Below are 52,988 nucleotides of genomic sequence, written 5' to 3' on the forward strand. Positions count from 1 at the left end.
ATCATGATAAAAATGTCGTCATTGCTCGGCTTTGATCCTGTGTCACGGCGTAAAAATCCGGTAGAAACTGAGGAAGAGGACGAGTTAGACCGCCTATGAATGCATGGGAGCAATACGCTTTTGATATCCAAAACGGCACAATTCCGGCCTGTAAGCGCCTGAAACAAGCAGTGAAACGCTATCATAACGACCTGAATAACCCGATTTATACGTTTGATTCTGAGGTTGTGGCGCGTTTTATTGCCTTCTCCCGTCTCTGTCCACATGTCAAAGGCCATTTACGCGGTAAACCGATAATCCTTGAGCCGTGGCAGCAATTCGCTTTTGCCAATCTGTTCGGCTTCAAGGTAAAGGCTACTGGCCGCAGGAAGTACCGCAGCGCTTATATTCAGGTGCCACGTAAAAATGCGAAATCCACCGTTGCCGCGATATTGGCGAATTGGTTCTTAGTGATGGAGTCAGGCCAGCAGGATATTTACACTGCCGCCGTGAGCCGTGATCAGGCGCGTATCGTGTTTGATGATGCCCGCCAGATGAGTTTGTTATCAAAGCCGCTGAAAAAGCGGCTATCTATCCAGCAACATAAAGTGACCTACCCGAAAACCAATAGCCTGTTAAAGCCACTGGCAGCCAAAGCCGCCACCATTGAAGGGACAAACCCCAGCCTTGCCATTGTCGATGAGTACCATTTGCACCCCGATAACGCGGTGTACTCTGCCCTTGAATTAGGCATGGGCGCACGCCCCGAAGGCATTCTGTTTGCCATTACGACAGCAGGCAGTAACGTTATCTCAGCCTGTAAACAGCACTATGATTATTGCTGTCAGATATTGGATGACGAAGAACAAAATGAATCCCTGTTTGCCCTGATCTACGAGCTGGACGACGAGAACGAGATTGATGATGAGCGGCTTTGGGTGAAGGCCAATCCCAATCTGAATATTTCCGTAGACACTGCCTCATTGCATGACACCATCCAAAAAGCCCGTGGCATACCCTCGCAATGGACAGAGATGTTAACCAAGCGCTTTAATATCTGGTGTCAGGGGGAAACGCCGTGGATGGGTGAGGGCGCTTGGAAAGCCTGTCAGACTGATTATAATGAAAGCGACCTGAAAGGACTGGAGTGCTACGCCGGACTGGATTTATCGTCAACGGGCGATATCACCAGTGTGTGTTACACCTTTCCTGTGGATAATGAACTGTTATTACTGACTCGTCATTACCTACCCGAAGCCCAGTTGCAGAATCCGGCCAATAAGAATCGGGCTGTTTATCGTCAATGGGCGCAAGCAGGCTGGATATGCACCACGCAAGGCGACTGCATTGATTATGACCGTATCCGTGATGATATTCTCAAAGACAGCCAGCACTTTGATATCAGGCTGGTGGGCTTTGACACATGGAACGCCACGCACCTACGCACCCAATTGCAGGGCGCGGGGCTGGATGTTGAGCCGTTCCCGCAAACTTATATGCGCTTTAGCCCTGTGGCTAAATCAGCCGAAGTCTTTGTTAACCGCAAAATTATTCGTCACAACGGCGATCCGGTGCTCGCATGGGCGATGTCCAATGTGGTGATGGAGACAGACGCGAACGCCAATATCAAGCCCAACAAGAAAAAATCAGCGAACAAAATCGACCCTGCGATTGCGTTTCTGATGAGTTTTGGCACATGGCAAGTAGAGCATGAAGAGTTTGCGTTTATCTTAAGTGATAAACAACAGCAGCGACTGGATAGTTTTGATGGGATTTAGATAACTATCTGATTTTATTTTCTTAATAATTACTTGAAAAATCAATGAGTAGTGATATTGTTGCTTATCATAAGAGTTGCTTATTAATGTAATAAAGATACAGAACTAGGGATTTTTAATAGGGTGATAGATGAGTAATACATCAATAATTACATGTGTAGGGGATTTTCTTCGTGTTGTTAAGAAATTTTCTCCTAACAATAAACGTGTTTTTTACCGTGGGCAAAGAAATTCAGAATATGGTATTAATTCGAGTTTAAGTAGGTTATTAAAATATTCTGATTCAAAACTAAAACCTTATTATGTTGAAAAATATAATTTAATTACTGAGGGTAATCAACACTATGATATTTAAAAATATGAATTAGCACATGAACTATATTCAAAATTTAAGGAAAAGCATATAGTCTATTCTGATGTAAATATTATTAACGGTTATAGAATGAATGATATTGATCTTCATGTAACTGCTCAGCATTATGGACTATCAACCCGAGTTATTGATTGGACTAATAGCCCTTTAATTGCATTATATTTCGCAATTGAAAAAGAGAAGGATGGCGAAATTAAAAAGAAATATGAAGAGATTAAAAAGGAGTATGAAAAACTTAAAAATAAACATAAAAAAAATGAGTGTCAAGATGACAAGATTGAAGATGACTCTAAGATAATAAATGCCGCGGTGTTTATGATCTGGAATGAACAATCCAATCCACTGGACGTGTGTTCTAGCGATCGTTTTTTTAAAGAAATTGAAGAAGAGAAAAAATTCCATCAAAAAATACACGAGCTTTGCGCACGGTTTTTTATGAAACATCGTGATTTTTATCAAGGGAGTGATCAAGTAAAATACAAAGAAACACCTTTAATTAAATCTGATCTTACAACACTTATTAATGAGTTTCTTGTTGATTTTAGATATTTCAAGAGTGCCAATCCTGTAAGGCTAAATTCAAAAATTCATTTAATTGATATTATAGATAAATTACCTGAGAAATATACAGATACATTCGATAAAAGTGCTTATGATTTTCCTGAATTATTTATCAGTTTTTCAGATGATAATTATTCAAGATCGTCTGCTGCTATTGATATTTTCAATAATTATAATACTATCATCGAACCATTACCAATTAATAAGAGGATAAAAAATCAACAAGGAGCGCTAATGTTTTGTAATAACATAAAAGATGAGGTTTATCCACCGGACGCATTTAATAATGATAATACTATAACTACTATCGATGACAAATCATTAGACAATATTAACAAAAATACTGGACTATTAAAAATAATCATACCTGAAGAAAGTATAGAGCCTATAAGAAAAGAGCTGGAGCTGTACGGTTTTTCGAAAGATTTTGTGTATCCTGAAATCATATCTTTCACTGAATACATGCAAGAGAAGATAGTATTTAACCGTAGCATTTAATTCTATTACGGCTCGAAAATCACCTTGAACGGAGGTGAGAGGCAGTAGTAGCACCATTATTAATGACACATAACGCAAAAAGTTAAGCGTTTATACTGATTCGCTTATTGAGTCAGATAAACCAATCAGTTAAAGTAGCCCCGCCATTGGCAAAATTCAATGGTCAAGGTTTTGCAGCCTTGAATGTATCCCACTGGTAGGAAATTTCTACCAGTGTGTCTGCTATCGCCTTTTCAATGGCGGTTCAGGCAGGGGAGGTTTCGACCTCACCGGTTGGATACATCCGGTCTGCAAACCCTGTCCGAATCGCCACCATCAATGATCAATTAATGGAAGGGGTAGCAGGAATGAATAACGTTAGAAATGACTGGCATCAAGCTGATATTATTGCTGCATTACGTAAACGTGGTACAACCTTAGCGGCTGTCTCCCGTGAATCGGGACTCAGTTCATCGACATTAGCGAATACACTTAGTCGGCCTTGGCCGAAAGGTGAATGGATTATCGCTAATTACCTCGAAATACATCCCTCAGAAATCTGGCCTAGCCGCTATTTTGATAGTAACGGTCAACTTATCAAACGAACTACCCGAAAAGTTTCTAATTAGCGGAAATTTAGTTAAAAAATATCTCCGTGGGGTAACGATTACCCCACACAGTGTCTTCCTTTGGTTCGGTTTTCATCTCTTCCAAAATAAATATTCATCCATTACTTTGTTACTATGCTTTATTATGTTTTTGTATTAGTGCAATGAAACGTGGGGTAATATCTGGGGTAATAAAATGAATAATCTGTCTTTTCTTGAATTAAAATCCATTAAAAATCAATAGGAAATAAATTAATGCTAAGTTATCGCCACAGCTTCCATGCCGGCAACCATGCTGATGTGCTAAAGCACACAGTGCAAAGCCTGATCATTGAATCAATGAAAGAAAAAGAAAAACCTTTCCTATATCTGGATACTCACTCTGGCGCAGGCCGCTTTCAATTGAGTGGGGAGCATGCTGAGCGTACGGGAGAGTATCTGGAAGGTATTGCCCGTATTTGGCAGCGTGATGATATTCCGGAAGAATTGGCGGCGTACATAAATGCCGTGAAAGCGCTGAATCCATCTGGCTCTCTACGCTATTACCCGGGTTCTCCGCTGATTGCTCGTCACTTATTGCGGGAATATGATGAGCTTAATCTGAGTGAATTACATCCCAGTGATTTTCCTTTGTTGCGTACGGAATTCTCCCGCGACAGACGCACCCGTGCCCTGCGGGAAGATGGTTTCCAGCAGCTGAAATCAAAACTGCCGCCAAGAAGCCGTCGTGGATTTGTACTAATCGACCCATCTTATGAATTGAAGTCGGATTATCAAAATGTCGTTCTGGGCATTCAGGAAGGACATAAGCGCTTTGCAACAGGTACTTATGCACTGTGGTATCCCGTTGTTCTGCGTCAACAGATTAAACGCTTGGTGAAGAAGCTTGAAGCAACAGGTATCCGCAAGATTTTACAAATTGAACTTGGCGTGCGTCCTGATAGTGATCAACGTGGTATGACGGCATCAGGCATGATCGTCATTAATCCACCGTGGAAATTGGAGCAGCAGATGAAGGCAATATTGCCTTGGCTGCATCAGGTGCTGGTTCCTGAAGGTATAGGGCATACATCAGTAGAGTGGATTGTACCTGAATAAGGTAAGGGTTCAGCATGGCGTTATCATTAGATGTATTTCATTAAATATATTGTTATTCAATGAATTATCTCTGAGTACGTTATGGCGTGATATCACTCAATAGCCGTGGCCTATGGTAATGAGAGTTAGAATCGTCCTTCGTCAGTGATAACTTTTTGTAATAATAGACGCCAGGTTGAACTTTAGCAGTAACTTAATTGATTAGACGGAAGTGACCTAAGATGAATAAACATTACGATTATATTGCAATTGGTGGCGGCAGTGGTGGCATTGCTTCCATTAACCGTGCTGCCATATATGGGCAGAAATGTGCCCTGATTGAAGCAAAGGCATTAGGTGGGACATGTGTTAATGTGGGCTGTGTACCGAAGAAAGTGATGTGGCACGCTGCTCAAGTTGCAGAATCTATTCATCAATATGGTCCCGATTATGGTTTTGATACCACCGTCAATCGTTTTGACTGGAAAAAACTGATTGCCAGCCGCACTGCCTATATTGATCGCATCCACCAATCGTATGAGCGCGTATTGGGGAACAATAAGGTGGATGTCATTCAAGGATTCGCCCGTTTTGTTGATGAACATACTGTCGAAGTTAATGGTGAAAAAATCACAGCTGACCACATTCTGATTGCAACAGGTGGTCGCCCGGTACGCCCTGATATTCCCGGTGCGGAATATGGCATTGATTCAGATGGTTTCTTCGATCTTGATGAAATGCCGAAGCGTGTTGCCGTAGTGGGCGCTGGCTATATTGCGGTTGAGATCGCCGGTGTTTTGAATGCACTGGGCAGTGAAACTCATCTATTTGTCCGTAAACATGCGCCTCTGCGCTCTTTTGACCCGATGATTGTGGAAACACTGTTGGAAGTCATTAAAAATGAAGGGCCGATACTACATACGGAAGCAATATTACAATCCGTGATTAAAAATAGTGATGGCAGCCTGACAGTTAAATTACAAGATGGCCGGGAGCAGACGGTTGATACGTTAATCTGGGCGATTGGGCGTGAACCAATGACGGATAAGCTGAATCTGGCTGCGACAGGTATTGAGCTGAATGAGAAAGGCTATATCCAGGTCGATAAATATCAGAATACGAATGTCAGCGGTATTTATGCGGTTGGTGATAATACAGGTGCAGTGGAATTGACGCCGGTAGCGGTTGCCGCTGGGCGTCGTTTGTCAGAGCGCCTGTTTAATAACAAACCGGAAGAGCACTTGGATTACTCCAATATACCCACAGTGGTATTCAGCCATCCTCCCATTGGCATCGTGGGGTTGACGGAGCCACAGGCCAAGTCTGAGTATGGTGAAGATCAGGTTAAGGTTTATACATCATCATTTACCGCCATGTATACTGCCGTGACACAACACCGCCAGCCATGCCGCATGAAACTGGTCTGTGCGGGAGCTAATGAGAAGATAGTTGGCATCCACGGTATTGGCTTTGGAATGGATGAAATGCTGCAAGGTTTTGCGGTTGCCCTGAAAATGGGAGCAACGAAAAAGGATTTCGATAATACGGTTGCGATCCATCCGACAGCGGCGGAAGAGTTTGTTACTATGAGGTAATTGGAGAAGGTAGAAATAACGTCTACTTATTTCTCTGAAAAGCAAAAGGCCAAAATAGTTTGGCCTTTTGTATTGTGAAAAAGGTTATCTACAGCAGTTAGCGCAGTTCTCTGTTGAAAATCGTATTAGAACTAGTTGAACATACGAAAAGTAGGCTTGAATTTATATGATTCTGACATTGCTATTTTTAGCATCGTAATTCTATGGTAATTCCCCGCGTAATAATATTCTTCTATCTTACTTTTGCCTAAAATAAGAGAAGGTTTTATAGCCAATACCTTGTAACAAGTACTAAAAATACAGGTATAGAAGAATAATCTTTTTTTGTATTTTATGGCTATTATTTTCTGAGGTAACTATTAGATTCCCCTAGTGTTGGGAGGTTCTTATTAATTTTTTTATGATTTTTTAAAATATGTGTTTATGTGTTTATGTGTTTATGTGTTTATGTGTTTATGTGTTTATGTGTTTATGTGTTTATGTGTTTATGTGTTTATGTGTTTATGTGTTTATGTGTTTATGTGTTTTTTGATAATGCCTTGTATAGTCTTTGTATTATAAAATAATATTCCATAATACATGAATAATTGATATTTTAATCTGCTTTGTTTATTCTCTATAAAGCCATATGTTTAATAGTATTAAATAGTATTAAATAGTATTAAATAGTATTAATAACGTATGTTATTTTTTATTTTAGTTTGTGTAAATATTCGGTAGCTAACATTTCCTCTCAAAAACCTTACTCATTAATTTTGTAATGTACAGCAAAATTGAAAAGAGAATAGTTTATAGAGCTTAAATAACATTGAGAGGACTAATTATGTTAGTCTTGAACACCAAAGAGCTTTCAAAATAATACACTAACATTTAATTGGTTATCAATGCAATAAAATTGCATTGATCGCAACAAAGTAGTGCCTGCACTTTTGATTTCTTCTTTAAAATCAGTCTGTAGCACAACAAAAAAACAGGCAAAAATAATGCTCGATACTATTGGGAAACGTTTGAAATGTTGTAGAGCGGCAACTGGAAAAACCACACATGATGTGGTTGATCATGTACATGCTAAAGGAGAGGATATTTCGTACGCTACATATACACGTTGGGAATCGGGTAGTTCTTTTCCAGCAAGAAAAACTCACGTGATAGATCACATATCTGATTTTTTCAAAGAAAATGGCCTTCAGGTAGAGCCACAATGGATTTTGACTGGTGAAGGTTTTCCTCCACAATTAGCAGAATATACTAAGTTGGATGAAGACACTTTGTTTATATTGGCGAGTAGGACGTTGCCTGATGTTGAGCTGGTTCAGGTTGGAGGGCAATATGGGGAACCATATGTGAATTTTGGAGAGTTTTGTATCATTTCTAATGAAAATAATATCGAGTCTAATAATAATAAGTTGTGTTATGTAAGACACAGTGAAGGAGTGAAAATTGGAGTGGTGATAATTATGGATGAAAAACAGATTATTATACCTGGCAAGATTGATATGATATTGAATAAATATAATGTCATAGAATGTAGGAGAGTTAAATGGATTCAAAAAAAATAAAAATAGACTTTCATCATTATAGTAATGAGGTTATTAGGTTCCTTAATAACTTTGAACGTATAACATATGTATCTACCTTATTGGTTGAAAACAACAAAGTATCAGCTCATCAGAGCAACGGATATGCTGGTTGGGATCAAAAATTCTATTATGATGGAACATATAAAGATAGCTTATTGATAAAAATTGGTCTTGAGCTTACTAAAATAAAAGGAGGAGATGTAAGCACGGTTGTATGGGATGATGTTTTAAAGAATGATGTAAATAATATTATTGATAAAGAAAGAAGAAAACATAATATATTCCATGGCGTCAGTTTTATTTATGGTCTAACTGATAATATGAGCATGGCTATCAATATATAGCTAAATCAGCATAACTTGACGTAGTCTAAATACATTATAAGCAATGATACCTTGTCATTTGAATTCAGATGCTATGTCGTATTATGTTGGTTCTGCTATATGTACGGGAGAAGATACTTCTAAAAAATCTTTTGAAGGCCTAATCCTTCCTATGCGATTTGCATTGTTAAACTATTTTAAGGATTTATAATGTTTTCTAAAGAGTATCAGGTTGACGAACAACACCTCGATTTTCAAGGTATTGTTGATGGGCTTTATTATCCGTTCTATTTAGAATGGGCGCGACATGCATTTATGAAAGAGGCGTTAGGCTTAGACTTGGAAGAAGAATTCAAAGTCGGCCGCATGCATATCATTCTTGAATATAGTCTGCGTTTTAGAAAAAGCCTCCAACAAGGAAATAAAATGCAGGTAACTTGTAAGGTTACCAAGAACGAAAAGCGTAATCGGATTAATTTTGAGCAACAAATCTTGGTTGATGGTGTTGTATACGCTGACGCAACATTCGTGGCTACCTGCTTAGTGAATGGGCGTCCAACAGTGCCTGAAATTGTCATAAATGCTATTGTTGATTGATTGCTTTCAAACAGAAGAATGTAGCTATGCAAGGATGTAGAATGTTTAGCTAATGCTTGGTCAGTAGTAGTCTTTATCATAACAGAGCAAGCCGCCATACTTGCTCTGTTTTGCTTGTTAATAGAGATTACAACCCCGGAGCCTTCCACAATGAAGTCGTCAGCCCATCATCCACCAGATGAAGTTGGTCTGCATATACCGCTTGCCAATCTTTCTTCGCTTTTTGATAAACCTCGCGGTGGCTTAAATTTGGCTGGTATTCTCGCTCCCAACGTACCAATTTTTCTCCTGTGGCGGGCAGTGAGTCATATAATCCAACGCCAACACCAGCGGCAATCGCACAACCCAGAGCAGTTGCTTCTTTAACCACGGGTACTCGTACTGGCAGCCCGGTAATGTCAGACAAAATTTGGCTCCAGAGTTTGCCTTTTGAGCCGCCACCTGCAAATACCAGTGAATCAGGTTGAACGCCAGAGAATGACGAAACCATATCGAGGTTACACGCTGAGACAATAGCCGCGTTCTCTTCCAGTGCGCGAAATAGCGTTGCCTTGTTGCATTTTTCCGGATCAATCGAGAGATTGAGGAAAGACGGAGCTGCGTGATACCACGATTTAAAGCGCATAACATCGGAGAAAATCGGCATGATACCATGCGCTCCGGCAGGAACCCGCGCTGCCATATCTTCCAGCAGATTGTAGGTATCAACGCCCAATCGTTCTGCCAGCAATTTTTCTTCTGCGCAGAAAGCATCACGGAACCAACGCATGGTGAGGCCAGTAAAGAAGCTGATGGATTCTGCCTGTGCCATGCCGGGGATAACATGCGGGTTGATGCGGATATTCATGTTTGGATCAGTGATCGGTTCCGGCAGGTTAACAACTTGCTGCCAGAATGTTCCGCCGAGTACTGCGGTTTGGGCGGGTTTGACGACACCAATACCAAGACAGCCGAGCTGAACGTCTCCACCGCCCATAATCACAGGTGTACCGCTGCTTAGGCCACATTCTGCCGCTGCTTGTTCCGTGATATAGCCGAGCAAAGTTCCTGTTTCTTTGACGGGGGAGAGGATATCGGAGCGCAGTCCGGCCATTTCCAACAGGCTTGGGCGCCAATTGCGGCTGACTAAATCCAGCATGCCTGTTGTGCCCGCATTAGAGGGATCAACGGCCAGTTCGCCACTTAACATATAAGCCAGCCAATCGCTGATCATGGTTAAGGTGCTGGCTTGCCGATAGATATCAGGACGGTGATGCGCCAGCCAAAGCAGGCGCGGCATTGCTCCCAATGCCAAAGTTTGGCCGGAGTAGCGGTAGACGTCATACTCAAAGGTATTGTTGTAAAGCTCTTTCAGCTCACTGACTTCATGACTGGAGCGGGCATCTACGTTGGCACACGCCCAGATAGGATCGCCCCCGCGATTATAAAGGACAATGCCTTCCCGCATTGAACAGGCGGCAACGCCCTGAATCGCGGTGGCAGGCAGCTCCGCCTTTTGCAGTGCCTGCCGAATGCATTGGCAGGCCAGTTGCCAGTTGTTTTTCAGATCAAATTCCATCGAACCCGCAACATTCGGTACAGGTTGGTGTACCCACTCAGTTTGCCCAACGGAAACTTGATTCCCTTCGAGATCAAATATAACTGCACGGATACTGCCAGTTCCTGCATCAAGCGCCATCAGATACTTCCTTGATGGGTGAACATGAGCGCGTTGATTCATGATGCTATCCTCGTCTGTTGTTATCTTCTTTTTATTCGATATGGCACAGGGGATGGATAGAGATTATTAGTCGATCAAATTAGCATAGCTCTTGCGGTCTGTTCTTCTGTCACCAGTGAATTGATGTAGCCTCCTTTCAGCGCAGCAACGATAGCGTCTGCTTTTTCGATGCCACCCGCTACACCAATCACATTCGGGATGGTTTTCATCTCTGGCAAGGAGATACCGATCAGTTCCTTATGGATATCAATATCACTGACCAGTTCACCTTCCACGTTGAAGAAGTAACCAAGAATGTCTCCGACAGCACCTTTGCGGCCAAACATCAGTTGTTCGCCATCACTGATATAGCCGGAACGCATGATCGTTGCGTTTTGCTTCTGTTTGATAGCGCCAATCCCGACAATGGCAGTATCGGCTGCACTGGCAGCCAAAATCACGTCCCGTACACTGCGTTCTTCGCGGAATGTTGCCGCGACTTGATGTGTGGAAGCTCGCAGTGGTGCAGGAATGATGCTGACAGGACAGGCTGCATCAAGTTGACCGATGCCAGTCATGTAAGAGCCAACACCTCCCGATAGCGTCACCAGTCGAATTTGCTGGGATGAGATAAAACCGCTCAGGTGCTGTAAAGTGCACATGGGCGTTTCGCCAAATCCAATTGCCAATAGCTGATAAGGTTCAATCAGCGCCATCAACAGGTGAGCAGCCCCGATACCGAGACGGGAATTCAGATTCATGCCATCAAGGGTAGGTAATACGCGAACCTGTTTGAGATTGAAGCGCTTTTGCAAGGCATCTTCCAATTCCAGACACCCTTCATAGCGTGAATTGATCTGAACGCGGATCACGCCAGACTGCCGCCCTTTCTCTAACAGACGGGAGACTTTGAGGCGACTGAGGCCAAGCAATTCACCGATGTCCCCTTGCGTCAGACCATCGTGATAGTAAAACCAGGCAATTCGGGCCATTAGTTCTTCTTCACTCATGCTGTTTCCTGGATAGTTGTGACTTGAATAGTCAGTTTCCTCGGGTAATACGCTGTTCTCTGATACTGATTGTTTCTTGCTTAGTTTGATCGACATAATAACTTTTTTATCCACGGGGAAAGAATAAGCATGAAAGCCCCTGATGTACTAGAAACTTATCGCAAAATTTGAACATATTTTAATGTAGATCTAATTTTTTCACAAAACGTGATCTAATTATAGAAAAATTCTTAAGTTTTGAATTAGAGTTATGAACAAATGTTTTTAAAATAAATAAATGTTCACTTTCGCATCGGTGTCAGAAACGCAAGCCCAAAATGTCATGAGGTACGTGATGTCACAGAGCAATACCGCCGCTAATACCAATGATCCGCTTTACCTGAATCCTGCTGACAGCTCCCCACTTTTAGTTGTCCATGGGATCTGTAAGCAGTTTTCTGGCTTGATGGTGTTGAAGCAGATTGATTTCACGCTGATGCCAGGGCAGGTTCATGCATTACTGGGTGGAAATGGTGCCGGTAAATCAACGTTGATGAAAATCATTGCTGGTATTGAACAGCCTGATGCCGGAACCTTGATTGTGGATGGTGCTACTGTTAGCCATTTGACGCCTGCGAAGGCACATCAACAGGGTATTTATCTGGTTCCACAAGAACCTTTGTTATTCCCTAATCTTTCTGTTCAGGAAAATATTCTATTTCGTTTGCCGAAACATCAATCCAGTACAAGCCGAATGCAGGAATTACTCATTCAACTCGACTGCCAAATTGACTTGAAGGCTCCTGCGGGCAGCTTGAATGTAGCGGATCAGCAGTTGGTGGAGATTATGCGTGGTTTGATGCGCAATTCCCACATTTTGATTCTGGATGAGCCGACGGCTTCGTTGACGCCTGCAGAAACCGAACGTTTATTTGCACGATTACGAGAGTTACAGCAGCAACAGGTAGGGATTATTTTTATTTCCCATAAATTGCCTGAAATTCGTGAGATTGCGGATTATGTCAGTGTAATGCGAGATGGGGGCATCGCCCTCAGTGGCAAGACTGAGCATTTTACGACGGATATGATTATTCAGGCGATTACACCTGCGACAAAATCAACCGCATTGGCTGCTAATCAGAAATTGAGATTGGAAGCCAGAAGTAATATTAATGTGTCGGATCGCGGATCAAAGATACCTGTTCTGGAAGTGTCTTCTCTCTGCGGGGAAGGGTTCCGTGATATTTCCCTGAAATTACAGGCGGGAGAAATCGTTGGTTTGTCTGGTGTTGTGGGAGCGGGGCGCACAGAACTGGCAGAGACGTTATATGGATTGCGTCCTATTACGAGTGGAGACATTCGTTTTCGGCAGCAAGTAATCAATAAACTAGATACAGCAGAACGGTTGCAGCGTGGATTGGTTTATCTGCCTGAAGATCGGCAGGCTTCCGGCTTGTTTCTTGATGCTCTTTTGAGTTGGAATGTTTGTTCACTGACACACAGCCGAAGCACTTATTGGACACGTTCTGCCCACGATGTCGGAGTACTGGAGCGATATCGTCGGGCGCTCAATATTCGATTCCACGATATAAACCAGCCTGCACGCACCCTGTCTGGTGGTAATCAGCAGAAGATTCTGATTGCTAAATGCCTGGAGGCCAAGCCTACAGTATTGATCATTGATGAGCCGACGCGCGGTGTTGATGTTGGGGCGCGTAATGATATCTATCAGCTTATTCATAACATCGCCAACCAGCAGGTGGCGATTCTTCTGATTTCTTCTGATCTTGATGAAATTGTTCAGTTGGCCGATCGCGTGCTGGTCATGCATCACGGTGAGCTTTGTGGGCAACTTGATAAAGACCACATGAGTGTGGATGAGATTATGCATCTTTCTTTTGGCGAACTTCTTTTTAACGAAAAGGCAGGGAGAGCGTCATATTGAAATTTATTCAGAATAACCGGGAAGCTACAGCATTGCTCGCCATTTTGGGGCTGTTTATTTTGCTGGGGAGCATCGATCGTCATGCTTTCAGCTTCCAAACTATCACTATGATCTTTGGTAATGCCCAAATTCTGATTTTATTAGCAATGGGTGCTACGTTGGTCATGCTGACCCGCAATATTGATGTATCCGTCGGCTCAACCACCGGATTATGTGCGGTAGTACTGGGGCTGTCGCTTAATGCGGGGACTTAATTACGTTGTTGATTGGAATGGTGGCAGGGCTAATTAACGGTGTTCTGGTGGCGTGGTTGAAAATTCCGGCCATTGTTGCCACGTTGGGAACGCTTGGTTTATACCGTGGGTTAATGCTGTTGCTGACAGGTGGTAAATGGATCGAAGGTTTGCCCGCTGGGGTTAAATATCTCGCCAGACCGATGCTATTTGGTATTTCACCAATCGGTTGGTTGTTGATGTTATTGATTCTGGCGATGGCATGGATGTTAAAGAAGACTGAGTTTGGCCGCGGGTTTTATGCGACAGGAGACAATCTGCAAGGAGCTCGTCAGCTTGGTGCTCCTGTTAATGGCATTCGTATTACTGCATTTACCGTAAATGGCGTGATGGCGGCATTGGCAGGTATTGTGTTTGTGGCACAGATTGGCTTTATTCCTAACCAAACAGGGAATGGGCTGGAGATGAAAGCCATTGCCGCCTGTGTATTAGGTGGCATCAGTTTGCTGGGTGGAATGGGAACCGTCATAGGGGCGATTTTCGGGGCATATTTTCTGACGCAAATCGATAGTGTGTTGGTATTACTCAGGTTATCAGCTTGGTGGAATGATTTTATTGCTGGTCTTGTCCTACTGGCGGTGTTAGTACTGGATGGGCGCTTGCGTAGTGTTGTTGGGAAGAACCTACGCCAGCAGCGTTACGCCCGTTTCCTTGAACCGATAAAAAAACACGCTGCAAAAAACGAGAGGCCATAATGAATAAGATACAACGCTATGGGCAACGTTATGGCTGGGAAACGGCACTTTTGGCGTTGTTGGTGGCGGAAATTTTGCTGTTTGGCATGGTTAATCCAAGGATGCTGGATATCAATGTGCTGCTGTTCAGCACCAGTGATTTTATCTGCATCGGCATTATCGCGTTGCCGTTGACGATGGTAATTGTCAGCGGTGGTATTGATATCTCTTTTGGCTCGATTATCGGTTTATGTGCTATTGCATTGGGCGTTATGCATCAGGCTGATTTACCGATGATTGTGGCAATTCCTCTAACTTTGCTCGTCGGAGGACTATGCGGCCTGATTAATGCTGCCCTGATTTTCTATACGGGTGTGAATCCGTTGGTAATTACGCTCGGCACGATGTATCTGTTTGGTGGTAGTGCTTTACTGCTGTCGGGATTATCCGGCGCGACGGGCTATGAAGGCATCGGTGGTTTTCCTGATACATTTACTGATTTTGCTAACCTGACACTGTTCGACCTACCTGTTCCCTTGGTTATATTCATATTATTCACGTTGGCATTCTGGCTATTCATGCACCGTACCCACCATGGACGCAATGTTTTTCTGATTGGGCAGAACAGCCGTGTTGCCCGTTATGGTGCGATCCCCGTGAATCGAACATTATGCTTACTATATGCCTTGACTGGGCTGGCTTCGGCAATGGCGGCAATTATTTTGGTTTCCTATTTTGGTTCGGCGCGTTCTGATTTGGGAAGTTCTTTCCTGATGCCGGCTATTACTGCGGTAGTGCTGGGAGGTGCCAATATTTACGGTGGATCTGGCTCGATTATGGGGACAGCACTGGCGGTTTTGCTGGTGGGCTATTTACAGCAAGGTTTGCAGATGGCGGGAATTCCTAACCAGATATCTAGTGCGTTGTCTGGTGCCTTGCTGATTGCGGCGGTGATAGCGCGGTCTGCTTTGCTGCATTGTCATCAAATTTGTGATTGGTGGCACCGTCGGCGGGCCTCTGTTTCATAGCAATATATTTCATAACCATATATTTCTGAACAACATATTTCTGAACAACATATTTCTGAAACGTGAAAGATGATCTTGGAATAAAAATAAATGGAGATAGGCATGAAAGCACCAACAATGAAAAAGCTGGCTTTGGCTGCTGCATTAAGTCTGGGTTGTGTTTCCTGGGCTCAGGCGACAGATAAGATTGCATTTATCCCTAAATTAGTCGGTGTTGGGTTCTTTACCAGTGGCGGACAAGGTGCGATGGAAGCAGGTAAGGCTCTGGGTGTTGAGGTTACTTATGATGGCCCTACGGAGCCGAGTGTCTCGGGACAGGTTCAGCTTATCAATAATTTTGTTAACCAAGGCTATGATGCGATTGTGGTTTCAGCCGTATCACCAGATGGTTTATGCCCTGCCTTGAAACGCGCCATGAAGCGTGGCGTCAAAGTATTAACATGGGATTCCGATACTGCGCCAGAGTGCCGCTCCATTTATATCGATCAAGGAACGCCAAAACAGTTGGGCGGGATTCTGGTGGATATGGCCGCTAACCAAGTGAAAAAAGAGAAAGCGAAAGTGGCATTTTTCTATTCCAGCCCGACAGTGACAGATCAGAACCAGTGGGTGAAAGAGGCCAAGGCGAAAATTGCAGAGGAACATCCGAATTGGGAAATTGTCACTACTCGGTTTGGGTATAACGATGCCACTAAATCTTTGCAGACAGCGGAAGGCATTTTGAAAGCATGGGAGGATTTGGATGCGATTATTGCTCCGGATGCCAACGCTTTGCCTGCGGCAGCTCAGGCAGCAGAAAACCTGAAGCGGCAGGATGTTGCGATTGTTGGGTTCAGTACCCCAAATGTAATGCGCCCTTATGTTGAAAATGGTACGGTCAAACAGTTCGCTCTGTGGGATGTGGTCAAGCAGGGCAAAATAGCCATTCATGTTGCTAATGAGATATTGCAAAAAGGCGATTTGAATGTGGGAGATAAATTGAATATTCCTGATGTTGGCAATGTTGAAATTTCACCTAACAGTGTGCAGGGATACCGTTATGAAGCGAAAGGCAATGGTATCGTCGTTATGCCGGAGCGGGTGATCTTCACCAAAGACAATATTAATCAGTACGATTTCTAATTAAGACGATTTCTAATTAAGACGATTTCTGATTCATGGGGCTGACATGCAGCCTGACTCTGACACCTTTCTGGAGGAAGAAATGGCAGATTTAGATGATATCAAAGACGGTAAAGATTTTGGCATTGATACACCGCAAAAGAACACGCTGTTTGAACTGAAAGGTTGTGGTGCGCTGGATTGGGGTATGCAGTCCCGTTTGTCTCGAATTTTCAATCCCGCTACCAACAAAACGGTGATGCTGGCATTTGACCACGGTTATTTTCAGGGGCCAACGACGGGTTTGGAGCGTATTGATATTAATATCGCCCCGCTATTTGAACATACCGATGTATTAATGTGTACCCGTGGTATTCTGCGCAGTCAGGTTCCGCCTGCAACCAATAAACCTGTGGTCTTACGCGCGTCTGGTGCCAATTCAATTCTGACTGAGCTGTCCAATGAAGCGGTTGCGGTAGCGATGGAAGATGCACTTCGTCTTAACGTCTGTGCGGTGGCTGCACAGGTTTATATCGGTTCAGAACACGAACACCAATCCATAAAGAACATTATCAAGCTGGTGGATCAGGGAACGCGTTATGGGATGCCAACGATGGCAGTGACGGGTGTCGGTAAAGATATGGCTCGTGACCAACGTTATTTTTCGCTGGCGACTCGAATTGCAGCCGAAATGGGGGCGAACATCATCAAAACCTATTACGTCGATAGCGGTTTTGAGCGGATTGCAGCGGGTTGTCCAGTGCCGATTGTGATTGCGGGTGGTAAGAAACTACCGGAGTTGGATGCATTGAATATGTGCTATCAGGCGATTGATCAGGGAGCGTCTGGTGTGGATATGGGACGCAATATCTTCCAATCGGAAGCTCCTGTTGCAATGCTGAAAGCGGTGCAGGCAGTGGTACATCACAATGAGAAACCCACTCAGGCTTATGAGTTTTTCCTGAGTGAAAAAGCCAAGGGGGAATAATATGCACGTCACATTAGTTGAGATTAATGTTAAAGCTGACAAGATAGACGAATTTATCGAAATATTTCGGGATAATCACCTTGGCTCCGTTAAAGAGCCGGGCAATTTGCGGTTTGATGTATTGTGTGATGAGAATATCCCGACTCGCTTCTATATCTATGAAGCCTATAGCGATGAAGAGGCTGTTGCGGCGCATAAGAAAACTCCCCATTACTTGCGTTGTGTCGAAAAACTGGAAGCGTTGATGACTGAGTCACGGAAAAAGACCACGTTTATTGGTTTGATGCCAGAGAATAAGTAAGGCAAAGGTATATCAGGATAAATGGCAGGTGATATTTCACTTGTCATTATTACCCTCTGTTTATCTTGAGTAACAGTAAGAGCAGAGGGTAATTGGAGCTTATTCTTGAAGAGTGACATCAAACAGAATTCGGAACCGCCATTTCAGGTTTCTATTTTCCCTGACTGAAATAGTCTTTCAGATGGCGGTTAACCGGGGTTTCATGTATCTGCTTCAATCATCATTAGTAGATAAACAATAGGAATCAGATATAGGTAAATTCGGATTCAGTATGAATTTTACAACTTTTTTATCTACACAATCGTCAACACCATCCAGGACAAATGTATGACTATTACCAATTTTAGTTATCAATGGGCTTTTGAAAATAGCAGACATTCTTGTTGCATTACTATAGGGTGTTGTTGGATCGCCCGTTTGAGCTACAAAAAGTAATTTTGGCATGTTTTTATGGTCGGGGATTAATGCTGGCATAAGCGGTTTTTTGATAGGAAAGGAACTACACTTCTCTTTTTTCTCTTTAAAAAAGTCGGCAGATGAGGCGAAAGTATCTTCCAAGAGTAACTCTATCTTGGATGGATCTAATTTTCCATAATCAGAACAATCTATAATATTAAGTTCATCATTACTTGAACCACCAAAAATCGATAATAATCCCTTGTCTATCTGATTTGTTTTTCCATTGTAAGCTTTATCTAAAAAAGATATCAGATTATCCCAATATGATTCCCAAAGCGGACTATCGATAGTAAATTCATTTATATTGTCATTGGTAATGACTTTTCCTTTCTTATCTTTTATTTTATTTTTCTTTGATTTCTCTAAAATTTCTTTATATATGTCGAGGGATTTTTCTGGTGAATGATAGAATGGGCATAATTTTCTCTTTGCACAGTAAACAGAAAATTTTTCAAAGGCTAAATTAAATCCTCTACTTTGATTTAATAGCATAGCTTCATGATCTTCTGTTAAGTCAACAATACCATCATTAACAATGCTACTGATGTGTTTCGGGTATCTTAACGCATAAAGTTGAGCAACAGCTGTTCCATAGGAATATGCAACTATTGTTATTCTCTCTTCATTCAGGGCTTTCCTTATTTTTTCCAGATCATCTACAGCATTATGTGTGGACATATTTTCTATTAATTCCGCTCCGCTATTTCTGATACAGGAAGACAGCCATTTTTTTGAAGTAATTTCTTCATTTTTATCTGTGGATTTTTGAGTGCTGCATTTTATTTTGGGTATAGATTCTCCGATCCCTCTGGGGTCATAAGTAATAATATCAAAATATTTTCTCAGGTCTTTCGTTATAGGGGATTCATCAATAGACAGAGGTAAACCCACCTGACCGGGGCCACCAGATATCAAGATAATAGCTCCTTTTTTACTTGAAATTGCCGGGAGTTTTGCTACTGCTAATTTTACAAAATGATTTTCTTTTTTATTATTATGGTCTATCGGGGATTTTACATATGTACATTGCATATTCTTCCTATGCTCAGGATCTAGCCCCCAAGTTGAAGGGCATTTTTTCCAAGATGTAGTATCCGCCTTGGTTATAAAAGATATACTTGTTAATAAGATAAAAATAATTGCTGTTATGTATCTCATTCTCTAATTCCTATTAGATAAAAAATTAAAGTGGTTTTAAAATTCATTAATATTTTATTTGGTCTTTCTTAAATTAACCAAAATAAAGAATGTAGCTAACTTAAGTAATTTTTACTCGAGTTGCAATGACAATTAGTGATTTTTGGTTTCACTTGCTATATTGGAAAGTAAATGTATTTGATGATTTTTTTGTTTTTTATTTTATTTTATTTTTAATTTTATATGGTTACATATTATATGGGTATTTGTTTATATATATATGATTTGCGCCCTTGATACTATTATCAGGGCGTTTGGATTTTTAACCGAATCCTTTCCAATAATTATTGCTTCAATGTATGAGATAGAAAAAGCAAGTTTTAAATAACCTGCTGTTTAATCTCGTCAATAGCAGCAGAGATTGCTTTCAAGCTACGCTGAATATCGTCTTCTGTAGTCGCTGCTTGTTACGTACGATACACATGCCACAATCGTATGGGGTATTAAGCCATTTATGAGCATCCACAGCCCAAGAGTCTGCAGCTTCAACGCCTTCTACTAAAGTGGATTTTTCCTTTGGGTTATGATGTTTGCCCCCAGAGCAGCAGGGGTTGAGCCACCGACAACCAAGCCGAAATATAGGTCACCGATTGTTGCTACAGTAGCTGGTGAACCGTATGCATGGAGTTGTTCGAGCACTTGTTGGCTGTCAGTTCCTGTTGTTGGTAATGGCTTATCGAAATGTTGCAGGCCTGATAACGCATCAGCATCGGGAAATACCCGTTGGCTTCGGACTTCACTGACATAGCTGTATGCGATTTCGTTGGCGATTTTAACCGCAGACAGCGAAGCATCGCGAATCGTATCTTTCATGACGTTGTTTTCCCGTTATCGTTGTTTTATTTTTCATACTATCCATAGGTGATTGTTTCTGTTTCTTTACTATGGATCGGGTAAGCATGGTTTTTATCATTAGAGCCTGTATATGATCATCAATATCTTATGGTTTTTTGTGAATACAACCATTCAGCAATAAAGGCTGCAATCTGTTCTGGTTGATTGATATCGAGCTGTGGAAGTGGTGTTGCCAGTGGGATGTCACTGGCAATGGCGAGTACATAAGGATCTAGGATTTCATCAAAACCAAGGTTTATGTTATTTCGGAATATGCTATTTCGGTTTAGGCCATCTCGATACAACGCGATTTTTGGGATCGGTTCTTGTTTGAACCCTTCCACCAGAATCAGATCCAGTGAATTTGCATCAAATTGACCGGCGAGGTAGTAAAGATTTAGCTCCGGCAAATCTGGAGTCTCAGTCATCAATGCCCAATGTTGCTGGCTGGCGACCAACGTCTGAGTCGCACCCGCTTTACGCAGTTCATAGCTATCTTTGCCCGGTTTATCGACATCCATATTATGGTGAGTATGCTTAATTAACCCAATTCGGATGTGCTGTTGGCGCAATAATGGAATGACCTGCTTTAATAGCGTCGTTTTTCCGGTTCCACTATAAGCAGTAATACCCAGAATGGGCAGTGTAGTGTCACTGGTATTGATATTGCGATTCATGCTGACTCCTGAAGGAGTTCCCAATGTTGGCATTCCCAGTTACGGTGCTCTTCTGGTGTATTTAAGTTGGTGAAGGAGTTAGGGGTGGGGAAATAGACCGCTTTTGCCTTAATCATCTGCATAAAGAACATCAGCTTCCGATCCCCCAATGCGAGGTAGCTTTCCAGACGCGGTATCAGGCTGCGGTGCATTAATGCCAAGGTAGGATGTGCGCGCTCGCAGTCATGTGCATAAGCGGCCCAAGCGTTTTGTTTGTAGTGCCACAGTTTTGCTACGAGGTCTTCAGGGAAGTCGGGGGCATCGCATGGAACAAATACCACCCACTCATTAAGGGCTTTCTTTAAAACTGCCAGCATACCAGCCAATGGCCCAGAAAAATCGGTAATAATATCCGGTATGATTGGATAGCCACTCTGCTGATAAATTCCCAGGTTGCGATTGGCGTTAATCAACAACTCATGAACCTGTGGCTGCAACTTTGTGGCGATGTGTTGGTATAGTGGTAAGCCATCGAACTGCAACAACCCTTTGTCATTGCCGCCCATACGGGTGGATAGCCCTCCAGCCAGAATTGCGCCACTGATTTTTGGATGCGTCATGTTAAATCACCTGATATTGGGCAATGAAATATTTAATGTTTGGGTATATAACCATTGTAAATCAATATCTAACCATGCTGCTTTGAAGTGGCAGTATAACTTTACACTGCTTGACAGACCAATGCTTTCTCAGAACCATTAACCTTGCTAATTTGTATAGCCATTTATAAGGAACTAAAAATGAAGTATCACCGCCTCAATGAAGTTATCGAACTTTTACATCCAGTATGGAAGAATGAGTCGGATCTAAATTTGGTGGAGCTTTTGCAAAAACTGGCTGATGAAGCGGGATTCAAAGGGCAGCTGTCTGAATTAACGGATGATATTCTTATTTATCATCTGAAAATGCGTGGTACGGATAGCCATGCAGAAATCCCCGGATTGAAAAAAGATTATGAAGAAGATTTTAAGACCGCGTTACTGCGTGCCCGGGGCATTATTAAAGATTGATAAAGAGAGAACTGTGTTGTGACGGAACCGAAGGCTTTTAATTTTCAGAATATTACCCCAGATTTAATTATGGATGCGTTGGTGCAGTCTGGCTTGTATCTTGATTCTGGTTTGACCGAACTGAATAGCTATGAGAATCGTGTATATCAGTTCATGGATGAGAACCGCAAACGCTATGTTGTGAAGTTTTATCGTCCCTTGCGTTGGAGCCAACAGCAAATTCAAGAGGAACATGATCTTGCGCATGAATTGCAGCAAGCCGATTTGCCAATAGCGGCTCCGTTGGAGTTTGACGGACAGACCGTACTGAATCACGGTGGTTTCTTTTTTGCTATTTTCCCCAGCGTGGGAGGTCGCCAGTACGAATTAGACAATTTTGACCAATTGGAGGATGTTGGTCGATTATTGGGAAGAATGCATCAAATTGGAGTAAAAAAAATATTTTCTGCGCGCCCCACGCTTAATTTGAATGAATATTTATATCAGCCGTATCAATACTTGGCTGAATGTGGGCTAATCCCCGCTAAGCATAAACAGGGATTTTTGGCTGCGCTGAATGAATTAAATCAGGCAGTAGCAAGCCAATGGCACGATAACTGGCAAGTATTGCGGCTGCATGGGGATTGTCATGCTGGCAATATCTTGTGGCGCGATGAAGCATGGTTTGTAGATCTTGATGATGCCCGTAATGGCCCTGCTGTTCAGGATTTGTGGATGTTGCTCAATGGCTCACAGCAAGAGCGACTGATTCAGTTGGATATTTTACTGGAGTCATATGGTCAGTTTATGGAATTTGATCCCAAGACATTGGCATTAATAGAACCTCTGCGTGCTATGCGAATGATCTATTATTTAGCTTGGGTTGCTCGTCGCTGGCAAGATCCCGCTTTTCCAAAAGCGTTTCCGTGGATGGCTGATAGTGATTTTTGGCATAAGCAAGTGGGTCTTTTTTCTGAACAAGTCCGGTTATTGCAGGAACCACCTTTACAACTCAATCCGATGTATTAATTTTTTTGGAGACCATAATGAAAAAATTTTGGCTAGTTCTGGTAGGAGCGTTCATGGTATTTAATGCATCCGCTTCCGGTTTTTCTGAAGGCAAGCAGTATACTGAGTTAAAAAATCCGGTTGCGAATCAGCCTCAGGTGTTAGAGTTTTTCTCTTTTTATTGCCCTCATTGCTATCAGTTTGAAAGCATTTACCATGTTCGTGCAACTATCAAGAAAAACTTGCCAGCAGGTGTGACGAATGAACGTTATCACGTTGATTTTCTGGGGCCTTTGGGTAAGGAATTGACTGATGCTTGGGCCGTCGCTATTGTCATGAAGGTTGAGGATAAGGTCACACCAATTTTGTTTGAGGGTATTCAAAAAAATCAAACTATCAAGAGTAAGGAAGACATCCGTAATGCTTTCATCAAAGCTGGTGTATCGGGTGAAGAGTATGATGCAGCATTGAACAGCTTTATTGTGAAATCTGTGGCAAACAAAGAGCGTCAGGCGGCTAAAGAGCTTAGTTTGAGAGGTGTTCCGGCTGTCTTTGTTAAAGGCAAGTATTTGATTAACAACAACGGTATCGAACCCCGTTCAACTCAGGATTATGCTCAGGAATTCTCTGAAGTAGTGAACTATCTGGTAAACAAAAAATAAGTCACAAGATGGTGGCGTAAGAAAACAAAACGCGAGTATTAATATAAAATAACATAGGTATTGTGTCAGCCATGATAAGGTTGGCACAATACTTGCCAAAAAACACCTTTCATAACATAAACTCCGGTAATATCCACAAGTCAGTGATTTTAAAGCGGTTGTAATATTTATTTAATATTCCGCGTAATTTATTGATTTTTTGTCTCCTGTTATCCACTCTTTGTGGGAATAAACATAAATCTGTTTTATATGCCATTTTTTTGTGCACAAAGTTATCCACAGCGCATTCATCAAAATATTTGTCATAACATGCAAGTCAGTACGAGAAAATTACCGCAAAATTCGTTTATAGCGACGCAGTATGGCATTCTATTCTTTATTCATCCCACAGAACGACGAAGAAAATTTTATGGCACAGATAGCAGACAATCCCCTGATTTTGGTTGATGGTTCTTCATACCTTTATCGTGCATACCATGCGTTTCCTCCACTGACAAACAGTTCAGGAGAACCGACGGGCGCCATGTATGGCGTGCTGAACATGCTGCGAAGTTTAATCATGCAGTACAAACCTAGTCATGTGGCGGTCGTGTTTGATGCCAAGGGCAAAACGTTCCGTGATGAACTATTTGCTGAATATAAATCCCATCGACCACCAATGCCGGATGATTTGCGTTCGCAGATTGAGCCGTTGCACAAGATGGTCAAAGCAATGGGGCTGCCAATTCTGGTCGTTCCGGGCGTTGAGGCTGACGATGTTATTGGTACATTGGCCTTGCAGGCTGAAAAAGAAGGCCGTTCGGTTCTGATCAGCACAGGTGATAAAGATATGGCGCAATTGGTGACGCCAAATATCACATTGATTAACACTATGACCAACACCATTTTGGGGCCAGAAGAGGTTACGGAAAAATATGGTATTCCTCCTGAACTGATTATCGATTTTCTCGCCTTAATGGGGGATTCTTCCGATAATATTCCGGGTGTGCCGGGAGTGGGTGCAAAAACAGCTCAGGGGCTATTGCAGGGTATCGGTGGATTGAATGAGATCTATACCCGACTTGATGAAATTGCCACACTCGGTTTCCGTGGAGCCAAAACATTGGGCGGTAAAATGGAGCAGCATAAAGAGGTGGCTTATCTTTCCTACCAATTGGCAACCATCAAAACTGATGTTGAGCTGGATAAGGCCTGTTTGGCGCTTTCCGTTATGCCACCTGATGCGGATGAATTGTTGTCACTATTCAGTCATTATGAGTTCAAACGTTGGATCAGTGATGTACAGAATGGCAGTTGGCTGGAAAAGAACGGACAGAAACCTGCCGCAGCCACTATTACGTCAGCCACTATTACGTCAGAATCAGGTAATCCAGAATCGATGGCAGTATCACCAATTGCTGTCAAAATATCGCCGGAAAGTTATCAAACCATCCTTGAACGTCAATCCCTTGATGAGTGGATTGAAAAGCTGAAACAGGCTCCGGCATTCTCTTTTGATACTGAAACCGACGGTCTGGATACCCTAACAGCCAATCTGGTGGGGATGTCCTTTGCCATTGCGGTGGGGGAATCAGAAGCGGGAGAACCGGAAACGGGAAAATCAGAAGTTGAAGCCGCTTATCTGCCATTGGGACACGATTATCTGGATGCGCCACAGCAATTGGATCTACATGAAGTTCTCGCCGCATTAAAGCCGTTGCTGGAAGATGCTAACTTGCCCAAGATTGGTCAAAACCTGAAGTTTGATCGCGGTGTTCTGGCGCGTTATGACATTGCGTTGCATGGCATTGTTTTTGATACCATGCTGGAATCGTATGTTTTGAACAGTGTCGGAGGGCGGCATGACATGGATAGCCTTGCTGATCGTCACTTAGGCTATAAAACTACTACATTTGAAGACATTGCGGGCAAGGGCAAAAAACAACTTACCTTCAATCAAATCGCATTAGAGGAAGCCTCAAAATATGCAGCAGAAGATGCGGATGTGACTCTGAGACTGCATCAGGCTATGTATCCTCAGTTAGAAAGCGTCCCAACCCTGAAAAAAGTTTTCCAGAAGATCGAAATGCCGTTGGTGCCGGTGCTGTCCCGCATGGAAAGAACAGGAGTATTGATCAACGCTAAAACGCTGGCAGAACATTCAAGGGAAATCACTGCCCGTTTGGATGAGCTGGAAAAAGCTGCTTATGAGCTGGCGGGGGAAGAATTCAATCTGGCTTCACCAAAACAGCTGCAAGTCATTCTATTTGAAAAAATGAACTTGCCTGTACTGAAAAAGACGCCGAATGGCGCACCATCAACGAATGAAGAAGTGTTGGAAGAATTGGCGGAGAACCATGAATTGCCAAGAGTGATTTTGGAGCATCGTGGCCTGGCAAAACTGAAATCCACCTATACTGATAAATTGCCTCAGATGGTGAATCCACTGACAAATCGCGTTCATACTTCTTATCATCAGGCGGTAACTGCGACGGGGCGCCTTTCTTCCCGCGATCCGAATTTGCAAAACATTCCTGTTCGTAATGAGGAAGGACGACGTATTCGTCAGGCATTTATTGCGCCGGAAGGCTACCGAATTATGGCGGCGGACTATTCACAGATTGAATTGCGCATTATGGCTCATTTATCACAAGACAAAGGGCTGCTGAAGGCATTTGCACAAGGCAAAGATATCCACCGTGCGACGGCTGCGGAAGTATTTGATTTACCATTGGAACAAGTAACCAGCGAGCAGCGCCGCAGTGCTAAGGCAATTAACTTTGGTTTGATTTATGGCATGAGTGCGTTTGGATTATCCCGTCAGTTAGGCATTCCGCGCGGCGAAGCACAACGCTATATGGATCTCTATTTTGAGCGTTATCCGGGCGTATTGGCTTATATGGAACGCACACGCCAGCAAGCGGCTGAGCATGGATTTGTAGAAACACTGGAAGGTCGTCGGTTGTATCTGCCGGATATCAAATCGCGTAATGCCATGCGTCGCAAGGCATCAGAACGTGAAGCTATCAACGCACCGATGCAAGGTACGGCAGCGGATATCATCAAATTGGCGATGATTGCGGTAGATGACTGGATTGTCAGTGAACAGCCAAATGTACGCATGATCATGCAGGTTCACGATGAACTGGTATTTGAAGTACATGAATCAGAGTTGGAGACAGCAGAGCAGAAAGTCCGAGAGTTGATGGAACAAAGCATGCTGCTTGACGTGCCGTTAAAAGTGGATGTTGGGATTGGTGATGACTGGGATCAGGCACATTGATAAGCCTTTTATCTTAGAACCTTCATCTTAGAAGCTAAAAAAGAGCTGCAGAAATGCGGTTCTTTTTTTATTACTGTGTTTTTGTGGTAGTGGTTTTTTATTGAATGATTTTTATGAAAGCACGGTTTGTTTAATGAACTGAAATAAGCTCAATCACACCGAGAAGAGGCTTGTGACAAGAATTTAGGTTAGGTTTTATATTAGATCTAGATCTCATAAATATGTAATTAAACTACATAAATGATGCCGGAATAACCTATTTTGCTTAAATATTAGCGGCTTAATCGCGGTATTTTATGAAAATTAATTACAAAAAAGTCTTTTTTTGATGAAAGGAATAGGTTAAAGTTATCGGCGTAGGGTACAGAGGTAAGATGTTCTATCTTTCAGACCTTTTACTTCACGTAATCGGATTTAGCTGAATATTAGCTGCCCCAGTCATCTTTTTTGACTGGGGCGTTTTTTTATGTCCGGTTTATAGGAGCGCGGTAAGATCAGGCGCAGATGTTACTCCGTTTCAATGGCAGGTTGATTGAACCAAAGATCAAGTTTTTGCTCTAGTTTATCGATGCCGATTTTTTTCAGAGTGGAGAAATACTCGATCTGAACATCACCATCCAGAGAGGCCAATTCCTGACGAACTTTCGCCAATTGACTTTTACGAGCACCGGATGCCAGTTTATCGGCTTTAGTCAGCAATACCATGACCGGCACTTGCATCACGACAGCCCATTCGATCATTTGCATATCCAGATCTTTCAGTGGATGGCGGATATCCATCAAAACCACCAACCCTAACAGGCATTCGCGTTTCTGGAGATACTCCCCCAAGGCTTTCTGCCATTTGCGCTTCATCTCTTCTGGTACTTCAGCGTAACCATAACCCGGCAAGTCGACCAGGCGAACCCCTTCTTCGACTTCGAACAGGTTAATCAACTGTGTACGGCCAGGGGTTTTACTGGTACGCGCAAGGCCCTTTTGGTGGGTCAGTGCATTCAGTGCGCTGGATTTACCCGCATTTGACCGACCGGCAAACGCGACCTCAATGCCCACATCTTGAGGCAGGTGGCGAATATCAGGTGCACTCGTGATAAAGTGAGTCATATGATAGTTGTAGTTCTTGATGGTCAAAATGGTTATCTCCCGAGGAATACACAAAAATAGCGCGGTGATTATACCGAGAGCAGCAGCTTGTGGACAGGCGTAACTTTATTCCGATAAAGAACGGTGCAGATAGTCGGCGAAAAGTGAATAGAATTCCCCTTGAGTTATAACATGCAAAACAAGCTGAATTGCTGCCTGCCTAAAATCCAGTAACTGCTCCTTGGCGTGGAAAGCGCATCAATACGGAGGTTATTCACAAAATAACTATTGCCAAAATGTGCGAATATAAAAGTTGTATCGACAGAACTCCCCTTTATTCACCTAAAATACTCGTAAATGTAGGTAAATCTTTGGAACTTAATGCGATAGGGAATTAAACTTAATAAGTTTTGTTGTTATGAGTTTTATTGTTGACCTCAAAAATAAAGGAATCATTAATGTTTAAACGTATTTTTGTGTCGCTTATGACGGCATGTGCTATCAGTGCAATTGCTGTCCCAGCATTGGCCGCTGAAACTCACGTGAAGCTGGTAACATCAGCAGGCGAAATCGAACTGGAGTTGGATAGCAATAAGGCACCAATTACTACCAAGAATTTCGTTAAGTATGCCAATGAGGGATTTTATAACAACACTATCTTTCACCGTGTTATCCCTGGTTTTATGGTTCAGGGAGGGGGTTTCACAAAAGATATGAAACAGAAGCCTACTAGCGCTCCAATCAAAAATGAAGCCGATAATGGTCTGCGCAATCTTCGTGGCACTATTGCGATGGCACGTACCGCAGATAAGGATAGCGCTACCGCTCAGTTTTTTATTAATGTGACTGATAATGCTTTCCTTGACCACGGACAGCGTGACTTTGGTTATGCAGTGTTTGGGAAGGTAGTAAAAGGCATGGACGTGGTTGATAAAATTTCTCAGGTCAAAACAGAAAATGCCGGCCCTTATCAAAATGTGCCGGTGAAACCTATTGTGATTTTGTCTGCCAAGATTGAACCTTAATAATTTGAACTGACATAATACGGTATTCGGATAATCATTAATGGTTGTTTGAATGCCGTCTGTTTTTTCTCCATCACCCTTCTCTCCGCCATTTCTCTGTACCTCTATTTTAAAAATGCGTCTGTGGTATGATGAGTCCCCCTTTGCCGTTGATACTGCTTTACCTGATTTTACCATAATACAGAATGCATAATACCCCAATGGGGTAAGACAACTTATAAAACTATAAAATCAGTAGGATATACTCCTATGTTATTAATAATAGATAACTACGATTCTTTTACATTTAATTTATATCAATATTTTTGTGAATTAGGGACAGAGGTTTTAGTTAAGCGCAATGATGAGCTACAGCTTGAAGATATCGAAGATTTGGCGCCGACACATTTAGTTATTTCTCCTGGCCCTTGCACACCAAATGAAGCTGGGATCTCGCTGGAAGCAATTTCACATTTTGCAGGGAAATTGCCCATCCTCGGCGTATGCTTGGGACATCAGGCGATAGGTCAGGCTTTTGGAGCAAGTGTTGTTAAAGCCCGTGAAGTGATGCATGGAAAAACCAGTTTGCTCCACCATAGCCAGCAAGGAGTATTCAAAGGCTTGGATCATCCATTGACTGTCACCCGTTACCACTCTCTGGTCATTGCCGCAGAAACGCTTCCTGCTTCATTTGAAGTGACAGCATGGAGTCAGCGTAATGGTGATGTAGATGAAATTATGGGAATACGTCACCGTACTTTGCCACTGGAAGGAGTGCAATTTCATCCGGAAAGCATTCTTAGTGAGCAGGGACATGAGTTATTGAATAATTTCCTCAAATATTAATCAGATACCATCACACTCCCTCATTCGGTTGTTTTTTTATTTGCTCTTGCGTGATTTTTTATTCATATTTAATGACTATTGTTTCACTTTGAAATGGCAAATATAAAAATAAGGTGAGGGAAATGCTAGAAAATAAAGCAATAAACCGAAATACCTATGATCAGGTGATGTTGCCTATTTATGCGCCAGCGAATTTTATCCCAGTCAGAGGGCAAGGAAGTCGATTATGGGATCAACAGGGTAAAGAATATGTTGATTTTGCTGGTGGTATCGCTGTTTTGGCTCTGGGACATTGCCATCCTGCCTTGGTAAATGCCCTGAAACAGCAAAGTGAAAAATTGTGGCATATCAGCAATATTTTTACCAATGAACCCGCCTTAACTTTAGCGCAAAAATTGATTGATGCGACCTTTGCGCAGAAGGTCTTTTTCGCTAATTCAGGAGCAGAAGCTAATGAAGCGGCATTCAAATTAGCGCGTCGCTATGCGATTATTCGCCATCATCCCAATAAGACCCAAATTATTGCTTTTCATCAAGCGTTTCATGGGCGCACTTTTTTCACTGTTTCGGTAGGAGGACAGCCGAAATACGCCGAAGGATTTGGCCCTAAACCTGCTGATATTGTTCATGTGCCTTTTAATGATCTGGATGCCGTCAGGGCGGCGATTGATTATCGCACCTGTGCTGTTGTTTTAGAGCCGATTCAAGGAGAAGGAGGGGTCACTCCTGCGACAATGGAATTTCTGCATGGGGTGCGTGAATTGTGCGATAAGCATCAGGCTCTGTTGATCTTTGATGAAGTTCAGAGTGGAATGGGACGAACAGGCAAGTTGTATGCTTACCAGCATTATGGCGTGCAGCCGGATATCCTGACGACAGCAAAAGCTCTGGGAGGCGGTTTTCCGATCAGTGCGATGTTAACGACAGATGCAATAGCGGCTGCAATGGAAACGGGCGCGCATGGAACGACTTATGGTGGTAATCCATTGGCTTGTACTGTCGGTTGTGTCGCGTTGGATATCATTAATACTCCGGAAGTGCTGATGGGTGTAGAAAAACGTCATGATATTCTCATTTATGCCTTGGAAAAGATTGACCAAAAGTATGGCATCTTCCATGAATTCCGCGGAAAAGGCTTACTTATTGGCGCTGTATTGAAAGCAGAATATCAGGGTAAGGCCAAAGAAATATTGCAGCAAGCGGCGGAACAAGGATTAATGTTATTGAGTGCGGGAGACAGTATCTTGCGTTTTACACCATCATTGATTATTTCTGAGGATGAAATCACAGAAGGCATGATGCGGCTGGATATGGCGATATACCGATGGTTGAACAAATAACAGTTAGGTGAATCAGAAAAGCCAGTGCGAATATAAAAAGATTGCTCTGGCTGGATTTCAAGTTTATTGGGAATTAGCGTGTCCCATAAACGACGATAGTTTTACCATGTGCAGAGATCAGGTCTTGATCTTCCAACATTTTCAGAATGCGGCCAACTGTTTCACGGGAGCAACCCACAATCTGCCCAATTTCCTGACGAGTGATTTTGATTTGCATACCATCAGGGTGAGTCATTGCATCAGGCTGTTTAGCCAAATTGAGCAATGTTTGGGCGATACGGCCTGTAACGTCCAGGAAGGCTAAGTTACCTACTTTTTCGGAAGTCGTTTGTAGGCGACTTGCCATCTGAGCAGATAAACGCATCAGAATATCAGGGTTAACCTGAATTAACTGGCGGAATTTCTTATAGGAAATTTCAGCCACTTCACAGGCACTTTTAGCTCGCACCCATGCCGTACGTTCTTGTCCCTCTTCAAACAATCCAAGTTCACCAATGAAATCTCCCTGATTTAAATAAGAGAGAATCATTTCCTTAACGTCGTCATCTTTTATTAGAACAGCAACTGAACCTTTAACAATATAGTAAAGCGTTTCTGCTTTCTCGCCTTGATGAATAAGCGTGCTCTTGGATGGATATTTGTGAATATGGCAGTGTGACAAAAACCATTCGAGAGTAGGGTCTGTTTGTGGCTTGCCGAGAACCATTCGCTTTATCCTCTTTGTTATTTTTGCCTTTATGATGTGAGAAACTGAGGTTTCTCTTCAGGCTAGCTTTATAAAGTCAATAGATTAACATATTAATTTGCTGAAAAACTGGCGAGCTGGAATTTTATATGAATGATCAAGATGTCAGAGTGCTGACATATTAATCTTAAACCATATTCCTTGCCAGTTCACGCTTGTAACCTTGTTTGTAACACAGGAAAACGTTTCTGTCTTCTCCTGTATCGCTTCAGCATGTTAAATTGGTTGCCAGATTATCAAAAATCGGTCATAAGGGACGTTTATCTATAAAAAGAGCAAAAATATACTGGATACTGGCTGAACAGTAATGTTGTTCTATGTTGTTTTTTTACCTGCTACTACATCTTTGAAAGTCTGATTTTTATCATCTGATTTATCATTATAAAAATGGCTTATTTATTTTAATAAAACAGGTAACTTTATTTTTTGTTACCTGTTTTATTAAAAATAAAATGCCGTTTAACTTAAATTATGAAATTTTTTTGCCTTCAAATAATTGTTTAACAAGAGGCGCCATAATTAACTCCATAGCCAGTCCCATTTTTCCACCCGGAACGACGAGAGTATCTATACGGGAAATAAATGAACCCTGAAGCATTGCCAGTAAATAAGGAAAATCAATTTGAGTTAGACCGCGAAAGCGAATCACGATAAAACTTTCGTCCAGCGAGGGAATCGCCTTGGCAGAGAAGGGGTTGGAGGTATCAACGGTGGGAACACGCTGGAAATTGATGTGGGTGCGTGAAAACTGAGGCGTGATATAACGAATATAGTCATCCATCGAACGTACAACGGAATCCATAACGGCCTCTCTGGAATGTCCGCGTTCACTGGTATCACGGATTAGTTTCTGTATCCATTCCAGATTGACGATAGGTACGACACCAATCAGCAAATCAACATGGCTGGCAACACTATGTTGCGGAGTGACAATACCGCCATGTAAACCTTCATAAAACAGAACATCCGTATTGGTTGGTAAGGGTTCCCACGGCGTGAAAGTACCCGGAAGTTGGTTATAAGGTACTGCTTCATCATAGGTATGGAGGTATTTTCGACAGCGGCCTTCCCCTGTTTTCCCATAATCAAAAAACGTCTTTTCCAGTGTACTGAAATCATTGGCTTCCGGCCCAAAGTAGCTGATATGTCTGCCTTGTTCCTTCGCTTTTCGGATCTCGGCATCCATTTCAGGACGAGTATAACGATGGAAGCTATCCCCTTCTATCAGTGCGGCAGTGACCTCAAGTTTCTGGAAGATTTTGCGGAAGGCGGCACTGGTCGTGGTTGTTCCTGCTCCACTGGAGCCAGTGATGGCGATGACAGGGTGTTTGGCAGACATGAACAGACTCCTTATCAATAAAATTGGGGATTATACTTTTTAATCAGTCTCTTAAAGTGAACAGAACAAGTCAGGCTTTATGGTGGAGCATATCTTTGGGCATGATATTGACGGTTTCATGTAATTCAGACCATACCAGCAGAACCTCACCTCGTTCAAGTTGACGTTTGATGTCCTGTACTTTCTGTTCGAGAGTTTTTTCCTGTTCGCCGTAATCAGTACCTTCCCGTAAGACAAAACTTTCAATCAGGTTGAGGAGGGTATCGGTTTCCAATTGTTGCCACGGGATAATCATTGTTATTGCTCCTGATAACGCTGTCATGGTTTTTAGAATGACGGTTTTCGAATGACGGTTTTAAAATGATGGTTTTAAAATGACGGCTTTAAAATCATAGCCTTAGAACGATGGCTTTGAAGATAGCTGCTCTAAATGTTCCGGCTCTAAATACCCCGATTCTAATTGCACTGGTTCTGAATGCACTGATTCTAAATAAGGTGCTAACCATTTCGGAATACGTTGTTCCAGCCACATTTGTGGTTTTTTCAAAGAACCGCTAACAAAACCAACATGACCACCATGTTCAGTCATCTGATATTCAATATTGGAGGGTAAATTCGCTGGTTCAGGGATAACATCCGGTGCCATGAAAGGGTCATCCTTGGCGTGGATAATCAACAGCGGTACCGTGATATTAGGTAAACGAGGCAGCGCACTGCACTGGTGATAATAATCTGTTGCGTCTTTGAAACCGTGGATTTTAGCGGTGATGGCATCATCAAACTCACGCAATTTTTTCATTGAGTTAAGTTGGCTAAGGCTCAAAGGCAGAGAATTGGGATAACGCAACAACTTGCGGGTAGCATTATTTTTCAGCTTGCTGAGCAAATAGTATTGATAGAACTGAGAAAAACCCTGTTCGATTCGTTTTGAACAAGCTTCCAGCATAAACGGCGCTGAGACAATAACTGCTGCATCTACTTGGGCGCGTTCTTGCTCTTCTGCCAGATAACAGGCCAGCATATTACCGCCAAGGGAATAGCCGACAGCAGCGGTGGGAGCTTCACCATATGTCGTTTTTAGCCAGTTGAGAAAATAGCGGGCATCACTGGTTTCTCCCGAGTGATAAATGCGTTGTTGGCGGTTAGGCTCACCACTGCATCCACGAAAATGCATTACGACACCAAGCCAGCCTTTTTCCTGACAAGCACTGATCAGACCGTGGGCGTAAGGGCTTCTGAATCCGCCTTCTAAACCATGGAAAAGAACCAGCCGTGGTTTGTGGGCAGCGGTTGCAGGATCTTCACTCCATGCCAAATCAACAAAATCATCATCGGGTAAATTTAGCCGTTGCCAATGAGGTTGCAATTTCGGGCGGCGCCGCAAAATACGGGGCAAAAGAGTTTGTAGATGGGGATTGCTCACCCCACTTAAAGGATAAAAGTTATCACTCATAATGAATCGATTTCATGATTAGTCATCTTGTGTATGGAATGACATACTGTTATTTTCCCGAAAGGAAATGTCAACTCTTTGGGTGAGGGGAGTCTACCCATGACTGTAAGCCTGCTATTCTCGCTTAGTACATTTATGTTTATTTCTGCTGTCACACCCGGCCCAAATAATTTGTTGCTGACATCATCAGGGGCGAATTTTGGTCTCCGTCGTTCCATGCCACTTTATCTGGGTATCATATTGGGAATGCAGACAATTTTGTTGTTGTCTGCGTTTGGTGTTGCTGCTCTGCTACTGATTTATCCTGCCATGCATACTGGCCTGAAAGTGCTCGGAAGCCTGTATTTATTATGGCTGGCCTGGAAAACTGCCATTTCGCATTATAAACGATTGGACACCATAACATCGGTAGGGAAGCCAACCAGAATTTATCAAGGCTGGCTATTGCAGTTCCTGAACCCGAAAGCATGGCTGATGGGATTGGGAGCCGTCAGTAGTTACAGTTTGTCCGGGCCGCTATATAACCACTCCATTTTTGCCATTAGCATCGTGATGTTAATCGCTAATATACTTGCTGGCGCAATCTGGCTTGTTCTCGGTTCACTGATTGGTCAGTTATTGAGAAGCCGCCGTGCATGGATCATGTTCAATATCACAATGGGTATTCTGACAGCAGCCTGTGTGCCTTTGATCTGGTTTGGCTGAATCAGCTTAAATCGATATTTTTGCTCCCGAAGAATAACGTTAGCGTGAAGCCTGCGATATAAGAGACAAGTAATCCGGCGGCGTATACGGCCATGCCCGTGAAAATGCCACTGTTGGATGTCATCAGTGGCAGGGCGACCAGTCCTGAAGGGCCGAAAACGCTATTTAACCCGACAGGCCATCCCCACCAAGCAATCAGGCCGATAAAAAAGCCACCCACAGCGCCCCCGAAACAGGCGGTGACAAAAGGTTTGATGCGTGGCAGTGTTACGCCATAAATCAAAGGTTCTCCAATTCCCAGAAATCCCGGAATGATGGCACCTTTGATTTGGGTTCGCAGCAGAGAACCTTTTTTCGCTTTCACATACAAAGCCAATGCAGAGCCAACCTGACCCGCACCTGCCATCGCGAGAATGGGGAACAGGGAGTTGAAGCCTTGTGCATCCATCAAGGCAAAATAGACAGGCACAAAGCCTTGATGCACACCAAACATTACGGCAATTAAGAACAATCCCGCCAAGATTGCTGTACCGAATGGGTTGCCATTTAAGTTAATGAACAGCCATGACATCGCGGTAAATAAATAACTTCCGACAGGCATGATAATAATAAAGGCAACGGCGCCCATGATAAGTAAGGTGATGGCGGAAGTCAGGATCATATCCAGATCAGATGGCATAATTTTGCGGATCTGTTTTTCGGCCCAAGCGCCAAGAATACAGGCTATCAGTACCCCGATAATATTGCCCCGTGGATCGATGGTGAAGCCAAAAAAATGACTGATACCCGAATAGAATCCACTGGTGGCTTCGGCGCTATATCCCAGTACAAATAGGGATGCGATAATGGCTCCATTAACTCCTGATCCTCCAAATGCCTTTTGTGCATTGTAGCCAATCAAGATGCTCAGGAAGCTGAACATGCCTTTGCTGAAGATTTTCATATAGCCGATCATCTCAACCAATACGGCATTGGGATGAGAGACTTCTTTGATAAAAATCTGTTCCAACAGAGTCGCGAAACCCAATAACAGGCCAACGGCGATAAATCCGGGGATTAGGGGAGTAAAGATAGTGGCGAATTTAGCCAGAAACTTATGGATTGAACTGGTTCGTTTTTCTTTAATATGTTGTTTGTTGGAGATGGCAATCTCTTTTAGCTTATCGGAATGAGGTTCTGTAGCCGGCGCTTCTGAACTGCGGAGATGGTGTGCTTCACTTAACCGTGTATTCATCATCTCTGCGGCTATTTGTGCTTTACCGGGGCCAAGAACAATCTGGAGCTGGTCATCACTTTCTATGACGCCTAAGACCCCTGCTATGTTCTTCAATCTGGTTTTATCGACAAGCTCATTGTTATATAGGGTCAATCGTAGGCGAGTCATGCAGTGACCACAATGTGCAATGTTACTCGTTCCACCGATGGCATTGAGTATTTCGACCAGCATTTCCTGATTAATTTTAGCCAATTATAACCTCCTTTAAAGAGGCAATGATTATTGGTTTATCGAAATATACCCTTCGTCTTTCAAGTTGCCTCTTTGTTGGCTGCGCTCACTCACCCCGGTCACATAGTTATCTATGCTCCCGGGGATTCGCTCCCTTGCCGCCGCGACGTATCTTGAAATCCATTGGGTATATACTCTTCATCTTTTTTTAATCCATTAGACATAGCTGGTCGGATAAACCCTTGGTGTTTTGCCAATAAAGCTTTGGCTTCTTCGGCACTGACGCCCGATAAAATCATGACAATTGCGGTCTTGCTGTGACCACTACAGGCACTGAGGGCTTGCTCTGCTATTTCTTTGCTGCACTCAGTGGCGGTCATGACAATATTTTTCTGGCGTTCGATCAATTTGGCATTGGTGGCTTCCACATCCACCATCAAATTGCCATACACTTTTCCCGTACGGATCATGGCACCTGTGGTGATCATATTCAGTATCAGCTTTTGCGCTGTTCCTGCCTTCATGCGGGAAGAGCCTGTCACCACTTCAGGCCCGACTATGGGGGTAATGGCGATATCTGCCAACTGTGTCATCGGGCTGTCTGGATTGCAGCAGATACAAGCTATGGTAGCGCCAACTGATTTGGCATATTCCATTGCACCCAATACGTAAGGTGTCCGGCCACTGGCAGCGATCCCTATCAGAATATCTCTTTGGCTAAAGTGTAGTACCTTAAGGTCGTTGATGCCTAATTGCCTATTATCTTCCGCATTTTCGACAGCTTGTAAAATGGCCTGATGCCCACCGGCAATTAAGCCGATGACTTGTTCTGGTTTTGTGCCGTAAGTCGGTGGACATTCACTGGCATCCAAAATTCCCAAACGCCCGGATGTTCCGGCTCCAATGTAGATTAAGCGCCCGCCCTGACGAAATGTTTCGGCAACTTTATCAACCAAATCGGCAATTTGAGGCAGGTTTTTTTCGACGGCGATGGCCACTTTTTTATCTTCATCGTTGATAACCCGCAACATGTCGAGAGTGGATAACGTATCGATATGAGTGCTGGAGGGATTTCGGCTCTCAGTTATCATATTATTTAGGTCGATTTTCATTATTTTTTCCTGCTATGTGGCCAGAATAGATTTATCGATAACTGGTTATCGTACAGATTATTGGTTTTATACCCAATATATTTCTAGTCGTATCCAGAAGCCAGTAGAAACCCTCCTTATTTATATAAGTCTAAATTATTTATATGAATGTAAATTATATGAATGTAAAAAAATAAGTTTGAATTTTAGCTCCGGCAAGCGGATTTATATTCGATGTGTGATAACTATTGTTTATCAGGCGATAATAATATTTCATTAAGCACTTTATCTAAAAGTTTCCTAATGTATTTTAAGTGTGTGTAAGTGTTATTTTTTCTCTAAATTTGGACATCAATGCTTAATTGCTGGAAAAGAACTATATTTTATGAGGTACTCATATATGGACTCGTATATTAGTAAAAAGTTCGTTAGGTTTTTAGTATTTATATATTCGATAGTTATATTTCCACTCACATCATTGAGTGCATTTGCTGTGGGTGGGGAAAAACATGAACATCAATCGCAAAAAAGATTCTTAGAAAATCAGGAGAATGAAAATAATCTCAATGATAATGACAAGGGAAATGAAACCGCGGGTTTGATTGCCAGAAATATTCAAACGGTTAGCAATGTGTTGTCATCATCACCGTCTGAGCTTACTGAGCAAGCTAAATCTTATGCGCTGGGGAAAATAAATAGCACGGTAAACGGTGAAGCGCAAAAGTGGCTATCACAATTTGGTACAGCCAAAATTAATTTTTCTATGGATAGAAAAGGGAAATTAGATAACGGATCTTTGGATTTATTGTTACCACTTTACGATAACAAATCCGATTGGCTATTTTTCTCACAGTTGGGCTATCGCAATAAAGACAGCCGACATACTCTGAATTTAGGATTTGGTGGGCGTTATTTTACTCCAAGCTGGATGTATGGATTAAATTCTTTCTATGACTTTGACGTCACGGGTAATAATAAACGTATCGGTTTAGGGGGTGAGGCATGGACAGACTATGCCAAGTTCTCTGCTAATACGTATTGGCGTGTGAGTGACTGGCATGATTCACCGCACGAAAAAGGATGGGAAGAACGCCCTGCCAACGGCTTTGATATCAATGGTGAATTCTTCCTGCCTGTTTATCCGAATATTGGCGGTAAGTTAGCCTATGAACAGTATTTTGGCGATCAGGTCGCTTTGTTCAATCGTGATACCAAGCAGAAAGACCCGAGTCTGGCCCGATTTGGGGTGAACTATACACCTGTTCCATTGGTGACCATGGGAGTCGATTATAAACTCGGCAGCGGTGGGCACAGTGAAACTCTGTTCCAAACCAACCTTAATTACCGATTCGGCGTACCGTTTGAAGCTCAGCTATCATCAGATAACGTTGCATCTATGCGTACATTGGCAGGCAGCCGCCACGATTTGGTGGAAAGAAATAACCAGATTGTTCTTGATTACCGTAAGAAAGGTGAAAAAGAAGTGCTGCTGAATATTCAGCAACAGAATATCACGGGATATAGCTATCAAAGATGGGCTCCGATACATGCCACTGTCACACCTAAGGACGCGAAACTGAAATGGCAGCCAGATGATTTATTCAGTGAGAACAACGGAGGGATCACTGAAAATATGAACCCTATCGGGCTGACACTGCCAAAATATAACCCTAAAACTGATAATACCTATGTGCTCAGTTTTACGGCGGAAGACAGCAGTGGCAACAAATCTAAACCCAGTGATATAAACGTCAAAGTTGAGCCTTTTGTCTTAAAAGAAGATGTGACGAAAGAGGTGGTTAAAAGCGGCAAGCCTGGTGAAGTGGCCTACAAATTGCTGGCGACCATCACTTACGGTACAAAAGATAATGACCCCCTTACTAAACTGAAAATGAGTAAGTTGGAGTGGTCTGTAAATGAGCCTAACACTGACAAAGTGAAATGGGTGCAAAGTGACACAACGAATGACAAAGGGCAGTTAGAGGCAACGGTAAGCAGTGACCAACCACTTAAGAACGTGGAGGTTTACCTGACAATGGACGGAATGCCTCAAGCAAAAGTCATCAATGATCTTGATTTCGCTAAGGTAGTTGAATCTGAGTATACAGTTAAGATTGAAACGAAAGAGAAAAGCCCACTGGAGGCTAATAAAAACAGTGGTTACATCTTTATCGCAACTGTAACCGACGCAGCCGGTCACCTTCTGAAAGAGAAAGATGTGACGGTTGAGTGGAGCGTTAAGAATGACCTTCCGCCGGGTGTGAAATGGCTAAATGAGAAAAAAACTGATAAAACGGATGAAAATGGTCAAATATCAGCGACTTTAGTCAGTGAGAAAGCGGCAACAGGTATCATTGCTGGGGTGTCAATAGATGGTGCTAAACCAGTATATATGACTGATCCTGTAGCGTTCGAGGAAAAGAACCCTTTAACAAAAGACATTACCTGGACAGGAGCGCAGGAATATGAGGCCGTGAGAGATAAGCAGCGTGTGGTTACTGTTAACATCCCGGATATTACTAAGTTTAATCCAAATTACACTTATAATATAAACTTCGACAAGGACAAGTACCCTGGCCTCAAGAGTGTCATAGTATCGGCCCCTGCCACTCTTAAGAATAAGATAACTTTCACTTTTGAAAGTACCCAAATAACCGAACCAGGCACTATAGAGCTTACCCTCACAGAGCTGGGCTCTAATAAGAAAATCAACATTTCGTCACCTCCGATATCTTTTAAAGCAGGACTTAATAAGATTCAAGTTAGTAAGTTCGAAGAAGTGGATGGGGCTAAAAGATATAAGGCGAATGGGAATGATAAGGTTAAGTTGAAGATAAATGTTAATTATTCAGCTGGTGATCCGGCAAAAAATCTCAGCATTGATCCTAGCAAAATTGAGTGGTCGACTAACGTCGTCGAGGAGCTTAAAGATAAATACACGTTCACACCTGAATCGCCAACAACAACTGGCAATGGGGAGCTGTATGTCTACATGACATCTAAAGTAAGTATTAGGGATGAGAATGGGATTGGCATTAAGCCGAAAATTAAATTACCCACAAGTGAGGCAGGTGGTGGTCAGGAAGTCGGCCTGAGTGATAATGGTAGTATAATATTTGATCCAGTTCCGAAACTTGCGCAGCTTCGAGTGTTTAATAAAGATGATCCCAATAAAGATAATCCCACAACTCAGCATACTTATGGAATCAATGAACATGGACCTAGTAATGTTTTCAACTCGCTACAGGCATATTTACTTGATGGGAGCGGCAAGCGCCTGCCAGCTAATAGTTCGGATTTTGAAGTTACCTATACAGATGATGAAAAAGCTTCTTTCAGTAAGCATTTCATAGATAAGGATAGTGGCTTAATTTCTTTCAATACCGTACCTTCAGAGAAGTTACAGTACGAAGTACTGCACGATAGGACGTTCAAGGCAACGGTAAGGAATACGACGACATTCGAGAATATCGAGTACGAATACTATTGGAAGCCTGTTAATTGGTTCCTGCTGATGGGATATCCAGATTCGGCAATAGCTCAGGATTCTAGGCGTCATTGCACTGAATCGGGGATTAAGGAAGTACATAAGCTTGATGTATGGAACTATGATGGTAGAGGAGGTAGCAAAGCTCTATTAACTGAATTCGGCGGGAACGTGGTGAAGTTGGGTTTCTTTACAGTTCCAATAAAAACCTCATACAGTACTGATAACAGTATCATAACTGTTCTGAACGCAGATTCAAATAAATTTGAACCACTCGATCTTTCAGACGTCAATAATGATAAAATAAATAAGAATACATCCGCTTCAGTTGTTTGTTTAATAGATAATAGGTACTGAATCAATTTATAGTAATAAAAACACAGGCTCAATATTGAGCCTGTGTTTTTTGATGAGTGATAATGTTTTTATTTGATTTTTTATAATGATTAAATGAAGAATGTCTGGTAATACGCTAACGGATAAATAATTTGAGAGTAGGGAAATCCAAGAAACTCTAATCCGGTTAATTCATTAACGTGAAATTATCCTTGGGTACATAAATTTCAGCACAGTTGCTTCACAAAATCTCATACCAATACAGAATATTCCGATATCAAAAAGCTTCATGATTTGGAATAAGATTAGATAAATTTTATCAATGACAACACACTAAAAACCTGCCATTACACGTATTGTTATTTATCAATACTATATTTATGAGTGAATTTTATACTCGTTTTATGATGGTGAAAATCATTATTATTATATTTGATATGGTATTTTTAATTAAAGTAAGTCATTGTTAACGCGTAATAAGAGTAGGTTTTAAAATAGCCATAAAAGTAAAGATTTGATCAAGGGGGAATAATAAAATGGATGTGAATTATCTGCTATTTATTTCACTATACGAGTAAGTCAGCTATATATGCTTTTCTTTGTATCTAAGAATTAAATTATTCACACAATAGTTTCTTAGTATGATATTTTAACTTTTATGGTTTTTTGGTATTTCCATCGATGGGTTACTAATAAATGAAAGTTATCAATTGATAACTTGTTGTTCATTATTTTTTCTTGGTGGTAGCCCTAGTTTTAGGACATATAACATAGCCAGCAGTAGGTTTATTTTAATGAAGGGAGATTTGTATACCCGATAAATTTCAGGTTATATCGTAGCCAACAGAGAAGTAACTTGGAAGATGAAGGGTATAAATGTGGATAACAAGAGGTCATTTTAATCTTTATTATAAAATGTAAACTTTGTGTTAGTTACATTTGGTATTATTTCTTTACGCAATTAACGCGTAATAATAAATCTTTTGCTTATTGTACCCTTATTAACTAACATTTTGTTAATTAACATTTTGACAGTTGACCAGATAAAACCTTTGGCAAAACGTTAAGTTAAAATGCTATCACCATGAATCTGTAATGTTTTGTAGTTATTTAACAATCATTGGGCGAAAGAACATGGATATACGCAATCTTGAAGCTTTTATCGTTTTGGCTGAGACTCTTAATTATCATAAGGCTTCAGAGAGGCTTTATCTTTCTCAGCCTGCCTTGACGAAGAAAATACACGGGTTGGAAGATATTCTTGGTGCTTCACTATTTACAAGGGGGCCAAATGGAACAAGATTGACAGATTTTGGGCATAAGACACTGGAAAATGCCAGAAAGTTCTTAACACACTATGAACGCTTCAAAAGTCAGGTTCATTTTGATTCAAAAGAAGATTTGGTCAGGCATTTATATGTTGGCTCATGTTTCCCTATCCATAACTATTCTCAAATAGAGAAACAGATTGCGGGGAATAAAGGAAATGTTGTATTAGCGTTGGTGACCGGGCTGTCTGTTGAACAGCAGATAAGTTTATTGAATGCAGGAATGTTACATGTTGCTGTGATACCTATGGCATTTATTGCGCAGTTAGAGCCTAAAAAGACGTTTACAGAAAGGTTAGTTTTTATCTTTAGAAAAAAGAGTAACTTGATATCTAAGTTCAGGATAGCTTTTAGTAAATATGGCAATGGGATTGCTCCGGAAAATTCATCAGAAAAAAATGAGGTAATTGAGTTAACGAATTGCCTTAATGTTTTTCCTATTTATACCGGTGAAAATATGAATTTGTTATTAAAGACAAATGATATCATGTTGATAATTGAGATGGTGACAAAAAATAATTCTTATACCTTTGTTCCTGAACGAATTATTAGTTCGATTCCTGATTATTATATGAATTTGTTGGAAATTGTTGAAACAGATAAAAAAATTGATCTCGGTGTGGTTTGGGGAAAATCAATAGACGACCATCTGCTTGACGATGCAGAAAGTTTTTCTACGTTGGTTGCTAGTGTATAAGTCAGAAAATTACTGCTGTTTTCCTTAGGATATTTGTTATTTAATCCCTATATTATTATGGAGATTAAGGTATATACCCTTCGTCTTTTAAGTTGCTCCGTTGTTGGCGGCGCTCCCTTGCCGCCGCGACGCATCTTGAAATCCATTGGGTATAAATTATAAAGAAAATTTGTCAGTAAGGAGTGCAAAATGAGAACGTATATACCCGCTTAACTTGAAGATGCCGGTTTCAGGATTTGAAAATTATCATTTAATCGGCAAACGAATGCTTTCGCTTTTTCTCGGAGTGTGACATTAAAAAAGCGATGAATGGCTTCACGGAAAACCTTTGGCTCCACAAAATAAACATGGTGACGAACCTGCTCATTTATGAACTTCCATAATCAGTTCAATCGAATTCAGGTTGGGATTGGAAGAGGGCAGATAATGCAACTCAATGTTCAGGATATAAGCCATATCCTTGTAGCTGAAGCGCTGTCGGTGGAGCCATTTTGTCATACCAGTCAGCGAGAAAGTTATCGACTATTATATATGTATTGGTCGTGTGCGTGATTCACTGAGTTGTAAATTCGAAGTTTGCTGCTGATAAATGCCATGTCAGCCATTAGCCAGATGATAACTATTGTCTGAAAACGGAGAATATGGGTTTATCTATGGGGTTCGGGGGTTGACCATATCACCCAAAAACCAACTTAACATGTTTATTTAACAGAAATATAAGATAATGACCGACTCCGATCAGTTAGCCAGCTTAACTGAATTACTTGAATTTGTTCCGATATCGAGAATTTTAACTACTGCATTTTTTGCAGGAGTTGGATTGTAAATTCAAAGTCTTATTAACCATATAATCTTTAATAACCAACTTTATTTATCTTTTATTAATATTTTATCCGAAATAAATCGGTTCTGGTTTTAATTCCGTTTAGTTGAGTATCTATATAATGCTTAATATTGCACCAGAGTAATTCTAATTCTGTTGTGAGGATAACTAAAACCAACTTATTTATATTGAGGATATTCTTATGAAACGATTTGCAAAAGTTTTATTTAGCCTTGTATTAATATCACTTCCTTTTTCTGGACACAGCTTCCAAGCGTCAGATACGGCGACAAACACGCATCAAATCTCACTCACTAAAGTGGGCTGGTTTGGCGATTCAAGTGATCTTAAGCACTTTTATCCATCCTACAAAGATGCGCCAAACTATCCGAAAGGATTTAAGAATGCTAAAAATGGAATAACTAGGAATTCTATTAAAGATAAGGTTTTATTGCATGATTTAAGAAAAGAAAAAAAAGGAAAATGGTTTAAAGTCTATCGCGATGGCGTGGTTGACGGAAAAAAAGTATCTCTTCATTATTTTGCCCATCAAAGTGGTAGTCCGGTATTTGATGTAAAATTTTATTATCGCTGGAGTAATCAAAATAGTCGGATTTAATTATAATTAAATTTGGGGTTACCATATTTTCATGATAAAAAATGAATATCTATTGGATGAATTGGAGTAGCAATCATGGATTTTAATTATCGTATTCAAGATAAACACGCAGGTAAATTTGTTAGCTTTGTAATCTTAGGAGTACTGTACTCCCTTGATAAAGAACTCATATCTATTGAGGAGGCAGAAGGATTTATATTCATGCCTTACATTGCCAAGTTATTGAAGAAAACAAAAGTATCTGATGCATTAAGTGATGTTGATGCATTAGTTGAGATTATTGAAACAGGATGTCAACTTGAAGATATAGAAAGTATACGCCCCGCTTTTCTATCAGAATCTATTAATGCATTGATAGAAGAGACGTTATCAGTTATCAAAAATAGCAAAGAAGTTGGAAGATTAGTAAACAAAGAAGTTAACGTACTCAATCGAAAGTAAGCTAGCGGCCTGTAATGTATCAACTTAAATGTATTAGCTCAAACACGATCGACAGTCACCCGTTTTGTTTTGTCATTTCAAAGCGGGTGACATCATTTGCAAAATTAATTTATTGGCTGGCATTAAATGCTTCGGCCATTTGCTCGATTTGTTCCTGAATATTCAACCATTCCATTTCAATATCTTCGAGCCTGGACTTTGTTTGTGTCTGCTGATGAAGGCATTCGGTTAATTCAGCCTTACGATGATTTTCGTAAAGCGTATTATCTGATAGTTCTTCTTCTAAACCCGCCAATTCAGTACTCAATTTTTCCATTTGTTTTTCAAGAGCTGTAAGTTGCTTACGTAGTGGTTGAGTCTGATTGCGAAATTCAGCTTCACGCCGTTTTTGATCTTTACGCTCTTGGGCACTGTAATTTTGTGTACTGTTGTTTGATTCATTGGTGTTTGACGCATTGCTATCTGTTCGTTCTTTTTCTTGGCTGTCACGCACTTGCTGGCGTTGTAGCTCGGTCAGCCATTGCTGGTAATCTTCTAAATCACCTTTGAACGCTTCTACTTTGCCATCATGTACCAGATACAGTTCATCTGTGGTAGAACGCAGTAAATGCCTGTCATGCGATACGACGACCAGAGCACCTTCGAAATCAATAAGTGCTTCAGTCAGTGCTTGCCTCATGTCCAGATCAAGGTGGTTGGTCGGTTCGTCGAGCAGCAGGAGATTAGGGCGCTGCCAGACAACCAGAGCCAGTACTAATCGGGCTTTTTCTCCACCGGAAAAACGTCCGCTCGGATCGGTGACTTGATCGCCTTTAAAACCAAATCCACCCAGATAATCCCGCAGTTGTTGTTCCATCTCTTGTGGCGCTATTCGGACTAAATGCTGTAATGGCGATTCATCTGCCCGCAGGTATTCCAACTGGTGCTGTGCGAAGTAGCCCAGTTTAATCCCTTTCGATAAAGCGATTTTTCCTTGCTGGGGTGCAAGCTCATCGGCCAGCAATTTGATCAACGTGGATTTACCCGCGCCATTGCGACCTAACAAACCGATTCGTGAACCCGGTACCAGATTTAATTTGATCGAATTCAATACAGTTTTTTCACCATAACCTGCACTGACTTCTTCCATGCTCAGTAGCGGATTTGGCAGGTTGTCCGGTTGGCGGAAACTGAAATGAAAAGGATTATCGACATGGGCGGGAGCGATAAGCTCCATGCGTTCCAGCATTTTGATGCGGCTTTGAGCCTGTTTAGCCTTAGAGGCTTTGGCACGAAAACGATCAATGTAGCTCTGCAAATGTGCCACTTTTTCCTGTTGGCTTTGGTATAGCGCTTGTTGCTGGGCGAGCTTGGCGGCGCGTTGCCGTTCGAAGGAGGAATAGTTGCCGGTATATTCGAATAGATTCAGTTGTTCAATGTGCAGAATCTTATCAATGATCGGATCGAGGAAATCGCGGTCGTGGGAAATTAGGATCAAGGTGCCGGTATAATTTTTCAGCCATTTTTCGAGCCAGATAACGGCATCCAGATCAAGGTGGTTGGTCGGTTCGTCGAGCAATAGCAGGTCAGAACGACAAATCAGCGCTTGTGCCAGGTTGAGGCGCATGCGCCAGCCACCGGAAAATGAACGTACAGGGAGTTCTAGCTGAGCTTGGGAAAAACCCAATCCGTGCAGCAAGCTGGCTGCTCGTGCGCGGATTGTCCATGCCTGAATGGTATCAAGCAAGCCATGAAGATGAGCAATGGCGTGCCCATCATTTTGTTCGTTGGCTATTTTTAGTTTTTGTTCCAGTTGCCGGAATTCGCGGTCACCATCAATTACGTATTCCAGCGCCGATGTCTCCAGAGCTGGCGTTTCCTGATTCACCCAAGCCAAAGCCCAGTTGTTGGGAAATGTCACGGAACCATTTTCGGCCTGAAGTTCATCCTTTAGTAATGCGAGTAGGGTCGACTTACCACAGCCATTTTTGCCCACTAATCCGACTTTCTGTCCGGGATTAATGGTTGCGCTGGCATTGTCCAGCAGGACGCGAATGCCACGACGGATTTGCAGTGAAGAGAAAAGAATCATAGATGTTGTCTATATATAGTATGTTGAGTTAATAATTAGGTTGATATCTTTCATCTTTCAAGTTGCTGTTTTGTTGATACCACCATGCTGCAATTTGAAATGTATTGGGTACTTATTCAATTTGATTTAATAGCTTGGCGTGCATGGTAGCGGAAAATATGTGTCCTGACACGTCCTGGAGGGATTGATGTTGTTATCTCCGAACATATTGCCGCCTAAAGTGTTGCTGATATATACCCATCCGGAACCGATGAATTCAGTTGCTAATAAAATGTTATTGCAGTTGGCGCAGAAATTAGAGCATGTCACGGTTCATGATCTCTACGGAGTTTACCCTGATTTCTTTATTGATGTCTCTTTAGAACAACAGTTATTGCGCGAGCATAAGGTGATTGTTTTTCAACATCCTTTGTACACTTATAGTTGCCCTGCTTTATTGAAAGAGTGGATGGATCGCGTGTTGAGCAGAGACTTCGTTGGTAGGGCGGAGCAGGCGCTTAAAGGAAAGTTTTGGCGATCGGTTATCACGACGGGAGAGCCGGAAGATGCTTACCGGAGAGGAGGATATAATCTTTATCCAATGGAAGAAATTCTTCGGCCTTTCGAATTGACGGCATCAATGTGCCATATGCATTGGTTATCGCCAATGATCATTTATTGGGCCAGACGTCAACGGCCTGAGGTGCTTGCCAGTCATGCGAATGCTTATCAGGAATGGCTGAAAGCGCCATTATCTTTGGGAGGTGGGTGATCATGGAGACTTCAGCGCTATTAAGCGCCAGTGTCGTGTTTTTATTCGCTGCCGTTGTGGCTGTTCCCCTTGCCCAGAAATTCAATATCGGGGCTGTACTGGGTTATCTTATTGCAGGGATCGCCATTGGCCCGTGGGGGCTGGGATTTATCAAGAATGTTGATGAAATCCTCGATTTTTCAGAGCTAGGCGTTGTTTTCCTGATGTTTATTATCGGACTTGAGCTGAATCCAACAAAACTTTGGCAGCTCAGGCGCTCGATTTTTGGTGTCGGTATGGCTCAAGTGGTTTTAACCGCACTGGTTCTCATCTCACTCCTTTATTTGGCGAATTTTGTATGGCAAGCCGCTGTTATTGGTGGTATTGGCCTTGCGATGTCATCTACGGCTATGGCACTGCAATTGATGAAAGACAAAGGGATGACGAGTAACAATGAAAGTGGCAGGCTCGGATTTTCTATCTTACTGTTTCAGGATATGGCAGTGATCCCTGCTTTAGCTGCAATCCCTTTGCTGGTGGGAGGAGTGACAACCAGTGATTGGCGGCATATTGTGCTGAAAATTATCGCTTTTGCAGGCATGTTGTTGGGAGGGCGATATTTACTGCGCCCTTTGTTCCGGTTAGTGGTGAAATCCGGTGTCAGGGAGGTATTTACTGCCGCTGCGTTGCTGATTGTTCTGGGGGCGGCGATTTTTATGGAAGCATTGGGCTTTTCTATGGCGCTCGGTACTTTCATTGCAGGAGTCTTGTTGGCGGAAAGTGAATATCGGCATGAGCTAGAGATCTCTATTGAACCATTCAAGGGACTGTTGTTGGGGCTATTTTTTATTTCTGTTGGCATGTCGCTGAATTTGAGCATTTTTTTTACTTACTGGCTCAATATCTTATTGAGTGTCTTGGGTCTGGTATTGATAAAAGGCCTTATACTTTATGTGATTGGCAGGATGTCCGGTTTAAGAAAATCGCCCTGCGCACAATTTTCCGGGGTGTTAAGTCAAGGGGGAGAATTTGCATTTGTCTTATTTTCTGAGGCGCTTGAGCAAAGGGTATTGAATCAGAAGCAGGAGTCTCTTTTACTGGCTGTGGTGACATTATCAATGATGACAACACCTTTGGTGATGCTATTAATCGAAAGTGTTTTGGCGCGTCGATATAACACACATGAAAAACACACTGAACAGCCATTTGTGGAAGACAATGATCCTGAGGTGATCTTGGTCGGTTTTGGCCGTTTCGGGCAAGTGGTTGGGCGTTTGCTAATGGCGAATAAGATCCGTATCACTGTGTTGGAACGCGATATGGGTGCAATCAGTACTATGCGTCGTTATGGCTATAAGGTGTATTATGGTGATGCGAGTGAATTGGAACTGTTGCGGGCTGCTGGTGCTGCAAAGGCCAGAGCAATCATCATTACCTGTGATGAGCCAGAAGACACGGTGGCGATTGTGCGCTTGTGTCAGAAACATTTTCCTCATCTGAATATTATTGCGCGTGCAAGAGGGCGTCTGGAAGCCCATGAGCTGTTGCAGAGCGGAGTGAAAGATTTTAGCCGGGAAACATTTTCCAGTGCATTGGAGCTGGGAAGAAAAGCATTGATCAGGTTGGGTATGCATCCACATCAGGCACAGCGTGCACAGCAGCATTTTCGGCGATTAGATATGCGTATGTTGCGTGAATTGATGCCCCATCTGCATGAGGATCTGGCACAGATATCCCGCATAAAAGAGGCTCGCAGGGAATTGGAAGAACTGTTTGAACGGGAAATGATTAATGAGCGTCGCCGACCGGAAGGGTGGGATGAACATGAATAGCGTTGGGGGAAATTATGTCAGTAAGTCGTAAGCGTTTTATCGCGGGAGCTGTTTGCCCAAAATGTCAATCACAGGATACGTTGGCAATGTGGCAGGAGAATAAGGTTGATGTTGTTGAGTGTGTCCATTGCGGTCATATACAGAGGCAAACGGATGAAGCTGCCGCATCTCATGTCAGGGAGCAGGAACAGATTATTGGGATTTTTACACCGCAATAAATCAGTACACACACAAGAATAAATCAATACACATATAATAAATTGTGGATAAATTTTACCGTCGCTAGGTACAGCGACGCAGAATTCCGTTACAATCAGCAACATTTTTTTGAGCTGTAAAAATTTTCCCTCACGAGTTTTCCTCTCTCGGGTATGTAGGAGTTGTCATGAAAGTAGCAAAAGACTTGGTGGTCAGCCTGGCTTATCAAGTAAGAACAGAAGATGGTGTTTTAGTTGATGAATCTCCGGTGAGCGCACCGTTAGACTATCTGCATGGCCGCGGTGGTCTAATCAGCGGATTGGAGAAATCACTGGAAGGTCGTGAGGCGGGTGAACGCTTTGATGTTAGCGTAGAAGCAGATGACGCATACGGTCAGTATGATGATAGTCTGGTTCAACGTGCACCAAAAGATGTGTTTGTTGGTGTGGATGATCTTGAGGTTGGTATGCGTTTCCTGGCTGATACGGATCAGGGACCTATCCCAGTAGAAATCACTGCGATAGAAGGTGATGAAGTGGTTGTTGATGCTAACCACATGCTGGCTGGCCAGAATCTGAAATTCAATGTTGAAATTGTAGCGATTCGTGAAGCAACCGAAGAAGAGTTGGCTCACGGCCATGTGCATGGTCAAGGTGGTTGTGGTGATCACGACCATGAGCATGACGATCATGGATGCTGCGGCGGTAGCTGCCATTAATTCGGGGCTAACTGATAAATCAGGGCTAACTGAAAATCGTTGGTAATCTGAGAAATCAGTAAGCTGTAGAAAAAGGGAAGCGCATTATAAGCTTCTCTTTTTTTTACTTTATTGCTGAGCCTTCCTTGGCAGAGGTTTTCCCTGATTGATATCAGTAATGAGGAGGCGGTGTTTCTTCAGAAAGTGGTGCAATGATGGATGTTTGATGAGTTTTCAGGCGTTCAGTCATTAATTTCAGCTGTTCTTTCAATCTGTCAGTTTCTATCTGCTGTTTTCTCACTTCCTGATTTAATTCTTCAATAGTGGCTTCTTGATAGGCCAGTTTAGTTTCCAGCAGCTCAAATCTTTGTTCAAATTCAGATAATTCCATTATCTTTCCTCCTATTTCTGATCAATTAATTAAATGATGGAGCAATTACTCGGCCAAGTTAACACTATAATACTCAAAAAATTCAGTGAAATAGGATCTTGCGAAACCTCTTTACTTTAATATTGTTCCAATGGTTGCTATTGCGAGGTCGAGGTATAGCAAATATTGTCATTGGTTTCCTCAGGCGGTTATAGTAAATGTTATGTGTGATCTATGCTGATAATAAACCCACCAAACTTCTTGGAGAATAAGATGAAATCATTGTTTAAAACAACTCTGCTGGCAACGACTCTGGCGGTGGCGTTTAGTGTACCTCAAGTCTTGGCTGCTAACACTGAAACTCAAAGTGAGCTAAAACAAAGCGAACTAAAACTGAATAGTGCTTTTAAAACTACAGAACAGCAAAATTCTTATGCTCTGGGGGCTTCTCTAGGAAGCTATATGACCAACGCACTGAAAGAGTATAAAACGCTCGGCATCAATATGGAAAAAGCACAGTTGTTGGCTGGTGTTGAAGATGCTGTAAATAATAAAGCTAAATTGACTGATCAAGAAATTAAGGAAACTCTGTCGATTTTCGACTCTAATATGAAAAGTGCAGTACGAGCCAAGGTAGAAAAAGAAGCGGGTGAAAATAGTGAAAAAGGTGTCAAGTATCGTAAAGAGTTTGCTAAGAAAGCTGGCGTAGTTGAAACCAAAACAGGGCTTCTTTACAAAATTGAAAAAGAAGGTACTGGTAAAGCACCTAAAGAGACTGATACTGTGGTTGTCAACTACAAAGGTGCTTTGATTGATGGTAAAGCTTTCGATAGCTCTTATGATCGTAAAGAGCCTCTGACCATTCGTTTAGATAGCGTTATCCCAGGCTGGAAAGAAGGCTTACAGCATGTGAAGAAAGGCGGAAAAATCACATTAGTTCTTCCACCTAATCTGGCTTATGGTCAGGCAAGTGTACCTAGCATTCCAGCTAACTCCACTTTAGTCTTTGATGTTGAATTATTGGATATTAAGCCTGCTGCCAAGGCAAAATAACGCTTGTAATAATCAAAAAACAGCATTGGCAGGAGCTTAAGGCTCCTGCTTTATTGTATATAGAAAACCCCCTGCTAGGCAGGGGGTTCTGTAGAGCTTTCAGCTATAAATCCGCTATAAAAACCCCTTTTGATTTGTTAAAACACCTTGCGGTCTGGCA

At 42.2% G+C, this 52,988-nt stretch carries 48 protein-coding genes and 3 pseudogenes; 34 read left to right on the forward strand and 17 right to left on the reverse strand.

Going from position 1 to position 52,988, the window contains the following annotated elements:
- The 10 genes and pseudogenes from PSI23_RS13780 to PSI23_RS13825 form a co-directional block, all read left to right on the forward strand.
- Window positions 1-99, forward strand: a pseudogene (locus PSI23_RS13780) (phage terminase small subunit P27 family); the annotation flags it as partial.
- Window positions 96-1,757 (forward strand): terminase large subunit, encoded by a 1,662-nt coding sequence (locus tag PSI23_RS13785; RefSeq protein ID WP_273555628.1) that lies wholly within the window; start codon window positions 96-98, stop codon window positions 1,755-1,757. The pseudogene PSI23_RS13780 and the gene PSI23_RS13785, both read left to right, overlap by 4 nt.
- Window positions 1,758-1,887: 130 nt before the next feature.
- Window positions 1,888-2,112 (forward strand): hypothetical protein, encoded by a 225-nt coding sequence (locus PSI23_RS13790; RefSeq protein ID WP_273555629.1) that lies wholly within the window; start codon window positions 1,888-1,890, stop codon window positions 2,110-2,112.
- 72 nt (window positions 2,113-2,184) lie between these two features.
- Entirely contained in the window at window positions 2,185-3,189 is a 1,005-nt protein-coding gene (locus tag PSI23_RS13795) for an FRG domain-containing protein (RefSeq protein ID WP_309145414.1), read from the forward strand.
- Window positions 3,190-3,536: 347 nt separating this feature from the next.
- Entirely contained in the window at window positions 3,537-3,797 is a 261-nt protein-coding gene (locus tag PSI23_RS13800) for a helix-turn-helix domain-containing protein (protein WP_038189442.1), read from the forward strand.
- 234 nt (window positions 3,798-4,031) lie between these two features.
- Entirely contained in the window at window positions 4,032-4,874 is an 843-nt protein-coding gene (locus PSI23_RS13805; protein WP_273555631.1) for a 23S rRNA (adenine(2030)-N(6))-methyltransferase RlmJ, read from the forward strand.
- Between the two features lie 221 nt (window positions 4,875-5,095).
- Complete coding sequence (gorA, locus tag PSI23_RS13810) at window positions 5,096-6,448, forward strand: glutathione-disulfide reductase (protein WP_273555632.1); 1,353 nt, start codon at window positions 5,096-5,098, stop codon at window positions 6,446-6,448.
- Window positions 6,449-7,431: 983 nt separating this feature from the next.
- Window positions 7,432-8,007 (forward strand): hypothetical protein, encoded by a 576-nt coding sequence (locus tag PSI23_RS13815; RefSeq protein ID WP_273555633.1) that lies wholly within the window; start codon window positions 7,432-7,434, stop codon window positions 8,005-8,007.
- Window positions 7,989-8,372: a hypothetical protein gene (locus tag PSI23_RS13820; protein WP_273555634.1), complete on the forward strand. Its 384-nt coding sequence runs from the start codon at window positions 7,989-7,991 to the stop codon at window positions 8,370-8,372. Before PSI23_RS13815 ends, PSI23_RS13820 begins: the two co-directional genes overlap by 19 nt.
- 189 nt (window positions 8,373-8,561) lie before the next feature.
- A complete protein-coding gene (locus tag PSI23_RS13825; protein WP_273555635.1) occupies window positions 8,562-8,948 on the forward strand; it encodes an acyl-CoA thioesterase in 387 nt (128 codons plus the stop codon).
- A 127-nt stretch (window positions 8,949-9,075) separates the two neighbouring features.
- On the opposite strand, the gene lsrK is transcribed toward PSI23_RS13825, so the two are convergent.
- Together lsrK and lsrR are read right to left on the reverse strand one after the other, a co-directional pair.
- Window positions 9,076-10,668, reverse strand: a complete 1,593-nt coding sequence (gene lsrK, locus PSI23_RS13830; protein WP_273555636.1) for an autoinducer-2 kinase — start codon at window positions 10,666-10,668, stop codon at window positions 9,076-9,078.
- A 74-nt stretch (window positions 10,669-10,742) separates the two neighbouring features.
- Entirely contained in the window at window positions 10,743-11,753 is a 1,011-nt protein-coding gene (lsrR, locus tag PSI23_RS13835; RefSeq protein WP_273555637.1) for a transcriptional regulator LsrR, read from the reverse strand.
- 238 nt (window positions 11,754-11,991) lie between these two features.
- Here lsrR and lsrA point away from each other — a divergent pair, with 238 nt between their 5' ends.
- From lsrA to lsrG, 6 genes and pseudogenes are all read left to right on the forward strand, one after another.
- Entirely contained in the window at window positions 11,992-13,581 is a 1,590-nt protein-coding gene (lsrA, locus tag PSI23_RS13840; protein WP_273555638.1) for an autoinducer 2 ABC transporter ATP-binding protein LsrA, read from the forward strand.
- Window positions 13,575-14,569, forward strand: a pseudogene (gene lsrC, locus PSI23_RS13845) (autoinducer 2 ABC transporter permease LsrC). The gene lsrA and the pseudogene lsrC overlap by 7 nt, the downstream one beginning before the upstream one ends.
- Window positions 14,569-15,576, forward strand: a complete 1,008-nt coding sequence (lsrD, locus tag PSI23_RS13850; RefSeq protein ID WP_273555639.1) for an autoinducer 2 ABC transporter permease LsrD — start codon at window positions 14,569-14,571, stop codon at window positions 15,574-15,576. Before lsrC ends, lsrD begins: the two are co-directional and overlap by 1 nt.
- 102 nt (window positions 15,577-15,678) lie before the next feature.
- Window positions 15,679-16,698 (forward strand): autoinducer 2 ABC transporter substrate-binding protein LsrB, encoded by a 1,020-nt coding sequence (gene lsrB / locus PSI23_RS13855; protein ID WP_273555640.1) that lies wholly within the window; start codon window positions 15,679-15,681, stop codon window positions 16,696-16,698.
- 82 nt (window positions 16,699-16,780) lie between these two features.
- Window positions 16,781-17,665: a 3-hydroxy-5-phosphonooxypentane-2,4-dione thiolase gene (gene lsrF, locus PSI23_RS13860; protein WP_273555668.1), complete on the forward strand. Its 885-nt coding sequence runs from the start codon at window positions 16,781-16,783 to the stop codon at window positions 17,663-17,665.
- Window position 17,666: 1 nt separating this feature from the next.
- On the forward strand, window positions 17,667-17,966 hold the full coding sequence (gene lsrG, locus PSI23_RS13865) for a (4S)-4-hydroxy-5-phosphonooxypentane-2,3-dione isomerase (RefSeq protein WP_273555641.1): 300 nt from the start codon (window positions 17,667-17,669) through the stop codon (window positions 17,964-17,966).
- A gap of 213 nt (window positions 17,967-18,179) precedes the next feature.
- Here lsrG and PSI23_RS13870 read toward each other — a convergent pair whose 3' ends face one another.
- From PSI23_RS13870 to mobA, 5 genes are all read right to left on the reverse strand, one after another.
- On the reverse strand, window positions 18,180-19,583 hold the full coding sequence (locus tag PSI23_RS13870; protein WP_273555642.1) for an alpha/beta fold hydrolase: 1,404 nt from the start codon (window positions 19,581-19,583) through the stop codon (window positions 18,180-18,182).
- Between the two features lie 406 nt (window positions 19,584-19,989).
- The gene (locus PSI23_RS23215; RefSeq protein ID WP_373567332.1) at window positions 19,990-20,088 is read right to left on the reverse strand and encodes a hypothetical protein; all 99 of its coding nucleotides are present in this window, start codon (window positions 20,086-20,088) and stop codon (window positions 19,990-19,992) included.
- Between the two features lie 32 nt (window positions 20,089-20,120).
- The gene (locus PSI23_RS13875; protein ID WP_273555643.1) at window positions 20,121-20,435 is read right to left on the reverse strand and encodes a hypothetical protein; all 315 of its coding nucleotides are present in this window, start codon (window positions 20,433-20,435) and stop codon (window positions 20,121-20,123) included.
- Window positions 20,436-20,554: 119 nt separating this feature from the next.
- A complete protein-coding gene (mobB, locus tag PSI23_RS13880) occupies window positions 20,555-21,133 on the reverse strand; it encodes a molybdopterin-guanine dinucleotide biosynthesis protein MobB (protein ID WP_273555644.1) in 579 nt (192 codons plus the stop codon).
- Window positions 21,130-21,732: a molybdenum cofactor guanylyltransferase MobA gene (gene mobA / locus PSI23_RS13885; RefSeq protein WP_273555645.1), complete on the reverse strand. Its 603-nt coding sequence runs from the start codon at window positions 21,730-21,732 to the stop codon at window positions 21,130-21,132. The genes mobB and mobA overlap by 4 nt, the downstream gene beginning before the upstream one ends.
- Window positions 21,733-21,912: 180 nt before the next feature.
- On the opposite strand from mobA, the gene PSI23_RS13890 reads away from it, so the two are divergent.
- The 5 genes from PSI23_RS13890 (at window position 21,913) to spfP (ending at window position 27,515) form a co-directional block, all read left to right on the forward strand.
- The gene (locus PSI23_RS13890; RefSeq protein ID WP_273555646.1) at window positions 21,913-22,182 is read left to right on the forward strand and encodes a YihD family protein; all 270 of its coding nucleotides are present in this window, start codon (window positions 21,913-21,915) and stop codon (window positions 22,180-22,182) included.
- A gap of 18 nt (window positions 22,183-22,200) precedes the next feature.
- Complete coding sequence (locus PSI23_RS13895) at window positions 22,201-23,190, forward strand: serine/threonine protein kinase (RefSeq protein ID WP_273555647.1); 990 nt, start codon at window positions 22,201-22,203, stop codon at window positions 23,188-23,190.
- Between the two features lie 17 nt (window positions 23,191-23,207).
- Window positions 23,208-23,831, forward strand: a complete 624-nt coding sequence (gene dsbA, locus PSI23_RS13900; protein ID WP_273555648.1) for a thiol:disulfide interchange protein DsbA — start codon at window positions 23,208-23,210, stop codon at window positions 23,829-23,831.
- A 409-nt stretch (window positions 23,832-24,240) separates the two neighbouring features.
- Entirely contained in the window at window positions 24,241-27,093 is a 2,853-nt protein-coding gene (gene polA, locus PSI23_RS13905; RefSeq protein ID WP_273555669.1) for a DNA polymerase I, read from the forward strand.
- Window positions 27,094-27,467: 374 nt separating this feature from the next.
- Window positions 27,468-27,515 carry a small protein SpfP gene (gene spfP, locus PSI23_RS23480; protein ID WP_438361642.1) on the forward strand — a complete coding sequence of 16 codons (48 nt, stop codon included), beginning with the start codon at window positions 27,468-27,470 and terminating at the stop codon, window positions 27,513-27,515.
- An 85-nt stretch (window positions 27,516-27,600) separates the two neighbouring features.
- On the opposite strand, the gene yihA is transcribed toward spfP, so the two are convergent.
- Window positions 27,601-28,224: a ribosome biogenesis GTP-binding protein YihA/YsxC gene (gene yihA / locus PSI23_RS13910; RefSeq protein WP_273555649.1), complete on the reverse strand. Its 624-nt coding sequence runs from the start codon at window positions 28,222-28,224 to the stop codon at window positions 27,601-27,603.
- A 410-nt stretch (window positions 28,225-28,634) separates the two neighbouring features.
- Between yihA and ppiA the strand changes: the two genes are divergently transcribed.
- The 3 genes from ppiA to PSI23_RS13925 all read left to right on the forward strand — a co-directional run bounded on the left by ppiA (window position 28,635) and on the right by PSI23_RS13925 (window position 31,366).
- On the forward strand, window positions 28,635-29,201 hold the full coding sequence (ppiA, locus tag PSI23_RS13915; protein WP_273555650.1) for a peptidylprolyl isomerase A: 567 nt from the start codon (window positions 28,635-28,637) through the stop codon (window positions 29,199-29,201).
- A 249-nt stretch (window positions 29,202-29,450) separates the two neighbouring features.
- Entirely contained in the window at window positions 29,451-30,026 is a 576-nt protein-coding gene (locus tag PSI23_RS13920; protein WP_086109818.1) for an aminodeoxychorismate synthase component II, read from the forward strand.
- A gap of 122 nt (window positions 30,027-30,148) precedes the next feature.
- Window positions 30,149-31,366, forward strand: coding sequence for an aspartate aminotransferase family protein (locus PSI23_RS13925; RefSeq protein WP_273555651.1), 1,218 nt, complete (start codon window positions 30,149-30,151; stop codon window positions 31,364-31,366).
- 73 nt (window positions 31,367-31,439) lie between these two features.
- Here the strand turns inward: PSI23_RS13925 and crp are convergent, their stop codons facing one another.
- The 4 genes from crp to PSI23_RS13945 form a co-directional block, all read right to left on the reverse strand.
- Window positions 31,440-32,072: a cAMP-activated global transcriptional regulator CRP gene (gene crp / locus PSI23_RS13930; RefSeq protein WP_273555652.1), complete on the reverse strand. Its 633-nt coding sequence runs from the start codon at window positions 32,070-32,072 to the stop codon at window positions 31,440-31,442.
- 508 nt (window positions 32,073-32,580) lie between these two features.
- Window positions 32,581-33,450, reverse strand: coding sequence for a phosphoribulokinase (locus PSI23_RS13935; protein ID WP_273555653.1), 870 nt, complete (start codon window positions 33,448-33,450; stop codon window positions 32,581-32,583).
- A gap of 70 nt (window positions 33,451-33,520) precedes the next feature.
- Window positions 33,521-33,745 (reverse strand): YheU family protein, encoded by a 225-nt coding sequence (locus PSI23_RS13940; RefSeq protein ID WP_092519490.1) that lies wholly within the window; start codon window positions 33,743-33,745, stop codon window positions 33,521-33,523.
- Window positions 33,746-33,847: 102 nt separating this feature from the next.
- Window positions 33,848-34,903: a hydrolase gene (locus PSI23_RS13945; protein ID WP_273555654.1), complete on the reverse strand. Its 1,056-nt coding sequence runs from the start codon at window positions 34,901-34,903 to the stop codon at window positions 33,848-33,850.
- Window positions 34,904-35,002: 99 nt separating this feature from the next.
- Between PSI23_RS13945 and PSI23_RS13950 the strand changes: the two genes are divergently transcribed.
- The gene (locus PSI23_RS13950) at window positions 35,003-35,608 is read left to right on the forward strand and encodes a LysE family translocator (protein WP_273555655.1); all 606 of its coding nucleotides are present in this window, start codon (window positions 35,003-35,005) and stop codon (window positions 35,606-35,608) included.
- A gap of 1 nt (window position 35,609) precedes the next feature.
- Here the strand turns inward: PSI23_RS13950 and murP are convergent, their stop codons facing one another.
- Both murP and murQ read right to left on the reverse strand, forming a co-directional pair.
- Window positions 35,610-37,076 (reverse strand): PTS N-acetylmuramic acid transporter subunit IIBC, encoded by a 1,467-nt coding sequence (gene murP / locus PSI23_RS13955; RefSeq protein WP_273555656.1) that lies wholly within the window; start codon window positions 37,074-37,076, stop codon window positions 35,610-35,612.
- Window positions 37,077-37,186: 110 nt separating this feature from the next.
- A complete protein-coding gene (murQ, locus tag PSI23_RS13960) occupies window positions 37,187-38,167 on the reverse strand; it encodes an N-acetylmuramic acid 6-phosphate etherase (protein ID WP_273555657.1) in 981 nt (326 codons plus the stop codon).
- Between the two features lie 379 nt (window positions 38,168-38,546).
- On the opposite strand from murQ, the gene PSI23_RS13965 reads away from it, so the two are divergent.
- Entirely contained in the window at window positions 38,547-41,990 is a 3,444-nt protein-coding gene (locus PSI23_RS13965) for an inverse autotransporter beta domain-containing protein (RefSeq protein ID WP_273555658.1), read from the forward strand.
- A gap of 1,113 nt (window positions 41,991-43,103) precedes the next feature.
- Window positions 43,104-43,994: a LysR family transcriptional regulator gene (locus tag PSI23_RS13970; protein ID WP_273555659.1), complete on the forward strand. Its 891-nt coding sequence runs from the start codon at window positions 43,104-43,106 to the stop codon at window positions 43,992-43,994.
- A 209-nt stretch (window positions 43,995-44,203) separates the two neighbouring features.
- Here the strand turns inward: PSI23_RS13970 and PSI23_RS13975 are convergent.
- Window positions 44,204-44,456: pseudogene (locus tag PSI23_RS13975) on the reverse strand (transposase); the annotation flags it as partial.
- A gap of 563 nt (window positions 44,457-45,019) precedes the next feature.
- Here PSI23_RS13975 and PSI23_RS13980 point away from each other — a divergent pair.
- The gene (locus PSI23_RS13980; protein ID WP_273555660.1) at window positions 45,020-45,436 is read left to right on the forward strand and encodes a hypothetical protein; all 417 of its coding nucleotides are present in this window, start codon (window positions 45,020-45,022) and stop codon (window positions 45,434-45,436) included.
- 75 nt (window positions 45,437-45,511) lie between these two features.
- The gene (locus tag PSI23_RS13985; protein ID WP_273555661.1) at window positions 45,512-45,877 is read left to right on the forward strand and encodes a DUF3969 family protein; all 366 of its coding nucleotides are present in this window, start codon (window positions 45,512-45,514) and stop codon (window positions 45,875-45,877) included.
- A 109-nt stretch (window positions 45,878-45,986) separates the two neighbouring features.
- Here PSI23_RS13985 and PSI23_RS13990 read toward each other — a convergent pair whose 3' ends face one another.
- A complete protein-coding gene (locus PSI23_RS13990) occupies window positions 45,987-47,948 on the reverse strand; it encodes an ABC transporter ATP-binding protein (RefSeq protein WP_273555662.1) in 1,962 nt (653 codons plus the stop codon).
- Between the two features lie 187 nt (window positions 47,949-48,135).
- Between PSI23_RS13990 and kefG the strand changes: the two genes are divergently transcribed.
- The 4 genes from kefG (at window position 48,136) to slyD (ending at window position 51,426) form a co-directional block, all read left to right on the forward strand.
- Complete coding sequence (gene kefG, locus PSI23_RS13995; RefSeq protein ID WP_273555663.1) at window positions 48,136-48,699, forward strand: glutathione-regulated potassium-efflux system ancillary protein KefG; 564 nt, start codon at window positions 48,136-48,138, stop codon at window positions 48,697-48,699.
- Window positions 48,700-48,701: 2 nt separating this feature from the next.
- Complete coding sequence (gene kefB / locus PSI23_RS14000) at window positions 48,702-50,510, forward strand: glutathione-regulated potassium-efflux system protein KefB (protein ID WP_273555664.1); 1,809 nt, start codon at window positions 48,702-48,704, stop codon at window positions 50,508-50,510.
- Window positions 50,511-50,524: 14 nt separating this feature from the next.
- Window positions 50,525-50,728: a YheV family putative zinc ribbon protein gene (locus PSI23_RS14005; protein ID WP_092519499.1), complete on the forward strand. Its 204-nt coding sequence runs from the start codon at window positions 50,525-50,527 to the stop codon at window positions 50,726-50,728.
- 167 nt (window positions 50,729-50,895) lie between these two features.
- Entirely contained in the window at window positions 50,896-51,426 is a 531-nt protein-coding gene (gene slyD, locus PSI23_RS14010) for a peptidylprolyl isomerase (protein WP_273555665.1), read from the forward strand.
- Window positions 51,427-51,577: 151 nt separating this feature from the next.
- On the opposite strand, the gene PSI23_RS14015 is transcribed toward slyD, so the two are convergent.
- Window positions 51,578-51,796, reverse strand: coding sequence for a SlyX family protein (locus tag PSI23_RS14015; protein ID WP_273555666.1), 219 nt, complete (start codon window positions 51,794-51,796; stop codon window positions 51,578-51,580).
- Between the two features lie 252 nt (window positions 51,797-52,048).
- Here PSI23_RS14015 and fkpA point away from each other — a divergent pair, with 252 nt between their 5' ends.
- Window positions 52,049-52,828 carry an FKBP-type peptidyl-prolyl cis-trans isomerase gene (gene fkpA / locus PSI23_RS14020; RefSeq protein WP_273555667.1) on the forward strand — a complete coding sequence of 260 codons (780 nt, stop codon included), beginning with the start codon at window positions 52,049-52,051 and terminating at the stop codon, window positions 52,826-52,828.
- Window positions 52,829-52,988 lie beyond the last annotated feature (160 nt).

Origin of the sequence: Xenorhabdus yunnanensis (genome assembly GCF_028598805.1) — a bacterium.
Lineage (GTDB): Bacteria > Pseudomonadota > Gammaproteobacteria > Enterobacterales > Enterobacteriaceae > Xenorhabdus > Xenorhabdus yunnanensis.

Coding starts and splice junctions, on each gene's coding strand:
- PSI23_RS13990 (WP_273555662.1), bottom strand. CDS start 47,948: ATGATTCTTTTCTCTTCACTGCAAATCCGTCGTGGCATTCGCGTCCTG.
- murQ (WP_273555657.1), bottom strand. CDS start 38,167: ATGAAAATCGACCTAAATAATATGATAACTGAGAGCCGAAATCCCTCC.
- fkpA (WP_273555667.1), top strand. CDS start 52,049: ATGAAATCATTGTTTAAAACAACTCTGCTGGCAACGACTCTGGCGGTG.
- PSI23_RS13985 (WP_273555661.1), top strand. CDS start 45,512: ATGGATTTTAATTATCGTATTCAAGATAAACACGCAGGTAAATTTGTT.
- PSI23_RS13925 (WP_273555651.1), top strand. CDS start 30,149: ATGCTAGAAAATAAAGCAATAAACCGAAATACCTATGATCAGGTGATG.
- lsrB (WP_273555640.1), top strand. CDS start 15,679: ATGAAAGCACCAACAATGAAAAAGCTGGCTTTGGCTGCTGCATTAAGT.
- PSI23_RS13980 (WP_273555660.1), top strand. CDS start 45,020: ATGAAACGATTTGCAAAAGTTTTATTTAGCCTTGTATTAATATCACTT.
- PSI23_RS13870 (WP_273555642.1), bottom strand. CDS start 19,583: ATGAGATACATAACAGCAATTATTTTTATCTTATTAACAAGTATATCT.
- PSI23_RS13970 (WP_273555659.1), top strand. CDS start 43,104: ATGGATATACGCAATCTTGAAGCTTTTATCGTTTTGGCTGAGACTCTT.
- PSI23_RS13965 (WP_273555658.1), top strand. CDS start 38,547: ATGGACTCGTATATTAGTAAAAAGTTCGTTAGGTTTTTAGTATTTATA.
- lsrF (WP_273555668.1), top strand. CDS start 16,781: ATGGCAGATTTAGATGATATCAAAGACGGTAAAGATTTTGGCATTGAT.
- gorA (WP_273555632.1), top strand. CDS start 5,096: ATGAATAAACATTACGATTATATTGCAATTGGTGGCGGCAGTGGTGGC.
- PSI23_RS13805 (WP_273555631.1), top strand. CDS start 4,032: ATGCTAAGTTATCGCCACAGCTTCCATGCCGGCAACCATGCTGATGTG.
- kefB (WP_273555664.1), top strand. CDS start 48,702: ATGGAGACTTCAGCGCTATTAAGCGCCAGTGTCGTGTTTTTATTCGCT.
- PSI23_RS13785 (WP_273555628.1), top strand. CDS start 96: ATGAATGCATGGGAGCAATACGCTTTTGATATCCAAAACGGCACAATT.
- PSI23_RS14015 (WP_273555666.1), bottom strand. CDS start 51,796: ATGGAATTATCTGAATTTGAACAAAGATTTGAGCTGCTGGAAACTAAA.
- PSI23_RS13940 (WP_092519490.1), bottom strand. CDS start 33,745: ATGATTATCCCGTGGCAACAATTGGAAACCGATACCCTCCTCAACCTG.
- lsrD (WP_273555639.1), top strand. CDS start 14,569: ATGAATAAGATACAACGCTATGGGCAACGTTATGGCTGGGAAACGGCA.
- kefG (WP_273555663.1), top strand. CDS start 48,136: ATGTTGTTATCTCCGAACATATTGCCGCCTAAAGTGTTGCTGATATAT.
- lsrA (WP_273555638.1), top strand. CDS start 11,992: ATGTCACAGAGCAATACCGCCGCTAATACCAATGATCCGCTTTACCTG.
- polA (WP_273555669.1), top strand. CDS start 24,241: ATGGCACAGATAGCAGACAATCCCCTGATTTTGGTTGATGGTTCTTCA.
- lsrR (WP_273555637.1), bottom strand. CDS start 11,753: ATGTCGATCAAACTAAGCAAGAAACAATCAGTATCAGAGAACAGCGTA.
- PSI23_RS13875 (WP_273555643.1), bottom strand. CDS start 20,435: ATGAAAGATACGATTCGCGATGCTTCGCTGTCTGCGGTTAAAATCGCC.
- mobB (WP_273555644.1), bottom strand. CDS start 21,133: ATGAATCGCAATATCAATACCAGTGACACTACACTGCCCATTCTGGGT.
- PSI23_RS13945 (WP_273555654.1), bottom strand. CDS start 34,903: ATGAGTGATAACTTTTATCCTTTAAGTGGGGTGAGCAATCCCCATCTA.
- PSI23_RS13890 (WP_273555646.1), top strand. CDS start 21,913: ATGAAGTATCACCGCCTCAATGAAGTTATCGAACTTTTACATCCAGTA.
- PSI23_RS13825 (WP_273555635.1), top strand. CDS start 8,562: ATGTTTTCTAAAGAGTATCAGGTTGACGAACAACACCTCGATTTTCAA.
- PSI23_RS13815 (WP_273555633.1), top strand. CDS start 7,432: ATGCTCGATACTATTGGGAAACGTTTGAAATGTTGTAGAGCGGCAACT.
- PSI23_RS14005 (WP_092519499.1), top strand. CDS start 50,525: ATGTCAGTAAGTCGTAAGCGTTTTATCGCGGGAGCTGTTTGCCCAAAA.
- lsrG (WP_273555641.1), top strand. CDS start 17,667: ATGCACGTCACATTAGTTGAGATTAATGTTAAAGCTGACAAGATAGAC.
- PSI23_RS13920 (WP_086109818.1), top strand. CDS start 29,451: ATGTTATTAATAATAGATAACTACGATTCTTTTACATTTAATTTATAT.
- PSI23_RS13950 (WP_273555655.1), top strand. CDS start 35,003: ATGACTGTAAGCCTGCTATTCTCGCTTAGTACATTTATGTTTATTTCT.
- dsbA (WP_273555648.1), top strand. CDS start 23,208: ATGAAAAAATTTTGGCTAGTTCTGGTAGGAGCGTTCATGGTATTTAAT.
- PSI23_RS13800 (WP_038189442.1), top strand. CDS start 3,537: ATGAATAACGTTAGAAATGACTGGCATCAAGCTGATATTATTGCTGCA.
- PSI23_RS13790 (WP_273555629.1), top strand. CDS start 1,888: ATGAGTAATACATCAATAATTACATGTGTAGGGGATTTTCTTCGTGTT.
- lsrK (WP_273555636.1), bottom strand. CDS start 10,668: ATGAATCAACGCGCTCATGTTCACCCATCAAGGAAGTATCTGATGGCG.
- crp (WP_273555652.1), bottom strand. CDS start 32,072: ATGGTTCTCGGCAAGCCACAAACAGACCCTACTCTCGAATGGTTTTTG.
- PSI23_RS13935 (WP_273555653.1), bottom strand. CDS start 33,450: ATGTCTGCCAAACACCCTGTCATCGCCATCACTGGCTCCAGTGGAGCA.
- slyD (WP_273555665.1), top strand. CDS start 50,896: ATGAAAGTAGCAAAAGACTTGGTGGTCAGCCTGGCTTATCAAGTAAGA.
- PSI23_RS13820 (WP_273555634.1), top strand. CDS start 7,989: ATGGATTCAAAAAAAATAAAAATAGACTTTCATCATTATAGTAATGAG.
- mobA (WP_273555645.1), bottom strand. CDS start 21,732: ATGACGCATCCAAAAATCAGTGGCGCAATTCTGGCTGGAGGGCTATCC.
- ppiA (WP_273555650.1), top strand. CDS start 28,635: ATGTTTAAACGTATTTTTGTGTCGCTTATGACGGCATGTGCTATCAGT.